The sequence below is a fragment of the Aggregatibacter kilianii genome (genome assembly GCF_003130255.1).
In the GTDB taxonomy this organism is placed as follows: domain Bacteria; phylum Pseudomonadota; class Gammaproteobacteria; order Enterobacterales; family Pasteurellaceae; genus Aggregatibacter; species Aggregatibacter kilianii.
On record NZ_NRCN01000002.1, the window covers coordinates 230,686 to 288,356 of the forward strand.

Below are 57,671 nucleotides of genomic sequence, written 5' to 3' on the forward strand. Positions count from 1 at the left end.
ACAACTACAAGCCGAAGATCGTTTGCTCACTGCAGGTCCAAATCCCGCGATTGATGATGAAAATCCGGGTGAGGCAGGTTTTACCGGTTCTACCGTTATTGCCAAATTTGACAGTTTACAAGCTGCTAAAGATTGGGCTGCGCAGGATCCTTATGTAGAAGCCGGCGTGTATGGCGATGTAACGATTAAACCATTTAAAAAGGTGTTTTAATACGGTGATGTAATTTGATGACACATGCCGCTTCGGGCGAGTGTCATCAATAAAAAACACTGCCGTTTTCAACTCATATACAAGAAAAATGACTATGCGATATTTGAAACAAGCCTCCATTTCTCTACTGATTTTGACCGCACTTTCATTTTCAGCATCAGGCAATCAATCGGCTCATAAGGCTGAGCATAAACCGAATTTAGCCCATGAGCAGGCCAAATGGATAAAAGCCCAAAATGCGGATGAACTCAAGCGCATAGCTCAGCGGGCAACATTTTTACAGTTGGAAAATCTGTTAAAAAGTGCGGTGAAAAATAACAACGTTTCCGATAACGCCGAGTTATATCTTAACCTCATTGAGTCTTTAAAAGACTATCCATTGCAAATGGATGCTACAACCATCTACATTGATGCCCGCATTAAAAGCGTTAGTAAAGATACGCCATCTGAAGAGGTAAAGGCATTAAAACACGAAATCGAACAAGTTATCGCGCAAAATCCTACGCATTTTTTACGTAATCGATGGGAACAAGGCATTTTCACACTATTAATAAATGCTGATGATACGGAAGGATTAGTCCATTATACACAACTCGTTAAGCCAAGTTCCTTGGAGATGCAAATAGCCGTATTAAATGCCGAACTTCAGCTTGAACGCACAAAAAACGAAACAAATAAAAAACAAAACGCCAACAGCGACTCAAACATTATTTCCCGCTATGAACAACTTTGGTTAAGCAACGGTAAACTCCCTAATGACGCGCAACTCTGGGCAAAATGGTATTCCGATGGCAAACGGACACAAGATAAAATCTACCAAAAAGCCGAGGAACTCTTTGCCCAAAATGATGCGAACGGGATGGCGTTGCTATCATCGGAATTAAATAAAATTGATAGTGCGAAGGAAGACGAAATGGTTTTGGCGAATTTAAAACGCTTTGAATCCCTATTAAAAAATCCGGCAACCCTGCCTGAATTGGCTGATAGACTACCGCTGATTGAAGAAAATAACAAAATCGTCACAAAATTTGCAGTGGTGCAGACCTTTCCTCGTTATTTACGCACTCTATCGGAAACAATGAAAGAGCCTAACTTTGCCCTCTATCAACAATGGGCAAAAAATTGGCAATTAACAGATACGCAAATTCGTGAGTGGGAAATTGCTTTTCTTGGTCGTTTTTTTGACAATGAAAGCCCGAATTTTCAACAATGGCGGGATGCGGAAATTCTCAAATTAAAAGCAGATAACCTTACCGAACGCCGTTTGCGTATGGCCATTTGGCAAAAAACCGATTTAACCCCATGGCTCAACGCACTTTCAGCAGAAGGTCAGCAAAAACAGGAATGGCGTTATTGGCAGGCCAAAACAATAGCAAAACGCGATAGCAAAAAAACAAAAGAAATATTGACCGCACTTTCTGACGAACGCGGTTTTTATCCAATGTTGGCAGCCGCCAAATTACATCCAAAAACCCGTGGCAACGGTTATGATTTCGGTCAACCTGAATTACTTATTGCCCCGAGTATCTCCGATCCTTATTGGGCTGATGAATTCAAAAAAGTAAAACCGGCATTGGAAGAAATTGCCGAACTACGTCAACTCGAAAGATTTGGCCCGGCTAAACAGCGTTGGCGTTTCTTGTTGGAAAATCTATCTGGTGATGCCAAAAAAGAGAAACAAATGGCGCTTAGTCAATATGCCAACCAACAAAACTGGTTTGATTTAGGTGTGGATGGCTCCATCATTGCTAAAGCGTTTGATTACATTCAGTTGCGCTTACCAATTGCTTATAGCGATTATTATGATATTGCTCTCAAAAGCCGCCCGGCATTAAGCAAAACCAAACCGCAAGCCGCGCTAAATACCAATGTCAGTAAAAGTTTCGCCATGGCGATTTCTCGTCAGGAAAGCGCCTGGAACCCACAAGCACAATCTTCCACCAATGCGCGGGGCTTAATGCAACTTCTGCCGAGCACGGCAAAAGCAACAGCAGACAATGCCAAATTGCCTTATGCGGGCGAGGCGGATTTATTTAAGCCGCTCAATAATATTTTGTTAGGCACGGCACATTTAGCGGAGCTAAACGCCAAATATCCGAATAACCGCATTCTGATCGCCTCAGCTTATAATGCGGGAGCTCATCGCGTGGAAAAATGGTTGGCGCGTGCCAATGGTAAGTTGGAAATGGATGAATTTGTGGCCTCCATTCCGTTCTATGAAACCCGTAGTTATGTTCAAAATGTGCTGACTTACGATTTTTACTATCAAATATTGCAAGAAAAAGAAGATCCACAAACCTTTAGCAATGAGGAATATGATCGGCTATACTAGCCGCACTAGTTTAATAGTATAGGATTGTTGATATGTATATTAGTCGCAATTTAGAACAATGGAACGCCTTTCTCAATATGCTAAAAACCGCATTTGAACAAGGCAAAGAACAAGATGTATTAACCTTATTACTGACTGCCGATGAACGGGATGCCGTGGGGTTACGCTTACAAATTATCGCACAATTATTGGATAAAAACCTACCACAGCGGGAAATTCAACAAAACCTAAATACCAGTGCGGCAACCATTACTCGAGGTTCCAATATGTTAAAAACGATGGATCCCGAATTTATCGACTGGATAAAAAATCAACTTAATGCGCAATAAAAAGCTGACTAACATCATTTTGAATCGATTAAATCTGCGTAAATTCAAATTACGCAGATTTCATTTCTCCTACAAAAGTGCGGTGCGTTTTTTAATCCGTTTTTTTCTGGCCACGGTAGCCATTACTTTCATTTTTCGCTTTGTTCCAATCCCCTGCTCTGCTTATATGTTGCAACAAAAAATCGCCCATTTGTTAGACGGTGATTTTGAGTACACCACCCACCACCAATGGGTAAGCATTGACGATATTGCTTGGCCAATGCAACTAGCGGTAATTGCCGCCGAAGATCAGCAATTTCCCGAACATTACGGTTTTGATTTCAGTGCCATTGAAAAAGCATTCAAACATAATCAAAAAAGTAAACGCACGCGTGGAGCCTCCACTATCTCCCAACAAACGGCAAAAAATCTCTATTTGTGGCATGGGCAAAGCTGGCTACGTAAGGGAATTGAAGTGCCTGCAACTCTGTTGTTGGAAACCTTATGGTCAAAAAAACGCATTTTGGAAGTGTATTTAAACCTTGCGGAATTTGGTGAAGGGATTTATGGCGTGGAAGCAGCCAGCCAATTTTATTTCAAAAAGCCGGCTAAAAATTTATCGCAAAATGAAGCCGCACTTTTGGCGGCAGTGTTGCCTAACCCCATTATTTATAAAGTCAATGCGCCGAGCGCTTATACCAAACGCAGACAATTTTGGATCCAGCATCAAATGAATCAACTGGGAAAATCCTATTTACAAAAATTAGATTAATGGTGATTTATTTCACTTTTCAAAATAAACGAATCACCAAAAAAATAAAAAAATACAGATTATTACATTAATAAAATCCTACTTTTCTTGAAAATATCATCAATTTCCTGTAAGTTTCTTAGCTTTCGTATTTATGCCTTGCTTTTAAGGCGTTATCTAAGGGAGTACTCTTATTTTATGCAACGTTTTCAAAAAATTTTTCAGTCCGAAGCTACCGGTGGCATATTGCTTTTCATCTTTGCTTTGATGGCCATCATTCTCGCCAACACAGCTCTTAGTGAAAGCTATTTCAATTTTTTGGACACCCCGGTCAGTGTACAATTCGGCGCATTCAGCATTGCCAAACCGTTATTAATGTGGGTAAACGATGGGTTTATGGCGGTTTTCTTCGTTTTGGTAGGCATGGAAGTCAAACGTGAAATGTTAGAAGGCTCCCTTTCTAGCTATCAACAGGCAATCTTCCCCGCGATCGCTGCACTAGGAGGCATGATCGTACCTGCTTTAATCTATTTCTTGATTGCACAACATTCCCCGGAAATTCAATCCGGTTGGGCAATTCCCATGGCAACTGACATCGCCTTTGCTTTAGGCATTGTGGCGTTATTAGGTAAGCGCGTGCCATTACCGTTAAAAGTGTTCTTATTAGCGCTTGCCATCATTGATGACCTTGGCGCCATTATCGTTATCGCCGTTTTTTATTCCCATGAACTCAGTACCCAAGCCCTAATTTTGGCCGCTATCACAATTACTATTCTTGTACTCATGAATCGCATGAAAATAGGCGCATTATGCGCTTACATGGTGGTTGGTTTGATTTTATGGGCATCCGTATTAAAATCCGGCGTACACGCTACCCTTGCGGGCGTAATCATCGGTTTCTGCATCCCAATGCGAGGTCGCAAGGGTGAAAAACCATTACATCAATTCGAACATATTTTGACACCGTGGTGCAGCTATTTAATTCTGCCGCTATTTGCCTTCTCCAACGCCGGCGTATCCTTGGAAAACATAGGATTCTCCAGCTTAAGTTCACCGCTCACCCTCGGCATTATGCTCGGTTTAATCATCGGAAAACCGCTTGGTGTCTTCCTATTTAGCTACCTCTCGGTTAAATGCAATCTTGCCAAACTACCACAAGGCATTAATTTCAAACAAATTTTCGCTATTGCCGTGCTGTGTGGCATAGGGTTCACAATGTCCATGTTCCTTGCAGGCCTCGCTTTTGGGGAAACGCCAAATAACAGTTTCGACACACTCTCCCGCTTAGGTATCTTATTAGGCTCAGGCGTATCAGCGATTGTGGGTTATATTTTGTTAAGAAAAACAACATCGAATTAATATCGTTAAAAAAGAAAGCCTTGCAAATCAGCAAGGCTTTTTTATTACTTACAGCAAACCTTCTCACAAGGCTTATCTCGATCCAATCTTCCCATAGTAAACATTAAGATGAATTTTGTTTTAAGCCCAAGAAAGCATTTCCTTGCAATACGTCTTCTCACCACAACTCAATTCTTCATGATTTACTTTTGATTTAGCCATAAGCCCCCAAAGCCAGACAAAGTGCGGTCAAAATTAACAGTGTTTTTCGCATTGCAAAAAAATTCGCAGAAGTATTGGATTATTCTTTTGATGCGATATCTGTTAAAAGTCTCTTAACACGTAACATAAGGCTTTTCCCTGATCGCAATAACACTAAATTAAGCACATACCAGTGTTACTAAAAAACGAGATTAGAGACGATTGAGTGCGATGGGCTATGATAGGTAAAAGTGCTATAGCCTTGTAAATACCAGATAAAACAAAACCCTGCGATTAATTACGCGGGGCTATGTTTAGTTTAATGGCTGGGCGAGACTTGAATTAAACACATAAAGCATTGATTTAAAACAAACTTAACAAACAATTTAAAACTCAGTGTTACTACCGGTGTTACTAAAAATTTTTACTAGGCATTTTTAGCCATTCTTTGATACCCAAAGAATTAAAGCGACAGATATTAAAACAAGGCAAAAACTCTATCAACGTTCAAAATTATATAAAAAGGTGTTCACCTGTTCACTATATATTATATTTCTTTATTTATTATATACTTATATAGTGAATAGGGTGTTCACTAGGTATTCACTAGTGTTCACTCTTTAAAAACCCCATCTAAATTATATTTTCCTATTTATGCCTGTATAAAAAACAAGCAATCAAATCTCACCCACTCAACGTATCCTAACGTAGCTAAACTATTAATTTTTAAGCAATTTACTTCCTGTTTTTTGTGTATATATTGTTCTATGGGCTTTTTATAAGCCGTCTTAATTAAGATGATTTTAAAAGGATTAACTATGTTTAAAAAACTGTTAGAACTACGCCAACAAAAAGCGGAAAAAGTCGCAGCAATGCGCGCTATGTTAGATAAAGCGGAACAAGAAAACCGCTCATTGACCGAAACCGAAAACGTTGACTTTGAAAAGTTGAAAGATTTGGTTAAACAATTGAGCGATGAAATCGCCCGTTATGAAACGGTGGCAGATGAAGAACGTAACATTGCCGACAAAGGCAAACCGGTAGAAACACGCGGTAAAACCTTCAGCAATGACGAACTACGCCACTATATTAAAACGGGTGAATTACGGAATCTTTCCACCACCGGTCAAGAAGATGGCGGTTATACCGTGATCCCACAATTGGATAAAGACGTAATGAAACGCTTAACCGATGATAGCGTGATGCGTCAAATTTGTAACGTGGTCCGCTTGCCGGTTGGTGCGAAAGAATACAAAAAACTTGTTTCCGCCGGTGGTGCGGTGGTGGCCCATGGTGAGGAAGGTCAAGCTCGCAATGGCACCGCCACACCGAAACTCCATGAAGTCACTATTGCATTAAACCCTATCTATGCCTATCCGAAAACCACTCAAGAAATTTTGGACTTCTCCAGTATTGATGTTTTAGGTTGGTTGACTGATGAAATTTCCGAAAGCTTCACCGAAACCGAAGAAACCGACTTAACCGATGGTGACGGCACGAAGAAATCAAAAGGCTTCTTATCCTATGAACGCTCTACCGAAGCGGACAAAGTACGCGCCTTTGGTAAGTTGCAAAAATTAGACGTTGCCGGTGCCGACAAAATCACCGCCGATACGCTAATTGATTTGTTCTACACCTTACACAGCAAATACCGTAAAAATGCCGTTTGGGTGATGTCTTCTACCATTGCGGCGGCATTACAAAAACTCAAAAACAAAAACGGCGATTTTATTTGGCGTGATGGTTTAACCGTAGATGCGCCTTCTACCCTTTTAGGTCGTCCGGTTTACTTCCTTGAGACCATGCCGGCAAGTGGTGCCAATAAACCGGTAGTTGCCTTTGGTGACTTCAAACGCGGTTACTTCATTGTAGATCACGAAACCGGCGTAAGAACCCGCCCTGATAACATTACCGAACCGGGCTTCTACAAAGTCCATACCGATAAATATCTTGGTGGTGGCGTGGTAGATAGTAACGCAATCAAGTTCATTGAAGTTACGGCTTAATCGTCAAATTCCAATGGGGGCAATTAAGCCCCCTTTTTGTTAAAAGGGAAAGTATGAATAAAGAATTTGAAATCCGTTCATCCGAAATCACCGCAGACAGCGAGAATAAAAAACTGGTTGGCTATGTGGTGAAGTGGAACAGCCCTTCTGAAGTGCTTTATTGCGATTTTGTAGAACAATTCAGTGCGAATGCGTTTAGTGAAAGTTTAAGCAGCGGTGCCGATGTACGGGCATTATTTGAACACGATCATACCAAACTATTAGGGCGCACCCGTGCGGGAACCTTAAAACTAGAAGAAGACGCAATAGGCTTACGTTTTGAATTAATGCCACCTGATACCACCTTAGGGCGTGATTTGTTGGTAAGTGTTGAACGCGGCGATATTAGCGGGATGTCTTTCGGCTTTTGGGCTAAAGAAGAAACATGGAATTTTGATGTAGAGCCTTGCCAACGCACAGTGGCCAAAGCGGAATTATTTGAAATCACCGTTACCAGCATTCCTGCCTATCCTGAAAGTAGCGTTGAGATTGCCAAACGATCAATGGCAACCGCGAAGGGAAAAACGCAAAGAAAATCCACCGCACTTTTGAAACAGTGGCTTGATGTGGCGGAGGCGTAATATGTGGAACCCGTTCAGACGAAAAGAACAACGCAGCGCACCGATGGCAATTAATGAACTGCTTTCTTATCTTGGCGTATCAAACACCGGTGCGGGGGAATTTGTCAGCCCGAACACGGCGGAAAGTTTACCGGCAGTGATGAGTGCCGTTACCGTTATTTCAGAAGCGGTGGCCAGTATGCCTTGTTATTTGTATCAACTTAAAGATGATGGCCGCGAGCGTGTTTATCGTCACCCGGTGGACTATCTCTTAAACGAGATGCCAAACCGTAGCCAAACACCGTATCAATTCAAATACACCATGATGCGTCACTGCCTATTAAACGGTAACGCTTATGCGGTGATTGAATGGAACAACAAAGGCGAACCAATCAGCCTTACCCCGTACGAACCAAGTGCGGTCAATATCTATCGCAAAGTTGGTGGTGAGTATATCTATCAAATTACGGACTTAGACGGCAATACCAAAAACTATCTTCAAGATGAAATCCTACATTTACGCCATTCTTCCCTTGATGGCTTCATGGGGCGTTCGCCAATTACGATTTGCCGTGAAACCGTAGGCTTAGGCATTGCTCAACAGAAACATGGATCGGCAATGATGAAAAATGGCTTAATGGCAAGTGGCTTAATTACTACCGCCGAATGGTTAGACGAAGCCAAAGCACAAAAAGCCGTAAAAGCCCTTGAACGTTACAAGGGGGCGAAGAACGCCGGGAAAACACCAATCCTTGAAGGCTCAATGGAATATAAACAGCTAGGCATGACAAACCAAGACGCGGAATGGTTAGCAAGCCGTACATTCACAATTTCCGATATTGCCAGAATCTACAACATTAGCCCGATTTTCTTACAAGACTATTCCAATAGCAGTTATTCAAACTTTAGTGAAGCCAGTCGAGCCTTTTTATCGCAAACCTTGCGCCCATGGCTAACCAATTTTGAACAGCAGCTAAAAGATGCCTTGATGATTGATTTAGGTAGCAACAGCAAGAAACGTTACTTAATCGAATTTGATACAAGCGACTTATTGCGCACAAGTCAAAGCGAACGCTTCAAGAGTTACGATGTGGCAATTAAAGCCGGTGTAATGTGCCCGAATGAAGTTCGCCGCCGTGAAGGTTTATCGCCTTATGAGGGTGGAGAAGAATTTAGCCAAGCATGGAAACAAACCGTAGAAGTAAAACGCGGTGATGAGCAAGAATCAGGGGTAAGCGATGGCAATCATGATTAAGGCCGGAAAGTATAACAAGGTGATTAGCCTACAAAAGCAAGTGAACGAACAGAACGACTACGGCGGTATTGTGAGTAAATGGAAAACCGTTGCCAATATCCGGGCGGCGGTTGAACCATTACAAGGTAGAGAGTTCTTCTCCGGTGCGGTGCCATTAAATGAAAATACTGTGCGCATTCGCATACGTTACGGAACTAATGTTGATAACACTATGCGTGTGAAATATGGGAACCGTTCGCTAGAGATAATCAACATTATTGATAGTAAAGAAGCGCACAAAGAACTACAGCTTATCTGTAAGGAGTTGACTGGCAATGGCGGAAATTAATTTAACGATTGATGAAATCAAGGCGCACTTAAATCTTGATCATGATTTAGATGATGAGTTACTGGAAGCCTATAAGGTGGCCGCCTTAGAAGTATGTCAAAAACATATTGGTAAAACATTTGGGGAAGAAGAAACGGAAAAGACCATACCTTTTACCCCGGCTATTAAGATTGGTTGCTTAATGTATATCGCCTATCTCTACACGAACCGAGAAGCCGTCACAGACTTAGCCAACCTTAAACCGGCACCTATGACGATTTCCGCATTGTGGGAAGTGTATAGAGAACCGTGCGCTTACTAAGGATTTAGTAACCGATGCCATACCAACCGTTAAGACGTTGTAGCTATCCCGAATGTAGAAACAAAGTAAAGTCCGGTAGATGTGAGGAGCATAAACCTAAGGACAACCGCCCAAACAGTAGCGCACGCGGTTACGACCACAAGTGGAGCAAATACCGCGAACAATACTTAAAGCATCATCCCCTTTGTGTGATGTGCTTAGAGCAAGGCAAATATACACCGGCAACAGTGATAGACCATATTAAGCCGGTAGAGAACGGACAAGCCGATCCGTTGTTTTGGGTAGCAAGCAATCATCAGCCTTTATGTCGTGATTGTCACAGCTATAAAACACGAGTGATAGACCAACGCGGATTTGGTGCGAAGAAAATTGATTAGACCGGGTGGGGGCAATTTAAAAAAGAAAGTGGCAACCCTTCGGAACCGCCCGCCCAACTCAATTTTTACGCAAGGCAATTTTTTTGAAAATAAGGAAATGTATGAGCAAGAGAAGAAACTATAAAACCCCTGATTTTTTAGATGGTATCGCTAAAACCCAATGGAAAAGCCGAATTAAACAACTTTCAGAGCGTGGCGATATTAAAGCAGAAGATTTAACGAACCTTGAAATTTATTGCGAAAACTACGCAATTTGGCGTCATTCCGTAGCAGATTTAGCAAAAAATGGCTTCATTATTGTTAATAGTCAAGGAACTCAATCAAGAAATCCAGCTTTGTCAGCGAAAGCAGATGCCGAAAAGGTGATGATTAAGATGTCATCATTGCTAGGTTTCGACCCTGTAAGCCGCAGAAAAAATCCTATTGAAGTAGATGAAAACGATATCTTAGATGAAATCCTAACTATGTAGGCGAAATATGGAAATATGGCAAGCATACGCAGAGAAAATCAAATCGGGTGAGTTAGTGGCTTGTAAGAAGATAAAACAAGCCGTAGAGCGTTATTTTAACGATTTAAACAATCCTGATTATTTCTTTGATAAAAGCGCGGTTGATAAGTTTCTAGCTTTCTCGAAACTATGCCCACACGTTAAAGGACACTTACGCGGACAGCCTATTATCCTTTCAGATTGGCAAGTCTTTCTCTTTGCCAATATTCTAGGCTTTAAGCGTAAAGACACAGGATTAAGAAAATATCGCTCCGCTTACGTTCAAGTAGCAAGAAAGAACGCTAAATCAACGATAGCAGCCGTTTTAGCTAACTGGTTTCTAGTGATGGAAGGCGGACAGCAGGATATATACACCGCAGCCGTTAGCCGAGATCAAGCAAGAATTGTTTTTGATGATGCTCGTCAAATGTGCTTACTTTCAGCTCCATTGAAAAAACGCCTTAACATTCAACAACACAAGCTAATCAATCCGAAGAACAATAGCATTATGCGACCGCTTGCCGCTAAATCTTCAACGATTGAAGGAACTAACCCTAGTTTAGCTATTGTAGATGAATATCACCTACACGCAGACAACAGCGTATATAGCGCGTTAGAGCTAGGGCAAGGCGCACGCCCTGAAGGTTTACTCTTTGCTATTACAACAGCCGGAAGTAACGTTATTTCAGCCTGTAAACAGCATTATGATTATTGCGCTCAAATCCTTGAAGGAAATGAGCAGAATGAAAGCCTATTTGTGTTGATTTTTGAGTTAGACGAAGAAAATGAAATCGACAATCAAGAGAACTGGATAAAAGCAAATCCGAATATAGGTAAATCCATTCCTTACCTTGATTTTGAGAACACTATCAAGAAGGCTAGGGGTATTCCGTCCGAATGGGTAGAAATGCTAACTAAGCGCTTTAATGTATGGTGTCAAGGCTCTACGCCGTGGCTAGGTGATGGAAACTGGGCGCAATGTGAACGGCAGTACACGGAAAGCGATTTACTTCATCAAGATTGCTATTTAGGGCTAGATTTATCAAGTACCAACGACTTAACAAGCCTTTGTTATACATTCCCACACGGAAACAAAGTGCGCTTGCTTACACGGCACTACATTCCCGAATTCCAACTTAACAACGTGGCAAATAAAAACCGCGCAATGTATCGAAACTGGGTGCGCAGTGGTTGGCTAATAGCAACGGAAGGGGATTGCATCGACTACGACAAAATCAGAGACGATATTCTGAAAGATGCTGAACGTTTCAATATCAAAATGACAGGCTTTGATGTATGGAACGCAACCCATTTACGAACACAATTACAAGCGGCGGGGCTTGAAGTAGAGCCATTCCCGCAAACATACCAACGATTTAGTCCAGTGGCAAAAAGTGCGGAAGTTTTAATAAACAGACAGATGATAGAACACAACGGCGATCCGGTGCTTGCGTGGGCTTTATCAAATGTAGTTATGGAAACAGACGCGAACGCCAATATTAAACCAAACAAGAAGAAAGCCGCAAACAAGATAGACCCAGCAGTCGCCTTCCTAATGTCTTTCGGCACTTATCAACTTGAATACGGTGATTTAATTTTCGAACTATCAGACGAACACAAACACGCATTGGAACAATTTAACGGGATTGATTTATGAGATGTAAACAGGCAAAACAAAACTTACTTCTTTCAGCGGTGAATCACTATAAAAAATCGACCGCACTTTTTACCTTTGTCAGCCTTTACGATGATGAAGAACCCTATCCAATAAGTGAAGTTATTCACGCATTAAAATGTAAATGTAATGCGGCCAAGCGAGAAATAGACAGCCGACCAAATAGCCCGAATATGGACGCGTTAGAAACGATTTACTTTATTGCCAAGAAACAGCTTGATACCATGCTAAAACAGCAAAAAAGAATCAATGCCGGTAAGTGATGAAGAATAAAATATTTCCCTTATACTATTGAATCTTTTCTCCTTTGTTACTATGTTATTTATTATAATAACCAGTAAAAACAAGGGGGGAACTATGGGGTTGATACTAGTTACAATAAAGTGTATGGTTGCTGCTTTTTTTGTCGTATTAGCAATAGTTACCTTTCAAGACTGGTGGTTTATTGTGGCCTTTGGTTTAGCCGGCGGGCTTTCATTTACTATCGGTTGGCTTATTTACGATGAATATAAGCGCCGGAAAGAAAATAAACGGTTGGTGGACGAGCGAGAAAAAAGAAAGAATAGTTGGGTAGAACATGAAATTAATCGTCCGATTATTCAAAAGACTTTACAGAAGCAGAAAGAAAATAAGCCACTTATTACCGGCACGATAAACTGGATAGACGGCAGCACCGGCAAAGAAACCACTTTAATAGATATTAGTGTTGATATAAAAAACAAGTAACCGAATAAAGCGCACCTAGGCTGATCCCCGAAAGCAAGAAACCTTATCTTGTTGGTGCGTTCCTATCATAAGGGCAAATGCGAAAGGGGCATTTATGAAAATATCGTTACCCAAGAAAAATTCCTATTCATTGGAAGAATTACCTTCATTCTTATCTAAAACATACAATTTAGATATAGTACATGATGATCTGATTACCTATGCCAGGGAAGGAAAATTAAAAACATGTATCAGATTAGAAGGCAATACTAAGGGTGTTTATGCTATTGGCAGAATTAAGATGAATGAAGAAGATTATTTACAAATTCACACACCGCCTACTACGATATTTTTTAATAGCACCGCCAAAAAATTCTTTCTGCCACATGATTTACATTTAGAAGATGACAATGTGTATTTTGGCGCAAGATTGCCTATGTTAGATTATTTTTATCAACAAGTTAAGGATGGCAATAGAGATTATAATAATATAGTGAGTAAGATTAAAACTAACATAAATGAATTTATAGAAAGCTCAAAATCTCTACCTGAGTATGAGTATCAGCTATTACTAAGACCAAAAGAATTTAATTATATTTTTTCTGCTGATTTCTATCTACCTCAAGCAATTTATAATACAAATACAAAATTATTAAAAGAACATATAATACCTATTAATTTTAGCGATGATAATTTTTATCTACTAGAAAATACTAATATTAAAACCATTCTTATTAATTTAGCATTGAAATTATCATCGGCGCCAACACTTGCCATACATTTCAAGCAAATTGAAGTGTTACATTCCGACTTGATGGCATTCTTGGGTATTTCTGATAAATCTCAAGAAAACTATTCAGATATTCTCCAAGAAATAGAAAGATTAAAATCCGAGTTAGAGGAAAAGGACAAAAAAATAACTGAATTACAGACCGCACTTGATAAGATGAATTATCCAATACAATTAAATAAGTTCATGGAGAATGACCGCTTAGCATTAGCCATTCAAGCCAGAAAGGAATATTGGGCGAACTACGATCCAAACTTAAATAACGCCCCTAAAGCAGAAGCAACAGCCAAAGAAATCCAAGAAAAATATAACCTTTCTCAAAAACAAGCAACCGCGATAGAAATCGTCGCCTGTCCTATCAATCGTAACTAATTGATTTTAAAGCTCTCATAGCAAAGGGTGATAGCAAAAGTTAACTATCACCCTATTGCTATAATCCCACCTAAATCATTTGTAATACCTCCCGTTCGAACAACTCAACGGAATAGAACGCTATTCCACATAGTTAAACTACGAGAGGTATTTTTTATGAGCCAATCTCAAACCCAATCTAAAAAACTTATCACCGGTGCCGATGTTTGCCAACGCGTAAGCTTTGGACGCACCAAACTCAATGAGCTTGTAAAAGCTAAACAATTCCCACAACCGATCCGCTTTTCACAAAACTTTGTCCGTTGGGATTTAGAAGAAGTGAATGCGTGGATTGAAGAACAAAAAGCCGCACGCGCTTAAGGTGGTGGAAGATGAACGAAGCAAGAAAACCAACACAATTCTTAAAAGTGTTACACCGTTTAATTCTTTCTAGCATTAGCGGCATTGATGGTTATTCAATGGGCATGACGTCAGCGCGTAACTATATCAGTGAACTTGAACGCAATCATTTAATCGGCAAAGTGAAACGTACAACGGAAAAGACTGCAGATGGAATGGGGCAATATTACCGCTATGAAATCGCAGATGCCGAACAGTTAAAACAGGTGATTGCCATTTATAAGGCTAAGGGAGGTGAGCTTACTGCGCATGAAGAACAGCAAGCCTACTTTCGATTCCGTTAAAAGAAAAACGCCGCAAGGCTCAACCCAAGCGGCGCATTCCCCTACCTTAAGAATCACTCAGAAGGTAGATAACCTAAATTACATGAGAGCGGAAACTGCGGAACACACTTTGAACGCTAATGAATGATTTTAGCGACCATGAGCCAAACACAAAGCACACGCCACGTTTCCCGATCTAAATCCATAAAAGGAATTAATATGAATTTAAATCACGTTAATTATAAACAATATGAAAATAATTACAATACATTTTACTTTACAAAGTGCAGTCAAATTTGCGACTATGTCCACGCCTTAGCAAAATCTAAGGTCAGCCGTGGAAAGCTGAATTATTTACATCAGGCGAACGATAGCACGCCTTTTAACCGTGCTTTTTTTGTTCGTAACATTCGCACACCTCAAGAATTTGCGGATTTTGTTTTATTTAATCTAAAAATTCATTCAATGGTAGAGCGTAATAGGCAGTCTTTGACTGGCTGCCCTCCTGATGTGGCAGTTTTCCACCCTGTTATGCTCTACCGCCCGACCGTGGAAAGTCTAGCGGTAGATTCTGAAAATCAACATCAGGAATCTACGCAAATGTATCAATTCATTTTTGCGGCTATTCGCCGTACCGATTTATCTAATCAGATTCAAAAAATCCGTATCACCGCTGATACTGAACAAGCCGCGCGCGCCCAATTCGCCCGTGATTTTGTTCTTGTACTTACCGGCAAAATCAATCTTCAAAACACCGTGAAAAACGACCGCACTTTTGCGGCAATCTCTCGTGATTCTATGGAGGTGGCTCATGCGTAATGAAGAAATTACCAAAGCACTTGAAGGATTGTGGGAAGCTCAAGCAATTTCAGAACTAATTAGCAAAGGCGATGGAACGATTGATAAGGTTGAGTGCGCCACCTATGAAGCCGCCTTCCGTGCCGTATCAAAATTAATCCTCACTTCTGTAATGTCGTTAGAAGAAGAGCTTTAGGGAGGGACAAAATCATGAAGAAATTAGACGCGATGGACGAAATCACAAAAAATCTTGCTCAAGCAGAAGCTATTTTGCTGATGGTGGATAACAACACAAGGGAGAAAGCATTAAGCGATTCACTTTGGGCAGTGCGAGATCTGATTGTGCGGACTAAAGACGCAGTGAATGTACTTTGGGAGGGGGGCAATAATGAAAGTAAGTAACCAGTATAAGGGGAAACTCTCATTCAATCCTTTACACGCGGAATATGCGCAAATCAGCCGCCAATTTAAGTTAATCCATGATAGTAACCGCAAATGCCTTGAAGTTTACCCGGACGACTTCCATCACAAACTAAAAATGCGTGGGGAATGTGTTGATTTAGTAGAGCGGTTAAAAGGTGGTGGAAAGTTATTTAACGAATTGGCGAAAGCTGCCGATTTAACAAAGGAACAGACCGCAATTTTAAAGGACTTCAATCAGGCAAACGGCTATTTAATTTCTAAATTTGCCGAAGTAGTAACACAAATTGAACAATTACAGGTGGTGGCAAATGCGTAAGTTAAAAACCAAAGTAAGCAAGAAGCGCCCTAGCCTATTTGAGGAAGAACGCTTGCCGGATTGGGAACAGTTGGTAAAAGCCATTAAACAGACTGAATTTTATCTTAGCTTTGCCAAAGACTACATTCACAACGGACATTTAAAAGGCGCAACAGACGCGCTGAAATCAATTAAACGAGCAACTACAGCAGGATTGAAAATCACGGGGGTGAAATAATGGATCTCAATCAAAAAATGGATTATTCCAAACTAAATGCCGTTGAATTGAATGCTATTTCAATCAGTCATCAGAACATGGGAAAACCTAAAGATGAAGCCTTTAATTCGTCTTTCCCTTACACAACCGAAGCAATTTTGGCATTAGCCGAACAGTTTATTGATTATCCCGCTGAATATCTCGGTGGGCTAAAAATTCTTCGTGATGAATTAATCACGATCAATAAGCATTTACTACAGATGGCACCAAAACCGCCTTCTTTAGCGCCGGAGGAAACCGCAGCAATGCTATCCAATGATGAACTTATAGATGGCTTATTGAAGCATAGCTTAGTGAACTCCTTGGTAAGCACATTTTCATATTTTCAGGAAGTCGTTGCCATGCGTATCAATATAATTGAGAACGGCGCAGTTGAGGGGGTAAATCATGGCACGCTTAATTAATGCACCACACTTAGCGGATCAGCCGAAAGAACCTTATTCAGCGTTAATCATTCTTGCCGGGCGTAAGGCTTGGCAAGCATGGAACAAAGGAAAAGGTGAAGAATGGTTATTGTTGTGTTCGTTGGTGGAAGGTATAGATGCCAAACAAAAGCCGGTGATTCTTGGCGAACAGCAGCTTGAAGATATTTCAGGAATAAAAATAGCTGATTCGGAGCAACACACAATCATGCTTTTCCAATGTGGAGAATTAGATCAGACAGAAATCACCGGTATTTGTCACAATCTAGCAAAGCATACTAAAGCTGATCATGTCGTTTTATATGATGGCGCTGCGCAGATGAAGGAAAATCTAAGTGGTTACATTCAACGCCTACGCACGGATAAAAGTGCGGTAGAAATTGCGGATAAAATTGCTCCGCCGCCGAAATTGAAAGAAAAGGACGGAACTAACGTAAAAGCCCGGGCATTCGTAAAATGGCTGAATCTAGATATTGCTCAACACAGTTTAGATAAGGAGCTTTATCATTACACCGGCGCAAATTGGGAGATTCTACCGAGATCGGAATTAGAGGTTAAAGCCGTTCAGTTTTACGATGAACAGGAATTTACTTATAGTGCCCGTTCTATTGATTCAATGATTGATACAGCGAAGATTCAAGCGGCCAAAATGGGGGAACAATCCAAGGAGTTATTAGCATTTAAAAACGGCGTATTAAATCGTTCGACCTTGGAATTTTACCCGCATTGTCGGGAAAACTGGCTAACCTCTTTTATTCCGCACGATTACACGAATCAGGAAGAAAATACACCGCACTTTGATAATTGGTTGAATTTTGTTGCTGATGGTAAGGAAGATAAAAAGCAAGCAATCTTGGGCGCACTTTACGCGATTTTAACGAATCGCCATAACTGGCAATTATTCTTTGAAGTAACCGGCGATGGTGGTAGCGGGAAATCGGTATTTGCGCAAATTGCCACAATGTTAGCAGGCGAACAAAACACGGAAAGCGGTCGATTAGTTGATTTAGACGAACCGCGCGGGCGTGAAAACTTTGTGAATAAAACGCTCATTCTATGCCCGGAACAATCCCGCTATGGTGGTGATGGTGGTGGACTAAAAAGCATTAGTGCGGGGGATTTAGTTAATATCGATCCGAAGCACAAAAGCAAGTTTAAAGCAGTCATTCCCGCGATTGTGCTAATCGTCAACAATGAGCCAACACGCTTCACAGAAAGAAACGGAGGTATCGAACGCCGCCGAGTGATTTTTCACTTTGATAAAGTGGTGCCGGAAAGTAAACGCGATCCGCACTTAATGGATAAGATAGAAGCCGAAGCAGGTGGAATTATTTATAAACTGATTCAGGCTTTTAAAAATCCGTTAGATGCGAAAAAAGCGTTAATTCAACAACAAGAAAGCGCCGAAGCGTTAGAAATCAAAATGAACTCAGATCATTTAACGGTGTTTTGTAGTTATTTCCTAACCTCTCAAGAAAGTAACGGGCTAGGAATTGGCAACGCGAAAACCGGACTTCCAAGAACGCACCTTTACCCGGCTTACTTGGTATTTACTGAAGCCAATAATATTCAAAATGCTTTAACACTGAATAACTTTACCGAATCATTAAGACAAGGATTGGCACAGCACAAAAATAAATATCCATACACTCGCAGGCGAATCACTTCTGGTGCGGAAAAAGGAAGATATATCACTAATGTACACTTTAAAGACTTTGACGAGTTTTATAATGAGTACATAAAATCAAATAGATAGTGAAAGGCGCGGCATAAAAACCGCGCTTTTTTTACCTAAAAAGGTGAATGCCAAGGTGAACAACACCGACTTCCCCTTCACCTTATAACCAATTGAAAAACAAAGGAAAAGCAATCGGTGAACGAGTGAAGGCAGTTTTTAAATATTTTCCACGCACATCACTTTTAACGTTCACATTGTTCCACATAATCGCCCCAAAGTTGCATCACCGGCTTGCGTTGTTCTAGATAATCAGAACGATTGTATGCGCGGCGCACAGAATCTTTTATACCATGAGATAAACAAGCCTCAATCACATCAGGGGAAATCATAGGTTCATATTCATTCAAATAAGTACTACCTATAGCGCGCAATCCATGACCAGTTAATTTATCTTTATACCCTAAATCGACTAACGCTTTATTGACTGATTGGCTATTCATTGGTTTATCTTTAGTGCGGGCACTTTGGAAAACATATTTATCATTCTTTGTGTACGACAACATAATACGCAGCACTTCTATAGATTGAGTAGAAAGTGGCACAATGTGAGCTTTTCTTGTTTTCATTCTTTCCGCCGGAATCGACCATAAACGATTATCTAAATCAATTTCCGACCATTCCGCACCACTGCTTTCAACAGGGCGAGTTAAGGTTAAAAGTTGGAATTTAATCAAACAGCGAGTAAACAAAGTTAAGCGCGAATCTCTAACTGCTTTCAAAAGTGCGGGCAATTCTTCAGGACGAATTGTAGGATTGTTTTCATTCTTGCCGAAATTAAAAACGGCATTCACGTTAAGACAAGGATTAAACTGTATTAAGCCATAATTCACGGCATAATTTAAAATCTCGTTAATTAAGCGAATCGTACGCTTTAATGTATCGCCTTTCCCTTGTTGGTTTAATGGTTCCAATGTTTGAATAATAAGTGCCGGTAAAATATCAGTAACAGGTATTTGACCGAATTTAGGGAAAGCATAGAGTTCTAATCGGCGCCAATTCTTTTCTAAGGTTGATGCCTCTACTTCCTTAACCTTTTTTTTCTTCCACTTTTCAGCAACGGCCAAGAAACTATTTTTTATTTGTTCATTGGTAGCTTCTAGTGCTTTCTTTTTATGTTCTTGTGGATCGATACCTTGAGCAAGCAAAGCGCGATATTCTTCACGCTTGGCACGGGCAACCGCTAACTGAATTTGAGGATACATACCAAGCCCCGCATTCGTTCTTTTTTGCGTAACCGGATGATAATAATTAAACAGCCAAATTTTAGATCCATTCGGTTTAACCCTCAGAATAAGTCCGTTGCCATCAGATAATGGATACTCTTTTTCTTTCGGCTTTGCTTTCTTAATTTCTGTATCTGTTAAAGGCTTTTTAACGCGTGGCATAAGGCTTCTTCCCGATCGTAGTAACACCAGATTGGGCGCATAGTAACACTAAACAAGCCAGTGTTACTACCAGTGTTACTAAAAAACGAGATTAGAGACGATTGAATGCGAGGGGCTATGATAGGTAAAAGTGCTATAAAGCCTTGTAAATACTAGATAAAACAAAACCCCGCGATTAATTACGCGGGGCTATGTTTAGTTTAATGGTGCTCTGGGCGAGACTTGAACTCGCACGACCTACGGTCACTACCCCCTCAAGATAGCGTGTCTACCAATTCCACCACCAGAGCTTAATTTGATAAATTTTATTGTTGAGGAATATCGCTATTTTTTGTATCTAACACAGCCGGTGCTTTTTGTTGTTGCTGTTGGATTTGTTCCGCTGTACCGGATAAATCATCAAACGCACCTTGTTTTACATTATTTTTATGTGAATTTAGATTGCCAATAACGATACTGATAATAAAGAAGATTATTGCTAACACAGCTGTCGTACGGGATAGGAAGTTACCTGCGCCGGCAGAGCCGAAAACCGTACCAGATGCGCCACCACCAAAAGACGCGCCTGCATCGGCACCTTTACCCTGTTGTAACAGGATAAACGCAATGAGTGCAATGGAAACGACCAAGTAAATGATTAATAAAGCTGAGTACATTTTATCTTCTCTGATTTAGCAAATTCTAATGAAAAATAACGGCGCAGATATTACCGGATATCTTTGCCTTTCGCAAGTCGTTTTATCTATTTTTAGGCTGTTTGGTGCAAATTCGATCAGTAAAAAACATTTTGAAAAACGACCGCACTTTTAGCTCTCGTTAATTTTTCTTTGTTCTCGATGCGGTCTTTTTCACGCCTTGATTATGCCGACTTAACTCGCGCAATGCGGAGAAATTAATATAGTGCAATAACTCAGGCAAAAGCTGGGTAAGATTTTGCATAAACTGCTGATAACTCACCTGTTTGCGACTAATGCTGTCCAGTTGAGATTCCCAATGTGCCGTCATATCGGGTTGGGTAGCCACGTCCGGCAAAGCATTGATTAAAATACGCCCTGCCTCGGTGCTGTGAATATTACGCCCTTTTTTATATAGAAAACCCCGCTTAAACAACAATTCAATAATCCCCGCCCGAGTGGCTTCGGTGCCTAATCCATCGGTTTCTCGCAGAATTTTTTTCAATTCCTTGTCTTGCACAAAGCGGGCAATACCCGTCATAGCAGAAAGCAACGTCGCATCGGTAAAGGGTTTCGGCGGTTGTGTTTTTTTACTGACAATGTCGCCTTTCTCGCAATGTAAAATCTGTCCTTTTTTCACCACCGGCAACAAAGCATCAGGCTGTTCATCATCGTTATCTTCTTTTCCCCAAAGTTGTTTCCAACCGGCAATTTGTAAGTTGCGCGCTTGGGCAACGAAAGTTCCGCCTGCAATATCCAAGGTAATTTTGCATTTACGGTATTCCGCGTCGGGGCAAAACTGCATGAGATATTGGCGAGCAATAAGAAAATATATGTTTTGTTCTGTTTGGGTTAAGCTAACGGCTCGATTTTTGGCTGTAGGAATAATGGCATGGTGCGCTTCCACTTTTTTATCGTTCCAACAGCGATTTTTCTGTGCAGGATCGATAATTTCGGGCAGGGGTTGAAATGGCGTTAAATGAGTAGAAATAGCATTCATCACCGCCATACGATCGGCAAAATGCTCTTTCGGCAAATAACGACAATCGGAGCGTGGATAAGTAATCAGTTTGTGTGTTTCATACAAACGTTGGCAAGTGTCTAACACCTCTTGCGCCGACATCCCGAAACGCTTGGCGGCATCAATTTGCAATGCAGAAAGGGAATATGGCAACGGTGCCGTTTCTTTTTCCCTCTTATCCGTGTAATCGGTGACTTTTGCCGGTTGGTCGGTAATACGTTTGACGACATTTTCCGCAAGCGCGCGGGAAAGTACACGTCCGTCGTCGTCCTGATAATCTTCGCAGGCTTTGCTCGGTTGCCATAAGGCGGAAAAAAGTGCGGTCGATTTTTGAGATGTTTTTTCCTCTTTCGGATCTCGCACCCAAGCCAGCACTTCAAAAAAATCTTTTGGTTGGAAATTTTCAATTTCCAAATCACGACGTACGATCAAGCCCAGCACCGGTGTTTGTACACGCCCAACGGAAAGCACGCCGTTATAGCCAGCCTGTCTGCCTCGAATGGTATAAGCGCGAGTCATATTAATGCCATAAAGCCAATCGGCGCGGGCACGGGCTAATGCGGAGGTGGCTAGCGGGATGAAATCTCGGTTAGGTTGTAATTTTTTGATGGCTTTTTCTACCGCACTTGGGTTCAAATCGCTGATTAAACAACGTTGAATGGCATTACGCTTCTCGGCAGGCAAATTCAGATAACTGAACACCTCGTCCACCAACAGTTGCCCCTCTCGATCCGGGTCGCCTGCGTTGACCAAAATATCGGCTTGATGTACCAGTTTTTCAACGGTTTTCAGTTGTTTATGGGTTTCTTTTTTCGGAATGAGCAGCCACTTTTGCGGCACGATAGGCAAATCCTCTAAGCGCCATTGTTTGAAGCCTGCGTCGTAAGCATCAGGTTCCGCCTGTTCCAACAAATGCCCTACGCACCAAGTGACATAATCGTCATCGCCACATTTAATGAAGCCATCACCACGTTGGTGTGGCTTGGGCAAAACATCGGCAATGGCACGTCCAAGACTCGGTTTTTCCGCTATAAACAGTCGCATAGATGAGAATCAAGGTTAGCCGATTTCACGACGGCCCAAGAAAGAGTGGGTTAATGTGGTGCCGTCCACCATTTCCAGCTCCCCGCCCACCGGGATACCGTGGGCAATACGGCTGACTTTAACTTTCTGTTGCAAACAAAGTTCTGCGATGTAGTTTGCAGTGGCATCGCCTTCCACCGTTGGGTTGGTGGCAAGAATCACTTCTTTAAACGATTCCGTTTGCAATCGTTTTTGCAGTAAATCCAAGCCGATTTCACGCGGACCAATGCCATCTAACGGCGACAAATGCCCCATAAGCACGAAATAACGTCCTGAGAATTGACCGGTTTGTTCAATAGCAAGAATGTCTGCCGGCATTTCCACCACGCACAACAAGCCTGAATTTTGACGACGAGGATTGTTACAAATATTGCAAACCGCTTCTTCGGTAAAAGTTCGGCAATGTTCGCAGTGTCCGATTTTCGACATGGCTTCCGTCAAACTTTGCGCCAAACGCATTCCACCGCTTCGATTACGCTGCAATAAATGGTATGCCATCCGTTGTGCGGATTTTGGCCCGACCCCCGGCAATACGCGTAAACTTTCGATTAAATTCTCTAACAATGGACTGGTTTGCATAGCGTTCTCGATGGATTTGATAAAAAAATAAACCGCACTTTAAGAATCGATTAACGAAAAGTGCGGTCGATTTTGGCGATATTTTTTTAGAATGGCATTTTAAAGCCCGGTGGCAATGACATACCGGCAGTGACAGAAGCCATTTTTTCTTTTTGTAATTCTTCAGCACGACGCACGGCATCGTTATACGCCGCAGCAATTAAGTCTTCCAACATTTCTTTGTCGTCTTCCATTAAAGAAGGATCAATTTCTACGCGGCGACAATTGTGCGCACCATTTACGGTGATTTTCACCAATCCGGCACCGGATTCGCCGGTCACTTCCAATTGAGCAATTTCTTCCTGCATTTTCTGCATTTTTTCTTGCATTTGTTGGGCTTGTTTCATTAAGCCGCCCAAGCCACCTTTTCCGAACATAAATTTTCTTCCGTTATTTGAGTAAAAAAGTGGACGCATTTTAACGGAATTTTTAGCCCTTGGAAATAATCAAATTCATTGATAGGTTGTTTCAATATCTTAATCCGTATTACTATTACGCCTTTTCAAATTTGTGCCGGAAAACGACCGCACTTTATGTTATTTGATTAGACATTAGAAATACAAAAATATATAGGAAAATCTATGGAAGCCAGACATTACCTAAGTTTTGAAATCTCTCTTGTAGCATTGCAGCTTATGCTTTGGGTTTTCGCCCGTACATTAAGCTGGATTTTCAAGTTAGAAGGGAAAAGCCGTCGCCGTTTAGCCGTTTGGATCTTTGTGATTCTGAATTGCGTGGTGCTAAGCGCGCCATTACGCTTATTTACCGAAACCTTTATCGTAAGTGCCTTTACGCTTACCTTGCTCCTTTTTTCGGGCTTTAGTAGCGTCATTGTGGGCGTATTACATATCTTTTTTAAAAAATGGGATAAGGCGCTGAAACTGCTCTATCCGATCATCTTTCTTGGTTTCATCGGGCTTGGCTTGTATAACGCTTACACCCCCATGGTGAATCATTATCAAGTGCGATTGAACAAACCGATGCAGCCGTTGCGTATTGGGATGGCCAGCGACACACATTTAGGGACGCTCTTTGGCGCCAAGCAATTGGACAAACTGGCTGCCATTATGCAACAGGAAAAGGTGGATATTATCCTCCTGCCAGGCGATATTATGGATGATAACGTCAACGCCTATTTAGCGGAGAAAATGCAACCGCACTTAGCCAAACTACAAGCCCCTCTTGGCGTTTATGCTACGTTGGGTAACCACGATTTCTTTGGTGATCAAGCCCGTATTGAACAGGAAATTCGCAAAGCAGGCATTGTTCCTGTGATGGATGAAAGTTTTGTGATTGATAATCGCTTTACGCTAATTGGGCGTAACGATGATTTGGTGACGAATCGCCCAACTACCGCACAATTATTAAAAGAAGTGAATACGGCACTCCCTGTGATTTTAATGGATCACCGTCCGACGGATATCGAACAACACGCCAATTTGCCCATTGATATTCAGCTTTCCGGCCATGCTCATAACGGACAGATTTTTCCGGCAAATCTCATTGTAAAATTTATTTATCGTTTGAGTTATGGTTATGAACAAATCAATCAAGGTCACTTTTTCGTGACCTCCGGCTATGGCTTCTGGGGGGTGCCGATGCGTTTGGGCTCACAATCGGAAGTGATGATCATTGATGTGGTCGGACATTAAAAAAGAACTATTCTCAATACCGAGTCCTGTGTATAATTGAACCTCTTACGCTTATGTTTTTATGATGACAGAGGACTCAGAAATGAAAAAATTCGTCAAAGCAACCCTTACTTCTCTTTTCCTTATGACATCTGTGACGGCAAGTGCTGTGACCGTCACCGATGCTAAAGGTGAATTCACTATTGATCAAACCCCAAGTCGCATTGTCGCGTTAGAATATTCTTTCGTTGATGCCCTTGCTCAAGTCGGTGTTAGCCCGGTCGGCGTTGCCGATGACAACGATAAAACCCGTATTTTGCAGGAAGTGCGCGATAAGATTCAACCTTGGCAATCTGTCGGTACCCGTTCACAACCAAGTCTTGAAGCCATTGCCGCATTAAAACCCGATTTAATTATCGCTGATCCTTCCCGTCACACAGCAGTGTATGAAGAATTGAAAAAAATCGCCCCGACCATGATGTTTGATTCGCGCCATGAAAGCTATCAGGAGAATCTTGATACGGCACAAAAAATCGGCGATGTTGTGGGCAAAGGCGGTGAAATGAAATTGCAAATTGATAAACACAATAAAACTATCGAAAGCATTGCGCAAAATATTAATGTGAAAGGCAAAAAAGGGATTTTCGGCACCTCCCGCGAAGACAAATTCAATTTACAAAATGACAGTGGTTATGTCGCCAGCTTCCTTGGTGTTCTAGGTTTTAACTCGCCAAAATTACCAAACGCCACTCAAGCCTTTGCTGAAATCAATCTTGAGCAATTAGTGATGGAAAAACCGGACTATATGTTTATCGCCCACTATCGCCAAGAAAGTATCGCCCGCAAATGGGAAGCAGAACCTTTATGGCAAGCCATTCCTGCCGTAAAAGCCAAACATGTATTTAGTGTCAATGCAGATATGTGGGCGCGCGGACGCGGCATTACGGCCAGTGAGATCATGGCAAAACAAGTTGAACAATTCGTTAATCAAAAATAATGTTTGGCAAAGCTTTTCGTTGGGGCGTTCCCCTGCTAGGACTGGCTTTCTTGTTATGGGGAAGCCTGTTTTTATACTACCCTATTGAAATTTCACCATTAGATGCGCTAAACGCCTTTTTCCCCAATGGCGATGAATTGGCCAAGATCACCGTGGTCGATTTACGCTTTCCGCGGGCGTTAGTGGCGATCGCATTAGGCGCCAATTTGGCAGTAGCCGGGGCATTATTACAAACCATCACCCGCAACCCACTAGCCTCACCAACGCTACTAAGCGTCAATTCCGGCGCAAGTTTGGCTATGGTAACGGCGAGTGCCATTAGCCCGGCCTTATTATCAGGCTATAGCATTGCCTTAGTGGCAAGTATCGGCGGTGGAATCAGCTGGTTGGTTGTAATGTTGATCAGCAACACGTGGAAAGACAGTAGTGGCGATCGCAGTCGCGTTATTTTGGCGGGGATTGCCGTCTCCTTATTATGTACTGCTCTTACCAAATTAGTGTTAATTATGTCGGAAGATCATGCCTTTGGCGTAATGAGTTGGCTTGCCGGCGGCATTTCTCACGCCCGTTGGAACGAATGGCACACTATTTGGCCGTTTCTGCTATCGAGCGCTCTCTTTTGTCTCTTCTTTGCCAACCGATTAAATTTACTCAATTTAAGCGACGAATCCGCTCAATCCTTGGGAATTAACCTGTTCCGTCTGCGTTGGTATGCCAATATCATGGCATTATTAATTGTGGGTTCAGCCGTTAGTGTAGCCGGCCCGGTCGCCTTTATCGGTTTGTTAATTCCACACTTAGCACGTTATTGGATCGGCTATGATTTACGAAAATCATTACCCATGTCCATGTTATTAGGCGCCATTTTAATGTTGGGGGCTGATACCGTTGCCCGTGCTGTTGATTTCCCAAGTGAAGTGCCTGCCGGCGCCATTTTGGCCTTAATCGGTGCGCCAATCTTTGTATTATTTGCCAGAGGAAAACACTAATGCGCCGTTCTCATTCAGGATTCCGTGCAATCGGCTTTTACTTATCGGCACTCTGTACGGTCGCGATATTATTTGTATTAAGCATTCGCTACGGCACTTACACGCTATCCTTTGATGAAATTAGCCAGGCCTTTCACCCTGACGATAAAAACTATTTCACTTTAATGGAATACCGTCTGCCACGCGCGCTACTCGCCATTATTATCGGCGGCGCATTGGCCATTTCCGGGGTGTTGGTGCAAAGTGTCGTGCGTAATCCGTTGGCCTCTCCTGATATTTTAGGAATCAATAACGCCGCCGGTTTAGTCGCCGTTACCGTATTAATCTTCCTACCGAATTTAGCCTTTTACTGGCTACCGATTTTCGCCTTTATCGGCGGTGTTCTGTCTTTCATTTTGTTATGGATGATATGTGGTTTTAACTTCCGCCCGATCAAAATGGCCATTATCGGCGTAGCACTTTCTGCCCTATGGGCGGCAATCAGCCATTATTTAATGCTAACCAATCCGGTAGAAATCAACACGGCTATGCTTTGGCTAACCGGAAGTTTGTGGGGCAGAAGTTGGGCTTATGTCAATGTCGTTTTGCCTTGGTTGTTGGTGTTATTGCCGTTACCGTTTATTTTCTGCCGAGATTTGGACACTTTAGGTTTAGGTGAAAACAAAGCGGCCACCTTGGGAGTAAGCGTAAATAAAACGCAAATCTTGGTATTAGTGCTGGCTGTTGCGCTTTCCACCACAGCCGTCGCCATTTGCGGCCCCATCGCATTTCTCGGTTTAGTTGCACCGCACTTAGCACGCAAATTGGTCGGTGGACGTCACCGCACATTATTGCCGGCGGCCATGCTAATCGGCACGTTGTTATTACAGATTTCCGATATTTTAGCGCGGGTTATCGATCCGCCGACAGAACTGCCCGCCGGTATTCTCACCGCCATTATCGGCGCCCCTTACTTCTTCTATTTATTGATGAGAACGAAATAATGAGCATTGAGATCAATAAGTTACAATTAGGCTATCAAGATAAAACTATCGTACGGGATTTATCTCTCAACTTTCCGAGCAACCAAATTATTGCCTTAATTGGCCCGAACGGGTGTGGCAAATCCACAACACTAAAAGCGGTGGCCCGTTTGCTCAAGCCTCGCCTAGGCACAATTACTCACAAAGGCAAAGATATTTGGCAAAGCACCCCGAAAGAATACGCCAAACAATTAGCGTTCTTGCCACAACAACATTTGGTGCCGGAAGGCATTAAAGTACGTGAATTAATTGCTTACGGCCGTTCGCCTTATTTGAATTTGTGGGGCAAATTAAGTGATAAAGATGAGCAATTAGTGGCTTGGGCTATGGAACAAACCCACACCGCGGAACTGGCGGAACATTTGGTATCGGATTTATCCGGCGGACAACAACAACGGGTTTTCTTAGCCATGACATTAGCGCAAGATGCAGAGCTTGTTCTGTTGGATGAACCAACCACTTATTTGGATCTCAACCGACAGGCGGAACTCATGGGCATGATGCGCCAAATGCAACAAAACGGCAAAACCGTCATTACAGTACTCCATGATTTAAATCAGGCTTGTCGTTATTGTGATTATTTAATCGTTCTCAAAGACGGCAACCTTATGGCCCAAGGAACGCCTGACGAAGTGATGACAGAGCGGCTGTTAAAAGAGGTGTTTGATTTAGAGGTGGTGATTCACCGCGATCCGATTAGCCAAACACCAATGTTTATTTTGAAGTAAATAAAGTGCGGTCATAAAAAACATTTTATTTTTCGACCGCACTTTTAACATTTAAAAAAACATCGCCATTGATGACCGCACTTTTAAGCGTTATCTATCGCAAAAGAAATCACGTCTTTAATGCTCTCCGTGCCCATGGCAATCATCAATAAACGATCAACGCCCAAAGCCACCCCTGAACAATTCGGAATTCCCGCCTGTAATGCAGCCAATAGGCGCGTATCAATGGCGCGCACAGGCAACCCCATTTTTTCCCGTTGCAGATTATCTTGCTGAAAGCGTCTTAATTGCTCGCGCGCATCAGACAATTCGTGGAAACCGTTAGCCATCTCCAATCCTTTATAATAAAACTCAAAACGTTCCGCCACACGCAAATCCTCCGAGCTGATTTGCGCTAAAGCCGCCTGACTTGCCGGGAAATGATACACCACTACCGGCGCCTCCTGCCCAATTTGCGGTTCCACTACCGTGCTAAATAAAAATTGTAATAAGGTGTCACGATTTTCATTTTCCGCCCCGATTAACTGATGTTTTTTCGCTTTTTCCGCCAATTCGGACAAGTCTGCCGATAATGGATCCAATCCCACGTATTGCTGGAAGGCAAATTGATAGCTCATGCTTTCCGCCGGCGGGCATTCCAAAATTTGTTGTAATAAATCATCCACTTCGTTAATCAGGCGATACATATCAAAGTGCGGTCGATACCACTCCAACATAGTAAATTCAGGGTTGTGTCGATTGCCCGCCTCTTCATTGCGGAACACTTTGCCGATTTGAAAAATAGGCCCGCTACCTGCCGCCAGCAAACGTTTCATGTGATATTCCGGACTGGTAGAAAGCCACAGAGTTTTCGATTGCTCACCGAATGGTGAAATAAACTCCGTACTAAATGTTGCGAGATGCACATCCGTAACCCCAAATTCGCTTAACACCGGCGTTTCCACTTCCAACAAACCGCGATCGGTGAAAAATCGACGAATTTCCGCCAGTAATTTGGCACGGGTTAATAAATTTTTAACGGAGGCGGTAGGTTGCCATTGTTCTTGTTCAAACATAAAAATGCCTTTTCATTAGAAAATGAGGAGAAATGAATTTGTCGCTATTTTAAAGCAAAGTCGGCGGGAATACATAAAGTTATTGTTCGTCCTGACGGCACAAGATGTCTGTTTTAAAGGCCGATAGCAAAACCCGAAAAACGCCTTATTTTTCCGCCGCACTTTTGTACCTTTTTCGTGATAATTTAGTTAAGAGAATGTTAATTATGAAGCAAAATGTAAACAACTCATTATTTACAGTAACTTTTTGAGGTAGATCACGAAATCGTGACAAATTTCACAAAAATAGTTTTAATAAAAAAAAATAATGGCAAAATAATCTTACCCTAACAGTACCAAATAACTTTATTTCGGTATTTTCACTCAAATTTATCTCTTTACTTGGAGGAATATCGTGCAAACTGTTAATGTCGATATCGCCATTGTTGGCGCCGGTGGCGGTGGTTTACGAGCGGCGATTGCTGCAGCTCAAGCTAATCCTAACCTTAAAATTGCATTAGTCTCAAAAGTTTACCCAATGCGTAGTCATACCGTTGCGGCAGAAGGTGGTGCAGCAGCCGTCATCAAAGAAGAAGACTCTTACGACAAACACTTTCAAGATACTGTTGCCGGTGGTGACTGGCTCTGTGAACAAGACGTTGTAGAATATTTTGTTGAACACTCACCGGTAGAAATGACCCAGCTTGAACGTTGGGGCTGTCCTTGGAGCCGTAAAGTTGATGGTGACGTAAACGTGCGTCGTTTCGGCGGAATGAAAATCGAGCGAACTTGGTTCGCCGCCGATAAAACCGGTTTCCACTTATTGCACACTCTCTTCCAAACTTCTATTCAATTCCCGCAAATTGTACGTTTCGATGAACACTTCGTACTTGATATTTTAGTTGATGATGGCCATGCCCGCGGTATGGTTGCCATGAATATGATGGAAGGTTCTTTAGTACAAATTAACGCCAATGCTGTTGTTATCGCCACAGGCGGTGGTTGTCGTGCATTCCGTTTCAATACCAACGGCGGTATCGTTACCGGTGACGGTTTATCAATGGCTTATCGCCACGGTGTACCGTTGCGTGATATGGAATTCGTGCAATATCACCCAACCGGCTTGCCGAACACCGGTATTTTAATGACTGAAGGTTGTCGTGGTGAGGGCGGTATTTTGGTGAATAAAGACGGCTATCGTTATCTTCAAGACTACGGTTTGGGACCGGAAACGCCAATTGGTAAACCACAAAATAAATATATGGAATTAGGCCCGCGCGATAAAGTATCCCAAGCGTTCTGGCAAGAATGGCGCAAAGGTAATACATTAAAAACCGCCAAAGGCGTTGATGTAGTACATTTGGATTTGCGTCACCTTGGAGAACAATATTTACACGAACGTTTACCGTTTATTTGTGAATTGGCAAAAGCCTATGAAGGCGTGGATCCGGCTCAAGCCCCGATTCCTGTGCGCCCTGTAGTGCACTACACCATGGGTGGTATTGAAGTAGACTTCAACAGTGAAACCCGTATTAAAGGCTTATTTGCCGTGGGTGAATGTGCCTCTTCCGGTTTACACGGCGCTAACCGTTTAGGTTCCAACTCATTAGCCGAATTAGTGGTATTAGGTCGTGTTGCCGGCGAATATGCAGCACAACGTGCAGTGGAAGCCAAACCAGGCAACCAAAGTGCAATTGACGCTCAAGCACAAGATGTTGTTAAACGCTTAAATGACTTATTTGCCCAGGAAGGTACAGAATCTTGGTCTGAAATTCGTGATGAAATGGGTCAAGCAATGGAAGAAGGCTGCGGTATTTATCGTACACAAGAAAGTATGCAACAAGCCGTTGATAAAATTGCTGAATTGAAAGAGCGTTTTAAACGTGTTCATGTATCCGACCGCTCCAGCGTATTTAATACCAACTTATTATACACCGTTGAACTAGGCTACATTTTGGACGTAGCACAATCTATTGCCAATTCTGCTATTGAACGTAAAGAATCTCGTGGTGCACACCAACGTTTAGACTACACTGAGCGTGACGATGTGAACTACTTAAAACACACCTTGGCGTTCTATAACGAAGACGGCGCACCACGCATTGAATACAGCCCGGTAAAAATCACCAAATCTCAACCGGCAAAACGTGTTTATGGTGCGGAAGCAGAAGCAGCCGAAGCTGCAGCTAAGGCGAAAGAACAAGCTCAAGCAGGTAAGGAGTAATAACATGGCCGAACAATCAATCATGAACGTTGAAATTCTACGTTACAACCCAGAAGTTGACAAAGAGCCACACTTGAAAACCTATCAAGTGCCTTACGATAGCCAGACCTCATTACTTGACGCTTTAGGCTATATTAAAGATAAACTTGAACCTGAGCTTTCTTATCGTTGGTCATGCCGTATGGCGATCTGCGGTTCTTGTGGCATGATGGTAAACAACATTCCAAAACTGGCATGTAAAACCTTCTTGCGTGACTACAGTGGTCATATGCGTATTGAAGCCTTAGCAAACTTCCCGATTGAACGCGACTTAATCGTTGACTTAAGTCACTTCATTGAAAGTTTGGAAGCCATCAAACCTTATGTGATCGGTAACCAAGCGCCTGAGTTAGACGGTAAACCGCATCCGTCTAAAGAATTAGCTAAAAGCCGTACTAAACAAACGCCTGCGCAATTGGAAAAATACCGTCAGTTCTCTATGTGTATTAACTGTGGCTTATGCTATGCCGCCTGCCCACAATTCGGTTTAAACCCTGAATTTGTCGGTCCGGCCGTATTAACTTTAGGTCATCGTTATAACTTAGATAACCGTGATCACGGCAAGGCAGAACGGATGAAAATCATGAATGGTGAAAACGGCGTTTGGTCTTGTACCTTTGTAGGTGCTTGCTCCGAAGTGTGTCCAAAACACGTTGGCCCGGCCACTGCCATTAACCAGGGCAAATTAGAAAGTGCCAAAGATTATCTCATTTCTATGCTTAAACCGAAGGCGTAAGGGGAAAGATTATGACAACAACAGTAAGTAAACGTAAAAAATATGTCCGTGAAATGACCCCGACTTGGTGGAAAAGTTGGGATTTCTACAAGTTCTATATGCTACGCGAAGCTACTGCCGTTCCAACAGTTTGGTTCAGCTTAGTATTACTTTATGGCGTCATTTGCTTAGGCAAAGCGGACGGATTTGTTATGAACTTCATTCCGTTCTTACAAAATCCAATCGTGGTTATTCTGAACATTATCTCACTGGCCGCCTTATTGCTCCACGCTGTCACACTATTCGATATGACGGGTGAAGTGATGTCCGGCACGACAGGCTTGCCCGCAAAACTAATTAAAAACGCTTTGCGCGGAATGTTTGTGGGTGTCACCGTATTGGCTTTAGTGTTAGTATTCATTTAGGGGGAAGACATGGTTAATCAAAATCCAAAACGCTCAAACGAACCACCTGTCTGGTTAATGTTTAGTGCAGGTGGCATGATAAGCGGACTTGCCTTCCCGGTATTAATTCTTATCCTCGGTTTGCTATTACCTTTTGGCCTTGTCAGCCCGGATAACATCATCGCCTTTGCACACCACTGGGTGGGTAAATTGGTTATTCTGGCTCTTACCATTTTCCCAATGTGGGCAGGCTTACACCGCGTCCATCACGGTATGCACGATGTTAAAGTCCATGTGCCTGCCGGCGGATTTATTTTCTATGGCCTAGCCACGCTTTACAGCATTATCGTGCTATTTGCCGTATGTAATATCTAAAGTCGCATTTCAAATAAAAACTCCCTCAATATAGGGAGTTTTTTTATTTTAACCGCTCTTCAGTATGTAGAACATTCAATCCGTACCTATACAAACAATAAATCCCTATTTTTTATGTGACTTCAATCACAAATCCTCAAAAAAGTCATTTACTAAATAAACATAGCATCTATATTTTGGTAACAATTAGATAACAAAAGGAGGCATCTTATGCAATTCACATTAGCAAAACAATATAGCACGATTCGCCAAGCTATCACAGCAAACTATCGTTTAGATGAGAAAAGTGCGGTCGATTCTTTAGTGAAAACATTAGATTTTTCTCCTGAACAAGAACAACGCATCACTGACAATGCTATTAAGTTAATTAAAAAATTACGCCAACTTAAACAAAAACAATATGGCGCAGATGCTTTAATGCAAGAATTTTCATTAAGCAGTGAAGAAGGGGTGGCGTTAATGTGCTTGGCTGAAGCTTTGTTGCGTATTCCAGATGCACAAACCCGTGATGATTTGATTTATGAGAAATTGCAGGAAGGGAACTGGAAATCTCACATTGGCAATTCCAATTCATTCTTCATCAATGCAGCCAGTTACGGCCTACTGTTTGGTAAAAAAATCAGCGAAAGTTTGGATGAAAACAGTTTATCGAATGCGCTCACCCGTAGTTTTTCCCGTTTGTCTGCGCCCATTATGCGTATGGCAATTATCAAATCCATGCAGATTTTGGGTAAACAGTTCGTTACCGGCGTGACCATGCAAGAAGCGTTACAAAATATTAAACCACGCTACGAAAAAGGTTTTACATTCTCTTTTGATATGTTGGGCGAAGCTGCCATGACAGAAGCTGATGCACAACGCTATTTCAACGACTATTTACACGCGATTGAAGAAGTAGGCAAAGACGCAGCAGGCCGTACCATTTATAACGGCAACAGTGTTTCCGTCAAACTTTCTGCGATTCACCCGAAATATAGCCGAGCTAAATACGATCGCACCATCAATGAGCTTTACCCTCGTCTAAAAGAACTCTTCTTATTAGCGAAAAAATACAACATCAGTATCAATATTGATGCGGAAGAAGCCAGTCGTTTAGAGCTTTCCCTCGATCTTGTCGAAAAATTATTAGATGAACCGGAATTACAAGGCTACAAAGGCATTGGTTTCGTAGTACAAGCTTACTCCAAACGCTGTCCATTTGTGTTGGATTATTTGATTAATTTAGCCCGAGAAAAACAAAGCTATTTAATGATCCGCCTTGTTAAAGGGGCTTATTGGGATAGCGAAATCAAATGGGCACAAGCGGATGGTTTGGACGACTTCCCGCTTTACACACGCAAAAATCATACCGATATTTCTTATATTGCTTGTGCGAAAAAATTATTTGCCGCGCAAGATGTCATTTATCCGCAATTTGCCACCCATAACGTGCAAACCATGTGCACGATTCACGAATTAGGACAAGATAAAAACTTTGAATTCCAATGCTTACACGGCATGGGAGAAACCCTTTATGACAATATTGTGGGGAAAGAAAATCTGAATCGACAAGTCCGCGTCTATGCGCCTGTGGGCACGCACGCCACATTATTAGCCTATTTAGTCCGCCGTCTCTTAGAAAACGGTGCCAACTCCTCTTTCGTCCACCAGTTGGTTGATGAAAACATTCCGGTCGAACAACTCGTCACACCACCGTGGAAACTTTATGCCAAATCTCATGGTGAGCCGAATAAGTCTGTTCTCAAGCCGTTAGAATTATTTAAAAACCGTAAAAACTCCGCCGGTTTCGATCTGAACAATGAACTGGAATTAACAAGATTAGAACAAGCGCTTAATGCGGCAACCATTGAAAATGCTGTGTCTTTAGTCGCATTTGAAAATGGCGAAAATGCCCCTGCCCATCAAATCACTAATCCGGCAAATCTCAATGAAACTGTCGCAGAAGTCGCCTTTTTAACCGTAAATCAGGCGGAAAAGGCTTTTGCCGCAGCCGACAATACGCAATGGAAAGCTAAAAGTGCGGTGGAAAAAGCCAACGTTTTACGCAATGCCGCCGACTTATATGAAGAACATTTCGGCTTGTTGATGAAACTCGCTGTGGTTGAAGCAGGCAAAACCTTGCCAAATGCCATTGCCGAATTGCGTGAAGCCGTGGATTTCTTACGCTATTACGCCGTTCAATTAGAACAGTTAGCAACACAAAATCACCTCGCCGAATCTCGTGGAAAAGTGCTTTGTATTTCTCCATGGAACTTCCCGTTAGCCATTTTCACCGGGCAAATTGCCGCCTCTTTAGCGGCAGGCAATGCAGTGATTGCAAAACCGGCAGAACAAACCTCATTAATTGCGTATGCCGCCGTAAAACTGTTACACCAAGCAGGCATCCCGAAAGAAACCCTACAACTGGTTTTAGGTGCGGGGGATTTGGGGGCTGCGTTAGTCCAACAAGCTTTTGATGGGGTGGTATTTACCGGTTCAACAGAAGTGGCCAAACTCATTGAACAACGTCTGGCATTGGCAGATAACGATCCGGTGTTGATTGCGGAAACCGGCGGTCAAAACGTCCTTGTTGTTGACTCTTCAGCCTTACCGGAACAAGTCGTTGCCGATGTTCTCAGCTCGGCCTTTGACTCGGCAGGTCAACGTTGTTCCGCATTACGCATCTTATTGTTACAAGAGGATGTGGCGGATCACTATTACAAGATGATCACCGAAGCTATTAAAGAATTGAGTTTAGGCGACCCACGTTTATTGGCTACCGACATTGGACCGGTGATTGATGAAGAAGCCAAACAAAATCTTGAAAACCACAAAGAAAGCATGCGCAAAGTCGCCCGTGCTTATGCGGAAATCGATACACCGACCCAAGGGCATTTCGTGGCGCCGAGTGTGTATTTGTTGGATAACCTGGATCAACTCCAACGCGAAGTCTTCGGCCCGATTTTACACATCGTACGTTATAAAAAAGATAACTTGCTCAATGTCCTTAAAGCGGTAAATGAAAAAGGGTATGCACTGACCGGTGGTTGCCATACCCGTATTCGCAAACAGATGGATATGGTGGAACGCCACTTAAACTGCGGTAACTTCTATATCAACCGTAATATTGTAGGGGCGGTGGTTGGTGTTCAACCGTTCGGCGGACACGGATTATCCGGCACAGGGCCGAAAGCCGGCGGTGAGTTCTATCTGCAACGCTTAACCCGTACACCTCGCTATTACAGCCAATTTGGTGATGAAAATACGCTAGGCACAACCAAACCGATATTGGAAAGTATCACCGGTGAACATAACTCCTTAGCTTATCTGCCTTGTGAAGTGGCTATTCTAAATGGTGACTTACCTGCGGCAGAAAGAGCCGCTGAGAAACTGCTTGCCAAAGGTTTTAGCATTTTGGTGGAACCAAAGCATCCATTAGCCGCCAAAGCGAAACCGGGCATTCGTGTTGATACGAAGTTAGGTCATTGCCAAAAAGGCATTTATTTGACTGCACTTGATAAAGCTAATCGTCAATGGTTGGCTGAAAACAGTAAAGCAATTTTCAAATGTTACGACTGGCAAAACACCCAAGACTTACTACCATTATATGATGAGTTTTCCCGCAGCTATAACACTACTGCAGCCGGTGGAAACACCTCATTAATGTCCTCTCAAGAAGAATAAAGGAGCGTTTTATGCAAATTTACATCACCTTTGGCCTCTATTTAGCGATCATTTTAGGTATTGGGTTATACGCCTATCGCTCCACTCAAAATTTTGATGATTACATTTTGGGTGGACGAAAAATGGGAAGTTTCGTGACTGCTATGTCTGCCGGCGCTTCTGATATGTCCGGCTGGTTATTAATGGGCTTACCCGGCGCGATTTTCTTATCCGGTCTTACCGAAGCATGGATTGCCGTCGGCTTAACCATCGGTGCCTATTTGAACTATCGTGTTGTGGCAGGACGTTTGCGAATTTTCACCGAGAAATATAGCAACGCATTAACCTTGCCGGAATTTTTTGCACAACGTTTTCCACGCCAGAAAAAAGCGTTAAAGATCATTTCTTCAGGCATTATTCTCTTCTTCTTTACCATTTACTGCGCCTCAGGCGTGGTTGCAGGGGCGAAGTTATTCCAAAGCTTCTTAGGGTTGGAATATTCCACCGCACTTTGGTTAGGGGCATTAGCGACCATTACCTATACCTTTATCGGTGGCTATTTGGCGGTTTCATGGAGCGATACCATCCAAGCGTCATTAATGATTTTTGCTCTAATTTTTGCACCGATCATGGTGTTATTAAATATCAGCTGGGATGAAATTACGATGTCTTTGGAAGCCAAATCAGCAGCCACCGGCATCCCTTACAGCAACTGGTTACACAATGTTTCCGGCATTGGTGTTATTTCTGCGTTGGCTTGGGGCTTGGGCTATTTCGGACAACCACACATTCTTGCCCGTTTCATGGCGGCGGATTCCGTAGCATCTCTAGACAAAGCCCGTCGAATCGGGATCTCGTGGATGTTCCTCTGCCTTGGCGGTGCTGTTGCCGTAGGGTATTTCGGATTAGCTTATTTCACCACCAAAAATCTTGAATTAAGCAATGCAGAAGCAGTTTTCATCGAATTAAGCAAAGCGATGTTTAATCCTTGGATTGTCGGCATAGTCTTATCCGCTATCTTAGCGGCGGTGATGAGTACCTTATCCGCCCAATTATTAATGTGTTCCGCGGCAATTACGGAAGATTTCTATAAAGGCTTCTTCCGTAAAGAGGCCTCAAGTCTTGAATTGGTCTGGGTCGGTCGCCTAATGGTATTGTTAATCTCAGTGGTTGCCATCGCTATCGCACAAGATCCGAATTCCAAAGTGATGGGCTTGGTTTCTTATGCGTGGGCAGGTTTTGGTGCTGCATTCGGTCCGGTGGTGATTCTTTCTTTGTTCAACCGCAATATCAGTTCTAAAGCTGCGCTATGGGGAATGTTATCGGGTGCCATCACGGTGGTTGCTTGGAGTCCATTAATGAAATATTTAGGTTGGGAAGATTTATCTCACCTCTATGAAATCATTCCGGGCTTCTTGGTATGTTCTTTCATCACGATTACGTCCTCCGTGTTCGCACCGGTTCACCCTAAAGTGATGGAACAATTCGATGAAGCTTTAGTTGAATTTGAAGCAAGACGCTAAAAGTGCGGTCGTTTTCTCTTGAGATTCGCCTCGATTCGCACTAGACTACGACCCTATTTTTCAAACCTATTTTTTCAATTATGCGTGTTGCCGATTTTAATTTTGATTTACCTGATGAGCTGATTGCCCGTTATCCGAAACCGGAGCGGACAGCCAGCCGTTTATTACAACTAAATGGTGAAAACGGGGAAATTTTTCACCGCACTTTTGCCGATGTGTTAGATTTAATTCAGCCTGGCGATTTGGTGGTGTTTAATAATACCCGAGTAATTCCTGCTCGGATGTTCGGGCGAAAAACTAGCGGCGGAAAGCTTGAAGTGTTAGTTGAGCGTGTACTGAGTGAATCGCGTTTTTTAGCCCACGTACGTTCATCCAAAGCACCGAAAGCGGGGGCTGAATTGATTTTAGGTGAAGACAAACTGGGCGAAGGCAATGGTGTGAAAGCAATAATGCTTGGTCGCCAAGATAGCTTGTTTGAGATCGAAATAGCCGAAAAACAGACCGCACTTTTTGATGTGTTGCAGCAAATTGGGCATATGCCGTTGCCACCGTATATTGATCGACCTGATGAGGAAGCAGATCAGGAACGTTACCAAACCGTCTATAACAAAGTGCCGGGGGCAGTGGCGGCACCGACGGCGGGCTTGCATTTTGATGATGAACTCTTGGAGAAATTAAAAGAGAAAGGTGTAAATTTTGCTTTCGTTACCTTGCACGTGGGCGCGGGAACATTCCAACCGGTTCGAGTGGAAAACATTGAAGATCACGTTATGCACGCAGAATATGTGGAAGTGCCACAGTCGGTTTGTGATGCTATTCTCGCCACCAAACAAGCCGGCAAACGGGTCATTGCGGTCGGCACGACATCAGTTCGCTCGATTGAAAGCGCAGCATTAGCCGCAGAAGAAAAACAAAGTGCGGTGTTAATTGAACCTTATTTTTCCGACACATCCATTTTTATTTATCCGGGCAAAACATTCCGATTGGTGGATTGTTTAATCACCAACTTCCATTTGCCGGAAAGTACATTGATTATGTTGGTTTCTGCTTTCGCAGGCTTTAGCCACACCATGAATGCTTATAAAAGTGCGGTAGAAAATCGCTATCGTTTTTTCAGTTATGGTGATGCGATGTTTATTAACAAGAATCCGAATGTGAAGGGATTAGAATAAAAAAATAAGGTGGGTTAAATGCCCACCTTATTTTTTACTGTTAGGACTAAACCCAACCTTTCTTTCTGAACTCTTTTAATACGTTTACAAAATATTGCATTTCTTCCGGCGTACCCAAAGTCAAACGACTCCAGCTTTGAATTGGTAAAAATTCACGCCCTACAAGAATACCATTTGCTTTCATACGTTCTTGATAAGTTTTTATATCACCTTTAATTTCATGAAAAACAAAGTTGCCATTAGAGGGCACAAATTTTAATCCTAACTCATTCAACGCATTTTGCACAATTTGGCGGGATGCGGCATTACTTTGTAAGCTTAACTGTGCAAAGGTTTGATCTTGCAAGGAAGCAGTAGCAGCAACGGCACCGGCAACATTGGTATTGTCTATGGACATAAATTTCTCCACATCCAACACCACGTCAGGATCTGCCAACATATAACCGACGCGATAACCGGCTAGCGCATAAAATTTGGAAAACGTACGGGTTACCGCAACATTTTTAAATCCTTGCTTTACTAAACTAATACCACTTTCAAAGGCCGGATTTTGCACAAATTCAGCGTAAGCCTCATCCAATAAAAAGAAATAATTTTCCGCTGATTTTTTAATCCATGGGAATAACGCTTTTGCCGACGTAATGGCTGAAGTCGGATTATTGGGATTACATAAATAAAAAATGTTAAGGCCGCTAAATTGCTCGGCGGTTTCCTGCAACTTGGCCAAATCAAATGAAAAGTCAGCGGTTAATGGCACTTTGGCTACCGGGACATTGAGAAATCTAGCATACAATTCGGTATAGTCGAAGGTCGGTTCCGGTACGATTAACTGTACTGCTTGCTTCGCCTGTCTGGCTTTATGAACCAACCATTGCACTATGGCTTGAATATTTTCCGAAGATCCATTCCCCAAAGAGATAAAATGATCTTGCACATCATACTTTTTGGCCAGTTGAGTAATTAATTCGGCACGTTGGTCATCGGGATAGCGAGAACCGACAGCTAAACTATTAATAATAGCTTGTTTGGCTTTCTCTGCCATACCTAAAGAATTTTCGTTAAAATTCAAATATAAGGTTTCATCGGTCTTGTTTTTACGCTTCTTTTCTGCCATTAATGATGGCGTAACCGACATCCCTACCAATGCCAAACTGCTTAACTTCAGTAGATCTCTACGTTGCATACACTTCCTTTAAATAACATTTGCTTTCAAATACATAATCAAATCTTCGACACAATAAAAGAAAAAAAATTGCAACAAATTTCAGAAAGAATAAAAAAGTGGGAAATTTGACTTATTTTAGAGCAAGTCATAAAATAAAAAGACAAGGATTTACTGATCTAAATTAACAAAAATAATGGGGGGACCATTATTAATATAATCCCTCTCTGCTCAAAGAGCAGAGCAAAAAACCATAGCATGAAGCCTGTGTATTTAAACAGGCTTTTTTATTGAACAAAAATCTTCGAACTGTTTATTCGTTGAGGAAATGAAATGAAGTATGAATTAGATAAAACCAGTGGTAACGCCCGTCGTGGTCGCTTGGTATTTGAACGTCCACAAGGCACCTTTACGGTTGAAACACCGGCGTTTATGCCGGTGGGCACTTATGGCACGGTAAAAGGCATGACACCGGAAGAAGTGCGCGCCACCGGCGCAGAAATTCTCCTTGGTAACACCTTCCATTTATGGCTTCGTCCGGGGCAAGAAGTGATGCGTAAACACGGCGATTTGCATGACTTTATGCAATGGCATCGTCCGATTCTCACCGATTCCGGCGGTTTCCAAGTGTTCAGTTTAGGTAAGTTGCGAAAAATTACCGAAGAAGGTGTAAAATTCCAAAACCCAATCAATGGCGAACGCATTTTTTTATCTCCGGAAAAATCCATGGAAATCCAATATGATTTAGGTTCCGACATTGTGATGATTTTCGATGAATGCACGCCCTACCCAGCAACCTTCGACTATGCAAAAAAATCCATGGAAATGTCTTTACGTTGGGCACAACGTAGCCGCAACCGTTTTGATGAATTAGGTAACAAAAACGCACTATTTGGTATTATCCAAGGTGGTACATTTGAAGAATTACGCAAAGTCTCCTTGGAAGGCTTGGTGAACATTGGCTTTGACGGCTATGCCGTGGGCGGTTTAGCCGTGGGCGAACCGAAAGAAGATATGCACCGCATTTTAGAATACATTTGCCCGCAAATCCCCGCCGATAAACCACGTTATTTAATGGGCGTAGGTAAACCGGAAGATTTAGTGGAAGGCGTACGCCGCGGTATCGATATGTTCGACTGTGTCATGCCGACCCGTAATGCACGTAACGGTCATTTATTCGTCACCGACGGAATCGTGAAAATCCGCAACGCCAAATACAAAGACGACACTGGTCCATTGGATCCACACTGTGATTGCTACACCTGTAAGCATTACACCAAAGCCTATTTGTATCATTTGGATAAATGTGGTGAAATCCTCGGTGCGCGCCTAAACACCATTCATAATTTACGTTATTACCAACGTTTAATGGCGGAAATTCGCCAAGCGATTGAAGAAGATCGCTTCGATGATTTCGTAGTGGAGTTTTATGCGAGAATCGGCAAGCCTGTTCCGTCGCTACAACTTGCAGAAACAGAAAAATAATCGGTTAAAAGTGCGGTGGAAAATTTAACTGTTTTTTCAACCGCACTTTTTGTTTAAGATTAATTTTCTAACTAGGAACCTCAAAGTGCTAAATTCTAAAATAACAAAATTTATAGTCGCTACACTCCTGTTTTCTAGTGTTGGATTTATAATATGGCAATGTTCAATACTTCGCTCCCCTGTCAGAGAGACCGTTGAGGAATTCATTTGGAAAAGTAAATACTGGATAGGCAAGGCACAAATGTACTTCAAAAATACCAAAAAACAAGAGGAGTATACTGGACCTTCTGAAATAAGTTTTAAAGACCATACAAATAAAACTGTATTTATCCAAAAAAATAACCTTTCGTATTCAAAACCAAATCAAAGATTCTCGTGTGATGGTCGTCAATACTGCTCCGAAATGAACTCTTGTGCAGAAGCCCGCTATTTTCTTCGCAATTGTCCGAATACAAAAATGGATGGAGATAACGACGGCAAACCTTGTGAAGATAGATGCGGACACTAATAACTATTTAATTATTGGAGAAAATATATGATTGAGTTATCCCCTCAACAATTTGCCACATGGAATGAACCCATTGAAATGCTGTATGCCTGCCATAGCAAAGTGAAACGTTTTTGTCGGCAACTGACTATTTTGCCCGATTATTTGGCAAAACACGGTTGTAATCAGGCAGTGAAAAATGACGTTCAACAAATTCTGAATTACTTCAATCAGTCTGCCCCATTGCACCATGATGACGAGGAAAAAGATTTTTTCCCGCTCTTGGTGAAACATGTGCCGGAAGCGCAAAAAGACATTGATGAGTTGGAAAGACAGCACGTGTCCTTGCATGATAACTGGGCGAAACTCTCCGAACAGTTAACAGACTTGCTAAAAGGCGAACGGGATAATGTCGATATTGCATTAATCAATAATGTGGTATCGGGCTACGATAAACATATTGCCTTGGAAGAACCGTTGTTTGAGCTTGGTAAAAAACACTTATCCGAGCAGGAACTGAACTCAATCGGAAAAATTATGTCGAATCGTCGTCATGTGCAACGATAGATGTTATTGAGAAAATCATGGAATATCAACTTGATACCCGTCATTATCGTTGCCCGTTACCTTTGCTGATGACGAAAAAAGCGTTAGTAAATTTAACGGCAAATGACGAGTTGACCGTGTTACTCTCAACAGAAAGTACCATTGAGGAATTTCGCTTATTATGTGAAAAATCGCATTGTACTTTTGAAGCGGATGAGCAAAATCGCCAACTCAAAATACGTAAGATCTGCAAATAGTCGCTGATGTTACATAATATTTTGTTATCCATAAGGATTTCTATGAAACATACTCTAAAAGCCACGTTATTGGCGGCCATTCTTGGTTTAACTTCAACTACCGTATTTGCACAAAGATCCCTTCCTGCGGATATTTACAAACCAAACAATGCTAAATTGGTAAAAGCGGAGTATCAAGGACGCGGTGAATATGAAGTGAAATATTACTTGCAAGGCGATGATGTACGTCCGCTTGCCAAGCGTGTCATCGAACATGCCCAAAGCCGTGGATTCCGTATAGTAGAGTCTGAAATTAGACGCGATGATACGGATTTAAAATTTAGACGGGGAAACCGAGAATTAGATGTTTCTATCGAACTGAAAAGCAGAGGCCGAATTGAGTATAAAGCCGACTTAGATTTCGATAGAGACTAGTGAGAAGACCGCCAAAGTGCGGTCTTTTTTCGTTTTATTTTTTCACATTTAGGCGGATTTATGGTATTTTACTCGGCGATTTTTATCAGGTTATGGACGCCATATGTGCGTCTTTATATTTTGTCATTAACTAAAAGGAAATTTGAATGGAAGCGCAACAAGGCAGCCCAATGTCAATGTTATTTATTTTCATCATCTTCGGATTGATTTTCTATTTCATGATTTATCGTCCGCAAGCAAAAAGAAATAAAGAACATAAAAAATTGATGTCCGAATTAACCAAAGGCACCGAAGTACTCACTGCCGGCGGTATCATCGGTAAAATCACCAAAGTGCCGGAAAAAGGCGATGTTATCGTTATCGCATTAAACGATAAAACCGAAATTACCATTAACCGTAATTACATTGCAGCCGTATTACCAAAAGGCACAATCGAAACTCTTTAATCTATTCCTCAAGGGAACAGGAAATCTATGTTAAATCGTTACCCTTTATGGAAGAATCTAATGGTGATCTTTTTGGTCGCCATTGGTATTTTATACGCTCTTCCAAATCTTTACGGTGAAGACCCTGCCGTACAAATTTCAGGAACTCGTGGCCAGGAAGCCAATTCCGGCGTTTTAAGCGAAGTTCAAACTGTTCTAAAAGACAATAATCTGGCAACCAAATCCATCGTGTTGGAAAACGGATCTATTCTTGTGCGTTTTAACAACACTGATGCGCAATTACTCGCCAAAGATAAAATCACTGAAAAATTAGGCACAAATTATTCTGTCGCCTTAAACCTTGCACCGGCAACACCGGCATGGTTAAGCAGCATTGGCGGCAACCCGATGAAATGGGGCTTGGATTTGCGCGGTGGCGTGCGTTTCTTAATGGAAGTGGATATGAATTCTGCTTTAAGCAAACGCCAGGAACAATTACAAGACGCCTTACGCACAGAATTGCGTAAAGAAAAATATCAGTACACAGCCATCAAATCGGCAGAAAATTTTGGTACAACCATTACGCTAGCCCGTCCTGAACAACTTTCCGATGTGCAACGTTATTTGCGTCGCCAACACCCAAATCTGGAAGTAAAAGCCATTTCCGACAATACATTATCCCTTGGTTTGTCTGAAGCGGCATTGAACGAATCCCGTGAAAGTGCTATTGAACAAAACTTAAGTATTTTGCGTAAACGCGTGGCGGAACTTGGCGTAGCAGAAGCCGTGATTCAGCGTCAAGGCGCAGAACGTATCGTGGTTGAGCTACCGGGTGTGCAAGACACCGCCCGCGCAAAAGAAATTCTTGGTGCGACGGCCACTCTTGAATTCCGTCTAGTCAACGGCAACGCAAACTTAGAAGCAGCCGCTCGCGGCATGGTCACTTCTGATTCCGAAGTAAAATATGACAGAAACAATCGTCCTATCGTGTTATATAAACGTGCGGTGTTAGGTGGTGAACACATTACTAACGCGAGTTCCGGCGTGGATCAAAATACGTCCAGACCGCAAGTTAGCGTGACGTTAGACAGCGAAGGTGGCGAAATCATGTCACAAACCACCCGTGCCAACATCCAAAAACCGATGGCCACGTTGTATGTTGAATACAAAGATAGCGGCAAAAAAGACGAAAATGGCAAAACCATTTTAGAAAAACACGAAGAAGTCATTAACGTCGCCACTATTCAAGGCCGTTTTGGTAGCCAATTCCAAATTACCGGTATTGACTCCCCTGCCGAAGCACAAAATCTTGCCGTGTTACTTCGTTCCGGTGCGTTAATTGCGCCGATTCAAATCGTGGAAGAACGTACAATCGGCCCGTCTCTTGGTGCGCAAAACGTAGAACAAGGCTTGCAAGCAAGTTTCTGGGGCTTAATGATCGTAGTAGCGTTTATGGTCATTTACTACCGTAAATTCGGTCTTATCGCCAATGTCGCCTTAATCGCCAACATCGTTTTATTGGTCGGCTTAATGTCCTTATTACCGGGCGCCACGCTTACCATGCCGGGAATTGCCGGTATCGTATTGGCGGTCGGGATGTCTGTGGATGCGAACGTGTTGATCTTTGAACGGATTAAAGAAGAAATACGTAACGGACGTCCGATTCAACAGGCCATTAACGAAGGTTATAGCGGTGCGTTCAGTTCCATCTTTGATGCTAACTTAACGACCATTTTAACCGCCGTAGCACTATACGCTGTAGGAACCGGTCCGATTAAAGGGTTTGCAATCACCTTATCTTTGGGTATTGCCATCTCAATGTTTACCGCAATCACCGGAACACGCGCAATCGTGAATTTCTTATACGGCGGCAAACGAATTGATAAATTATCAATTTAACGGTGAGGAACATATTGTGAATTTAGAAAACAGAAGTCAGCCAATTAAAGAAATTCAAGGCATTAAACTCCCTTTCCGTTTAGTGGAATTCATGAAATTCCGTATTTGGGGCTATCTTGCTTCCGTGGTTATTATCGTGGTGTCATTATTCTTTGTGTTTACCAAAGGGTTCAACTGGGGCTTGGATTTCACCGGTGGCGTGGTAGTGGATACGCATTTTTCCCAACCGGCAGATTTGGAAAAAATACGTACCACTCTTACCCAAAACGGCATCGAAAGCCCACTAGTGCAAACTACCGGTGGCGTACGTGATGTGATGATTCGCCTACCGGCAACAGAAGACGCCCAAATCGGCGATCATGTCAAAAAAATGTTGAGCACATTGGATAGCGATATTCAAATTCGTTCCATTGAATTTGTGGGGCCGAATGTAGGTGAAGAGTTGACCCAAGGTGCCATTTACGCCACCTTGGCAACGCTTATCATGTTGTTACTTTATGTAGGTATGCGTTTTGAATGGCGTTTAGCAACGGGCGGTGTGCTTTCTTTGGCTCACGACGTGATTGTGACGTTAGGCGCATTCTCTTACTTACAAATTGAAATGGATCTCACCTTCATCGCGGCAATTCTTTCCGTGGTGGGATATTCTTTAAACGATAGTATTGTGGTATTCGACCGAGTGCGTGAAAACTTCCGCAAGATCAGACGGGTTTCCGCTATCGACATTATTGATATTTCATTAACCCAAACCTTGTCCCGTACTATTATGACCTCGGTAACAACGTTAATTGTGGTCATCGCCCTCTATATTTTCGGCGGTCCGACCATTCATAACTTCTCCTTAGCGTTGCTCATCGGGATCGGTTTCGGTACCTACTCTTCCATCTTTATTGCGATTGCCATCGCTTATGACTTAGGTTTAAGCCGTGAACACATGGTGCAAGCCAAGGTGAATAAAGATGACATTGATGAAATGCCATAATTCAACCAATTTTCAATAAGGTCGCATATGCGGCCTTATTTTTTACCGATAAAACCTCTTTCAAAAAACATCGCAAAAATCTACCGCACTTTTGACCTATTTCAACATTTAATGAGAATTTTTCCCAATCGGGCAAATTGTGATCGTGCTCACGAAATGAATACTATATAATCATAAATAGTTAGTCTTTAATTTTTAAGCTTTAGGAGAAAGCATTATGAGTAATGTTGAAAACACCCTAAGCCCGGCTCAAGCTGAAGTGAATAAATTGGTTGAGAAAGGTTTGGTTGCCTTGGAGCAGTTCTGCCAACTAAATCAAGAGCAAGTCAATTACATCGTAGCAAAAGCGTCTGTTGCCGCCTTGGATCAACACGGCGTCTTGGCTATGCATGCTTATGAAGAAACCGGGCGCGGCGTTTTTGAAGATAAAGCCACTAAAAATTTGTTTGCGTGCGAATATGTAGTGAACAACATGAGGCATTTAAAAACCGTCGGTGTAATAAGTGAAGACGATGTTACGGGAATCACTGAAATTGCCGACCCTGTTGGCGTTATTTGTGGTATCACACCAACCACTAACCCGACATCCACCGCCATCTTCAAATCACTCATCGCACTCAAAACACGTAATCCTATCGTCTTTGCATTCCACCCTTCCGCACAACAATCTTCTGCACACGCTGCCAAAATCGTCTATGATGCGGCTGTCGCCGCCGGAGCACCGGAAAATTGTATTCAATGGATCGAAAAACCATCCATGGAAGGCACATCCGCTTTAATGAAACATCCTGGCATTGCTACTATTCTCGCCACCGGTGGGAACGCTATGGTGGAAGCTGCCTATTCCTGTGGTAAACCGGCATTGGGCGTAGGCGCCGGTAACGTGCCTGCCTATGTAGAAAAATCCGCTAATTTAAAACAGGCGGTACACGACATTGTCATGTCTAAATCCTTCGATAACGGCATGGTGTGCGCCTCCGAACAGGCCGCTATTGTTGATGAAGAAATCTATGACGATTTTGTGAAAGAAATGCTTTCTTACGGTGTTTATTTGATCAATAAGAAAGAAAAAGCGCTGTTGGAAGAATTCATGTTCGGTGTGAAAGCCAACAGTAAAAATTGCGCCGGTGCCAAACTGAATGCTAATGTGGTGGGTAAACCTGCCTCTTGGGTTGCCGAACAAGCAGGCTTTACAGTACCGCCTCGCACAAATATTTTATTGGTTGAATGTAAAGAAGTCGGCGAAAAAGAACCTCTTACCCGTGAAAAACTTTCTCCGGTGTTAGCATTATTAAAATCCACATCTCGTGAAGACGGTTTAACCAAAGCAGAGCAAATGGTGGAATTCCACGGTTTAGGTCACTCCGCAGCCATTCACACATCCGATGCTGAATTGGCTAGAGAATTCGGTAAACGGGTCAAAGCCATTCGCGTTATTTGGAATTCTCCATCCACTTTCGGCGGTATTGGTGATGTGTATAATGCCTTCCTACCATCCCTCACATTAGGTTGTGGTTCTTACGGTAAAAACTCCGTAGGCAACAACGTAAGTGCGGTCAATTTAATTAACATTAAACGAGTAGGTAGACGGAGAAACAATATGCAATGGTTTAAAGTGCCGTCAAAAATCTATTTTGAACGGGATTCAATTCAATATCTTCAATCTATGGGCGGCATGGAGCGTGTGGTTATCGTCACAGACCGAACCATGTTGGACTTAGGTTTTGTGGAAAAAATTGCCCACCAAATCACAGCTCGCGGCAATCATGTGACTTACCAATTATTTGCCGATGTGGAACCGGATCCGTCCATTGAAACCGTGCGTCGCGGTACGGAATTAATCCGTAGCTACAAACCGGATACCATCATCGCCTTAGGCGGCGGTTCGGCAATGGACGCGGCAAAAGTAATGTGGTTATTCTATGAACAACCGGAAGTGGATTTCCGCGACTTGGTACAAAAATTCATGGATATCCGTAAACGTGCTTTCAAATTCCCACAATTAGGTCGAAAAGCGAGATTTATCGGTATTCCGACTACATCCGGTACGGGTTCTGAAGTGACACCATTTGCGGTTATCACAGAGGGCAACAAAAAATACCCAATCGCCGACTACTCGCTCACCCCAACCGTTGCCATTGTGGATCCCGCATTAGTCATGACCGTACCGGCACACGTTGCTGCCGATACCGGCTTGGACGTTTTAACCCACGCCACCGAAGCCTATGTGTCCATTCTTGCCAATGACTTCACTGATGGTCTTGCCTTGCAAGCCATTAAACTGGTATTTGAATTCTTGGAAAAATCCGTGAACGAAAAAGATCCGGAAGCACGTGAAAGAATGCATAATGCCTCCACCATGGCGGGTATGGCGTTCGCCAATGCGTTCCTGGGTATGAATCACTCCCTTGCCCACAAAATCGGTGGTCAATTCCATACGCCACATGGACGTACGAATGCGATTTTAATGCCGCACGTCATTCGTTATAACGGCACTCGTCCGGAAAAAACTGCAACTTGGCCGAAATACAACTACTACAAAGCGGACGTGAAATACCAAGACATCGCCCGTATGCTCGGTTTGCCTTGCGCAACACCGGAAGAAGGCGTTCGTTCTTACGCGCAAGCCTGTTACGATTTAGCAGTACGTTGTGGTATTAAGATGTCCTTCAAAGAACAAGGCTTGGATGAAAAAGCTTGGATGGATGCACGCCATGATGTGGCACTCCTTGCCTTTGAAGATCAATGCTCCCCGGCAAACCCTCGCTTACCGATGGTAGAAGATATGCAAGTCATCCTGACTCGCGCTTATTATGGGTATGATCCAAAGGATTATTAATTCCTCATTATGCCTTAACAAAAAAGCCTAGAAATATTTCTAGGCTTTTCTTTTTCAACTAAAAGTGCGGTCAAAAAATCTAAAGGATTTTAAACATTGGCTTTTCCAACGGCTTCTAAGGGGCAAATAAATTGCTAAAGAATGATGAGGCAAATTTATCCTTTTTTGCGACGTTTTAAGGTGTCAAGCAACACGGCAACAACAATAATTCCGCCTTTAACAATTTGTTGCCAGTAGGGGTCAACACCAAGCATATTTAATCCTTTATTGGTCGTACCGATAATCAAAGCGCCAATAACACACATCGGAATGGTACCGAACCCACCACTCAAGGAAACCCCACCAATAACCGCGGCCGCAATGGCATCAAGCTCCCACGCCAAACCATAAGACGGGTTCCCCGCATATGTCCGAGATGCCAATAACGCGCCAGCTAAGCCTGATAGTGCGCCACCAAGAACATATACCCAAATTAATGTTCTATTGGTATTAATACCACAAATTTTAGCTGCGTTAAGGTTACCACCAACCGCATAAACATGACGGCCAAATGTAGAACGACTGAGTAGAATATGAGATGCAATCACAATTAAGATATACAACATTACTAGTCCAGGAAGCCCTAGAATATTCACATCAGCTATCCAAGTAAATGCTTCTGAGGACGCATCGATAGGACGACCATCAGAATAAAGTTGTGCTGCACCACGCGCAATGATCATCATTCCCAAGGTTGCAATAAATGGAGGAATACCTCCCAAGGCCGTAAGTCCGCCATTAATCAAACCTAATCCGGCACCGATTAAAATAGAAACAGCGAATGCAAGTAACGCGGCAGAAACGGTATCACCACCAGTAACGATCGAAGCTGAAACTACCGCAGTAAGCGCCACCACAGAACCCGATGACAAGTCGATACCGGTCGTGATAATGATGAATGTCACCCCAATCGCAATAATACCGAACATGGAGACTTGCTCTATAATACTCCACACGGTTCTCGCCGAAAAAAAGCCGTCAATTGAAACTGATAATCCCAAAAAGAGAAGAATTAAAATTAATACCATCCCATACGCATTGATAATTTTCTTCAATGTCACGTTTCCCATAGTAAACCTCTCATTTTTTTAATTAATAAACCGTTTGTGATGAATAAAAGCTAACCGGAAGCTAATTCAAGAACCCGTTCTTGTGTTAGCTCTGTATGAGGAATAATGCCCACTTGATGTCCTTCATGCATTACCATCACACGGTCACTCATTGATAAAAGCTCCAACATATCCGATGTAATCATAATGATGGTCTTACCTTGTTTTGATAACTCAACCATCAACTTATACAGCTCTGCCTTAGCCCCAACATCAATCCCTTTTGTCGGCTCATCCAAAATCAGAATATCGGGCTCTAACAATAGCCAACGTGCAAGCAATACCTTTTGCTGATTGCCTCCGGAAAGGTTATTTGTGATAACTTCCACATTTGGAGCTTTTATCTTGAGTTTTATTTTTTGTTCATTTGCGGTTTTTTGTGCTCTTGCGACAGATACCAGAAAGTTTTCTAAATAAGGCGACATCTCCGGCATAATCATATTGTCAGTAATGCTCAGATTTAAAAACAACCCTGTCAGTTTTCTATCTTCTGTCACAAAACCAATTTTATGTTTCATGGCATCTAACGGATTATTAATAATTGCTCTTTCGCCCTTAATATAAATTTCACCGCTATCCGCCGGTTTATAACCGAATAATCCTTCTACAATTTCTGAACGACCAGCGCCGACTAACCCTGCGATACCAAAGATTTCTCCTTTACGCACAGCCAAATTAATGTCTTTATATTTTCCTTCGCGAGTAAAATTTTTGATCTCCAAAATGATTTCATCTGATAACTCAAAGCGTTCACGCTGAAACATTTCTGACATATCACGACCAACCATCATAGAAATAAGTTGCTCTTTGGTTACCTCTTTGGTCGGTTTGGTATCCACATACTGACCATCACGAATTACGGTGATCTCATCCGATACACGAAAAACTTCATCTAACTTATGAGAAATAAAGATAATCGCAATGCCTCTTGCTTTTACCGTGTCAATAATGCGGTAAAGCTGCTCTACTTCATTTTCGGTCAAGGCGGTTGTCGGCTCGTCCATAATGATGATTTTCGCATCATTAGACACAGCCGTGGCAATAGCAACTAATTGCGCTTTCGCAACGGATACATCCGACATTTTTTCCGTCACATCCATCGGCACGCCAAGGTCTTTTAAAATCGCTGAGGCTTGCTCATCCATGGCCTTTTGATTAAGAAAAAATTTACCCTGGGTAATTTCACGGCCTAAATAAAAATTATCGGCAATGGTTAAATTAGCGGCGGGGGAAATTTCCTGCGGCACCATGGTTAAACCGCTACGAATGGCATCAATAGGACGGCTAGGCTTAAACGGCTTGTCATCTAAAATTAACTCACCGCCTTCATCAGGAATATAAATTCCATAAAGAACCTTCATCAACGTAGATTTTCCGGCGCCATTTTCACCCATTAAGGCATGAACACTTCCGCGTTTAACTCTAAGATTGATTCGATCCAGTGCTTTCACCCCCGGAAATGTTTTCGATACATTTCTCATTTCTAAAATATAGGGAGAATTTGAACTGTTGGTCATTTTTAACTCCTTAAATCGGTTAAGAACGAATACTGAAATAATCGTGATAAAGTGCGGTCAATTTACTCCTTATATTTGTTGATATATTGTTCCTTCATATCGGGTGTTACCAATTCAAAAGGAATCCAGTTATATTTTGGAATGCTTTCACCTAGCGCGGCTTTGTATGCCATCTCAGCACTCAAACGCCCTTGCCCTGATGCAGATTGATACACCGTGGCATCAAGACCATTACCTAAATATTCCAAAGCGTCCGGGGTCGCATCAATCCCTACAATAAGCAGATCTTCATCTTTAAAACCCAATTTCTTCGCTGCCAACAAGGCACCAATTGCCATTTCATCGTTATTACTCAGAATCACATTTGCATCTCGGTGTGCTGCTAATAGGTTTTCCGCCACTTCCATACCTTTGGAGCGGTCCCATTTAGCTTCTTGTTCTGCCACCACGTTAATTTCAGGATGCTGTGCAAAAATCTTTTTGTTACCTTCCGTACGTTTAATTTGCGCTTCTAAACCCAATGGACCAAGTAAAATAATTGCTTTGGCCGGTTTACCATTGAGTGACTTAACAATGAATTCTCCCTGCATTTCACCGCTTTTAATTTCTTCCGATCCCACATAACTAGACACATATTGCATATCTTCTTCATTAGGTTTTACGGTAACGACAATTAAAGGAATGTTGGCTTTCTTCGCTTTTAATCCGATGGCTTTGACAATTTTTTGATCCGTTGGCATGATAATTAACGCATCCACATTGGAATCGATAAAATTCTCTACATCGTTCAGCATTTTGGCAGGATCGCCATTAGCATCAGCATATTTAAATTTAAGATCCGACTGCGAACTGACAAATTTATTCATTGAATCCTGTAAATACGTCGGATATTTATCAGCGAGGCTATACATGGAGACACCAACTACAATGGATTTAGCAAAAATGAGCGGAGTGAAAAAGAGACTAAAAACCAAGACGCATATCTTCTTTAACATTGTTTATCCTCCGTTTATGAATAGATGTCTTTGAGTAACAGGAAAGGACAAAATCGTCCTTTCCGTTGTCATTGATTGAAAACTATTTTTTGTATTTCGCTTGGTATTCCTCTTTCTTATCAGGCGTCACAAGTTCGAAAGGAACCCATTCTACGGATGGAACCTTCTCGCCTTTTGCAGCAAGATATGCCATTTTAGCTCCTGCCGTACCTTGACCGGCAGCAGATTGGAACACGGTGGCATCCAAACCTTTACCTAAATAATCTAATGCATCAGGTGTTGCATCCAAGCCCACAATAATTAAGTCCTCGTCTTTAAGACCTAATTTTCTGCCCGCCAATACGGCTCCAATCGCCATTTCATCGTTATTACTCACTACAACATTCAGATTTTTATTTGCAGCCAATAGATTTTCTGCGATTTCCAATCCTTTCGCTCTATCCCATTTACCTTCTTGTTCAGTAAAAATTTTGATGTTTTTATTCTGCGCAAAAACTTCCTTATTACCTTGAGTACGTTTAATTTGTGCATCTTGCCCTAAAGGCCCCATTAAAATAGCGGCTTGAGCAGGTTGACCTTTTAAAGTATTAACAATAAAGTCTGCTTGAATACGGCCTCCCTCAATTTCATCTGATCCCACATAACTGGTAACATACTGCATATCTTCATCTAATGGTTTGCGATTAATAATAATGAGAGGAATACCGGCTCGTTTGGCTTTTCTACCAATCACTTTCACAATATTCGGATCAGTTGGAACAACAAGTAATGCATCAACTTTTTGGTCAATAAAAGTCTCCGCATCGTTTAATAAGCGGGCAGGGTCGCCATTAGCATCGGCAAGTTTGATTTCCACATCATCATGTGTTTTATCAAATTCACGAATCGCATCTTGAAGATAGGTTTGCCATTTATCGGAGAAGGCAACCATTGGAGCGCCAATAACAACATTTTTAGCGCTAACGGCTTGAGACGTTAATAGGATTCCACCACAAAGTAACGCAAGTAGTGTTTTTTTCATAATGCTACTCCCTTTTATCGGTTAAATGAATAACAACAAAAAATTGAAATACAGCTATACCCTACCATAACAACACATGCGAATATAAATTTCACCAGTGAACAATTTGAAACAAATCATCCGTTTGTTATCTATATCATTAAAAGAAGATTTCCTGCAACAGCCATTTTTTGAAAGTGTGAAATAGATCTTATTTTTTGGAAGGAAAATTTAACTACTGCAAAAATAAACTAAATATTTTATTTTAAGTAAAAAAATAGGCATCGTTCGATGCCTATATAAATCCATTTGCACAGTTTATTTATGCAATATCTTCCACGTCTATCCAACGCTTTTGTTCACAAGAAAGCGCAATAGCGTCTAATACTCTGGAAACCTTATAGCCTTCCTCAAAATCCGGATACAGCGTGCTTGCCGACGAAGCTAAGCCGTTAACTAAATCTCGAATCTCGACGGTTTTCTGATCATTAAACCCAATGCCATGACCGGCACTTACACAAAAATTCTTATAATCCGGATGTAATGGCCCGGTAAGAATCGTTTTAAAACCTTGTCTTGCAGGATTTTCATCATGTAAATAAAGCTTTAATTCCGCCATTCTTTCTTGGGTATAAGTGATTGTCCCCTTCGTCCCCGTAATGACATAACTTAGCCCCATTTTACGCCCGCAAGCGATGCGGGAAGTTTCAATCGTTCCCATGCAACCGTTAGCAAAACGAACTAAAGCAGTTGCCTGATCTTCATTTTCCACCGCTAACCGTTCTTGCAGATTATTAGGATTCGGTCGAGTTTTAATTACCGTTTGCATATCGCCGATAACGGAATGAATATCCTGTCCTAATAAATACTGGGACATTTGAACAATATGCGCGGCAAGATCGCCGAGTGCACCAAGACCCGCCTTTTCTTTTACGCAGTGCCAATCCAATGGTGTATTTTCATTAGCAAGATAATCTTCATTATGCGTGCCATAAAAATGAATCACCTCACCGATTTCACCGTTTGCAATAATTTCTCTTGCTAATTGGGTTGTTGGATTTTTTATATAATTGAACCCTACCAATGTTTTAACACCCGCTTGTTTTGCCGCCTCATACATCAATTTGGCGTCAACCGCTGTCAATGCAAGTGGCTTTTCAGAATAGACATGTTTACCATTGGCAATGGCGGCTAATGCGATTTCTTTATGAAGAAAATTAGGGGTGCATATATCTACGACATCCACGTTCGGATCCTGCACAATATCACGCCAATCGCCCGTAAATCGTTTAAATCCGAATTCCTTTGCTTTCTTTTCTGCTAATTCAGGCGTGACTTCAGCCAAATATTCCAACACTAATTCGGCATCAAGCGGAAAAACCGTTGGTGCCTGCGCATAAGCAATTGCATGACAACGTCCGATATACCCTGTTCCGACTAAACCGATACGCACTTGTTTCATACCCTATCCTTACCATTTATTGCATAAAATAAGAGGAGATAAGTTCCAATGTTCCATTATCTCCTCCCGATGATTAAAAAACGAAGCCGACTACAATGTTGGCATACTAAATGCCGCATTCTCAATCACATATTTATTCGGCCAACGCGTAGTCACAGTTTTCATTTTCGTGTAGAAACGAACCCCATCCGGACCATAAACGTTCAAGGTGGTGTAAGCAGAATGTTTCCAACCACCAAAACAGTGGAATGACATCGGCACCGGAATCGGCACATTAATGCCCACCATACCCGCTTGAACGTGATACGCAAATTCACGTGCTGCACCACCATCAGCGGTAAAGATAGCCGTACCGTTTCCATAAGGATGTTCATTAATCAATTTCATCGCTTCTTCAAAACTTTTCGCTCTGACAATACCAAGCACCGGACCAAAGATTTCCTCTTTATAAATCACCATGTCGCCAGTGACATTATCAAACAAGGAGCCCCCGATGAAGAAGCCATTTTCATGACCAGCCGGTTTTTTACCACGACCATCAACAACAAGTGTTGCCCCTTCTTCCACACCGGTTGTAATGTAATTCGTCACATTATTAAGGTGTTGTTGAGTAATTAACGGACCAAAGTCCATTTCTTTTTCACCGTCTTTCGGAATACCCGGACCATAACGAAGCGCTTCTACTTTCGGTTTTAAGGCCGCCACTAATTTATCTGCGGTTTCATCATCAATCGTCACAGCTAATGCCAGAGCCATACAACGCTCACCCGCTGCACCAAATGCGGCTCCCAACAAAGCGTTCGCCGTGGATTCAATATCCGCATCAGGCATAATCAATGCATGGTTTTTCGCCGCACCAAAAGTTTGCACGCGTTTGCCGAACTCGGAACCGACTTTATATACATGGGCAGCAGCCGGTGTAGAGCCCACAAAGCTCACCGCATGAACGCGCGGATCACGTAATAAAATTTCATTGTCATTACGGTCACCATGTACCACATTAAATACACCATCAGGCAAACCGGCTTCTTTTAGCAACTTAGCCAAACGAATGGACAAAGAAGGATCGGCTTTCGCCGGTTTTAAAATAAAGGTATTACCGCAGGCTAATGCAATCGGGAACAT

At 42.3% G+C, this 57,671-nt stretch carries 58 protein-coding genes, 1 tRNA gene and 1 pseudogene (2 of these 60 only partly in view); 46 read left to right on the forward strand and 14 right to left on the reverse strand.

Annotation, left to right across the window (positions count from 1 at the left end):
• The 25 genes and pseudogenes from DK428_RS10800 to DK428_RS10920 all read left to right on the forward strand — a co-directional run.
• Positions 1-211, forward strand: the 3' portion of a protein-coding gene (locus DK428_RS10800) for a YciI family protein (protein ID WP_109063902.1). The gene continues 86 nt to the left of window position 1, outside the view; only the last 211 of its 297 coding nucleotides appear in the window; the start codon falls outside the window, past its left edge; it ends in the stop codon at positions 209-211.
• Between the two features lie 94 nt (positions 212-305).
• Positions 306-2,543 carry a transglycosylase SLT domain-containing protein gene (locus DK428_RS10805; RefSeq protein WP_109063903.1) on the forward strand — a complete coding sequence of 746 codons (2,238 nt, stop codon included), beginning with the start codon at positions 306-308 and terminating at the stop codon, positions 2,541-2,543.
• 32 nt (positions 2,544-2,575) lie between these two features.
• Positions 2,576-2,872: a trp operon repressor gene (gene trpR / locus DK428_RS10810; RefSeq protein WP_005701046.1), complete on the forward strand. Its 297-nt coding sequence runs from the start codon at positions 2,576-2,578 to the stop codon at positions 2,870-2,872.
• Positions 2,862-3,623, forward strand: coding sequence for a monofunctional biosynthetic peptidoglycan transglycosylase (gene mtgA / locus DK428_RS10815; protein WP_239493766.1), 762 nt, complete (start codon positions 2,862-2,864; stop codon positions 3,621-3,623). Before trpR ends, mtgA begins: the two co-directional genes overlap by 11 nt.
• A gap of 177 nt (positions 3,624-3,800) precedes the next feature.
• Entirely contained in the window at positions 3,801-4,961 is a 1,161-nt protein-coding gene (gene nhaA / locus DK428_RS10820; protein ID WP_109063904.1) for a Na+/H+ antiporter NhaA, read from the forward strand.
• 998 nt (positions 4,962-5,959) lie between these two features.
• Positions 5,960-7,147 carry a phage major capsid protein gene (locus tag DK428_RS10825; RefSeq protein ID WP_109063905.1) on the forward strand — a complete coding sequence of 396 codons (1,188 nt, stop codon included), beginning with the start codon at positions 5,960-5,962 and terminating at the stop codon, positions 7,145-7,147.
• A 53-nt stretch (positions 7,148-7,200) separates the two neighbouring features.
• A complete protein-coding gene (locus DK428_RS10830) occupies positions 7,201-7,767 on the forward strand; it encodes an HK97 family phage prohead protease (RefSeq protein WP_109063906.1) in 567 nt (188 codons plus the stop codon).
• A gap of 1 nt (position 7,768) precedes the next feature.
• Positions 7,769-9,001, forward strand: a complete 1,233-nt coding sequence (locus DK428_RS10835; protein ID WP_109063907.1) for a phage portal protein — start codon at positions 7,769-7,771, stop codon at positions 8,999-9,001.
• A complete protein-coding gene (locus tag DK428_RS10840) occupies positions 8,985-9,329 on the forward strand; it encodes a phage head closure protein (RefSeq protein ID WP_006719252.1) in 345 nt (114 codons plus the stop codon). The genes DK428_RS10835 and DK428_RS10840 overlap by 17 nt, the downstream gene beginning before the upstream one ends.
• Positions 9,316-9,630, forward strand: coding sequence for a head-tail connector protein (locus DK428_RS10845; RefSeq protein WP_048953991.1), 315 nt, complete (start codon positions 9,316-9,318; stop codon positions 9,628-9,630). The genes DK428_RS10840 and DK428_RS10845 overlap by 14 nt, the downstream gene beginning before the upstream one ends.
• A 14-nt stretch (positions 9,631-9,644) precedes the next feature.
• On the forward strand, positions 9,645-10,007 hold the full coding sequence (locus DK428_RS10850) for an HNH endonuclease signature motif containing protein (RefSeq protein ID WP_109063908.1): 363 nt from the start codon (positions 9,645-9,647) through the stop codon (positions 10,005-10,007).
• A gap of 101 nt (positions 10,008-10,108) precedes the next feature.
• On the forward strand, positions 10,109-10,477 hold the full coding sequence (locus DK428_RS10855) for a phage terminase small subunit P27 family (RefSeq protein WP_005698535.1): 369 nt from the start codon (positions 10,109-10,111) through the stop codon (positions 10,475-10,477).
• 7 nt (positions 10,478-10,484) lie between these two features.
• Positions 10,485-12,152: a terminase large subunit gene (locus DK428_RS10860; protein ID WP_109063909.1), complete on the forward strand. Its 1,668-nt coding sequence runs from the start codon at positions 10,485-10,487 to the stop codon at positions 12,150-12,152.
• Entirely contained in the window at positions 12,149-12,433 is a 285-nt protein-coding gene (locus DK428_RS10865; protein ID WP_109063910.1) for a hypothetical protein, read from the forward strand. The genes DK428_RS10860 and DK428_RS10865 overlap by 4 nt, the downstream gene beginning before the upstream one ends.
• Before the next feature lie 94 nt (positions 12,434-12,527).
• Positions 12,528-12,896, forward strand: a complete 369-nt coding sequence (locus tag DK428_RS10870) for a hypothetical protein (protein ID WP_109063911.1) — start codon at positions 12,528-12,530, stop codon at positions 12,894-12,896.
• A gap of 94 nt (positions 12,897-12,990) precedes the next feature.
• Positions 12,991-14,037 (forward strand): hypothetical protein, encoded by a 1,047-nt coding sequence (locus tag DK428_RS10875; protein WP_109063912.1) that lies wholly within the window; start codon positions 12,991-12,993, stop codon positions 14,035-14,037.
• A gap of 156 nt (positions 14,038-14,193) precedes the next feature.
• A complete protein-coding gene (locus DK428_RS10880) occupies positions 14,194-14,397 on the forward strand; it encodes a helix-turn-helix transcriptional regulator (protein WP_109063913.1) in 204 nt (67 codons plus the stop codon).
• An 11-nt stretch (positions 14,398-14,408) separates the two neighbouring features.
• A complete protein-coding gene (locus DK428_RS10885; protein ID WP_109063914.1) occupies positions 14,409-14,720 on the forward strand; it encodes a hypothetical protein in 312 nt (103 codons plus the stop codon).
• A 198-nt stretch (positions 14,721-14,918) separates the two neighbouring features.
• Entirely contained in the window at positions 14,919-15,518 is a 600-nt protein-coding gene (locus tag DK428_RS10890; protein WP_109063915.1) for a host cell division inhibitor Icd-like protein, read from the forward strand.
• The gene (locus DK428_RS10895; protein ID WP_109063916.1) at positions 15,511-15,693 is read left to right on the forward strand and encodes a hypothetical protein; all 183 of its coding nucleotides are present in this window, start codon (positions 15,511-15,513) and stop codon (positions 15,691-15,693) included. The genes DK428_RS10890 and DK428_RS10895 overlap by 8 nt, the downstream gene beginning before the upstream one ends.
• Before the next feature lie 14 nt (positions 15,694-15,707).
• On the forward strand, positions 15,708-15,899 hold the full coding sequence (locus tag DK428_RS10900; protein ID WP_006719240.1) for a hypothetical protein: 192 nt from the start codon (positions 15,708-15,710) through the stop codon (positions 15,897-15,899).
• A gap of 4 nt (positions 15,900-15,903) precedes the next feature.
• Positions 15,904-16,236 (forward strand): annotated as a pseudogene (locus tag DK428_RS10905) (hypothetical protein); the annotation flags it as partial.
• The gene (locus DK428_RS10910; protein ID WP_006719238.1) at positions 16,229-16,453 is read left to right on the forward strand and encodes a hypothetical protein; all 225 of its coding nucleotides are present in this window, start codon (positions 16,229-16,231) and stop codon (positions 16,451-16,453) included. The pseudogene DK428_RS10905 and the gene DK428_RS10910, both read left to right, overlap by 8 nt.
• Positions 16,453-16,896, forward strand: a complete 444-nt coding sequence (locus DK428_RS10915) for a hypothetical protein (RefSeq protein ID WP_109063918.1) — start codon at positions 16,453-16,455, stop codon at positions 16,894-16,896. The genes DK428_RS10910 and DK428_RS10915 overlap by 1 nt, the downstream gene beginning before the upstream one ends.
• Complete coding sequence (locus DK428_RS10920; RefSeq protein WP_109092242.1) at positions 16,880-18,670, forward strand: DNA primase family protein; 1,791 nt, start codon at positions 16,880-16,882, stop codon at positions 18,668-18,670. Before DK428_RS10915 ends, DK428_RS10920 begins: the two co-directional genes overlap by 17 nt.
• 164 nt (positions 18,671-18,834) lie before the next feature.
• On the opposite strand, the gene DK428_RS10925 is transcribed toward DK428_RS10920, so the two are convergent.
• The 6 genes from DK428_RS10925 to DK428_RS10950 form a co-directional block, all read right to left on the reverse strand.
• A complete protein-coding gene (locus DK428_RS10925) occupies positions 18,835-20,037 on the reverse strand; it encodes an integrase arm-type DNA-binding domain-containing protein (RefSeq protein ID WP_109064484.1) in 1,203 nt (400 codons plus the stop codon).
• A gap of 204 nt (positions 20,038-20,241) precedes the next feature.
• A tRNA-Leu gene (locus DK428_RS10930) sits at positions 20,242-20,327 on the reverse strand.
• A 15-nt stretch (positions 20,328-20,342) separates the two neighbouring features.
• Positions 20,343-20,693, reverse strand: coding sequence for a preprotein translocase subunit SecG (secG, locus tag DK428_RS10935; RefSeq protein WP_109064483.1), 351 nt, complete (start codon positions 20,691-20,693; stop codon positions 20,343-20,345).
• A 160-nt stretch (positions 20,694-20,853) separates the two neighbouring features.
• Positions 20,854-22,776 (reverse strand): DNA topoisomerase III, encoded by a 1,923-nt coding sequence (locus tag DK428_RS10940; RefSeq protein WP_109064482.1) that lies wholly within the window; start codon positions 22,774-22,776, stop codon positions 20,854-20,856.
• A 15-nt stretch (positions 22,777-22,791) separates the two neighbouring features.
• The gene (recR, locus tag DK428_RS10945; protein WP_109064481.1) at positions 22,792-23,394 is read right to left on the reverse strand and encodes a recombination mediator RecR; all 603 of its coding nucleotides are present in this window, start codon (positions 23,392-23,394) and stop codon (positions 22,792-22,794) included.
• 86 nt (positions 23,395-23,480) lie between these two features.
• Positions 23,481-23,810, reverse strand: coding sequence for a YbaB/EbfC family nucleoid-associated protein (locus DK428_RS10950; RefSeq protein WP_005701065.1), 330 nt, complete (start codon positions 23,808-23,810; stop codon positions 23,481-23,483).
• Between the two features lie 204 nt (positions 23,811-24,014).
• On the opposite strand from DK428_RS10950, the gene DK428_RS10955 reads away from it, so the two are divergent.
• The 5 genes from DK428_RS10955 (at position 24,015) to fecE (ending at position 28,800) form a co-directional block, all read left to right on the forward strand.
• Positions 24,015-25,085: a metallophosphoesterase gene (locus DK428_RS10955; RefSeq protein ID WP_109064480.1), complete on the forward strand. Its 1,071-nt coding sequence runs from the start codon at positions 24,015-24,017 to the stop codon at positions 25,083-25,085.
• Positions 25,086-25,167: 82 nt separating this feature from the next.
• Complete coding sequence (locus DK428_RS10960) at positions 25,168-26,061, forward strand: Fe(3+) dicitrate ABC transporter substrate-binding protein FecB (RefSeq protein WP_109064479.1); 894 nt, start codon at positions 25,168-25,170, stop codon at positions 26,059-26,061.
• Entirely contained in the window at positions 26,061-27,050 is a 990-nt protein-coding gene (gene fecC / locus DK428_RS10965) for an iron-dicitrate ABC transporter permease FecC (RefSeq protein ID WP_109064478.1), read from the forward strand. Before DK428_RS10960 ends, fecC begins: the two co-directional genes overlap by 1 nt.
• Entirely contained in the window at positions 27,050-28,033 is a 984-nt protein-coding gene (gene fecD, locus DK428_RS10970; RefSeq protein ID WP_109064477.1) for a Fe(3+) dicitrate ABC transporter permease subunit FecD, read from the forward strand. Before fecC ends, fecD begins: the two co-directional genes overlap by 1 nt.
• A complete protein-coding gene (fecE, locus tag DK428_RS10975) occupies positions 28,033-28,800 on the forward strand; it encodes a Fe(3+) dicitrate ABC transporter ATP-binding protein FecE (protein ID WP_109064476.1) in 768 nt (255 codons plus the stop codon). The genes fecD and fecE overlap by 1 nt, the downstream gene beginning before the upstream one ends.
• Before the next feature lie 83 nt (positions 28,801-28,883).
• On the opposite strand, the gene epmA is transcribed toward fecE, so the two are convergent.
• On the reverse strand, positions 28,884-29,855 hold the full coding sequence (gene epmA, locus DK428_RS10980; RefSeq protein WP_109064475.1) for an elongation factor P--(R)-beta-lysine ligase: 972 nt from the start codon (positions 29,853-29,855) through the stop codon (positions 28,884-28,886).
• A gap of 394 nt (positions 29,856-30,249) precedes the next feature.
• Between epmA and frdA the strand changes: the two genes are divergently transcribed.
• From frdA to queA, 7 genes are all read left to right on the forward strand, one after another.
• Positions 30,250-32,058, forward strand: coding sequence for a fumarate reductase (quinol) flavoprotein subunit (gene frdA, locus DK428_RS10985; RefSeq protein ID WP_005701074.1), 1,809 nt, complete (start codon positions 30,250-30,252; stop codon positions 32,056-32,058).
• Positions 32,059-32,062: 4 nt separating this feature from the next.
• Positions 32,063-32,833 (forward strand): succinate dehydrogenase/fumarate reductase iron-sulfur subunit, encoded by a 771-nt coding sequence (locus DK428_RS10990; RefSeq protein WP_065295345.1) that lies wholly within the window; start codon positions 32,063-32,065, stop codon positions 32,831-32,833.
• Between the two features lie 11 nt (positions 32,834-32,844).
• Complete coding sequence (frdC, locus tag DK428_RS10995; protein ID WP_109064474.1) at positions 32,845-33,237, forward strand: fumarate reductase subunit FrdC; 393 nt, start codon at positions 32,845-32,847, stop codon at positions 33,235-33,237.
• A 9-nt stretch (positions 33,238-33,246) separates the two neighbouring features.
• On the forward strand, positions 33,247-33,591 hold the full coding sequence (gene frdD / locus DK428_RS11000) for a fumarate reductase subunit FrdD (protein WP_005701079.1): 345 nt from the start codon (positions 33,247-33,249) through the stop codon (positions 33,589-33,591).
• A gap of 210 nt (positions 33,592-33,801) precedes the next feature.
• Positions 33,802-37,254, forward strand: coding sequence for a bifunctional proline dehydrogenase/L-glutamate gamma-semialdehyde dehydrogenase PutA (putA, locus tag DK428_RS11005; protein WP_109064473.1), 3,453 nt, complete (start codon positions 33,802-33,804; stop codon positions 37,252-37,254).
• A gap of 11 nt (positions 37,255-37,265) precedes the next feature.
• On the forward strand, positions 37,266-38,756 hold the full coding sequence (gene putP / locus DK428_RS11010; protein ID WP_109064472.1) for a sodium/proline symporter PutP: 1,491 nt from the start codon (positions 37,266-37,268) through the stop codon (positions 38,754-38,756).
• An 80-nt stretch (positions 38,757-38,836) separates the two neighbouring features.
• Entirely contained in the window at positions 38,837-39,928 is a 1,092-nt protein-coding gene (queA, locus tag DK428_RS11015; RefSeq protein WP_005701080.1) for a tRNA preQ1(34) S-adenosylmethionine ribosyltransferase-isomerase QueA, read from the forward strand.
• 46 nt (positions 39,929-39,974) lie between these two features.
• Here queA and DK428_RS11020 read toward each other — a convergent pair whose 3' ends face one another.
• Positions 39,975-41,111 (reverse strand): pyridoxal phosphate-dependent aminotransferase, encoded by a 1,137-nt coding sequence (locus DK428_RS11020; RefSeq protein ID WP_109064471.1) that lies wholly within the window; start codon positions 41,109-41,111, stop codon positions 39,975-39,977.
• A 312-nt stretch (positions 41,112-41,423) separates the two neighbouring features.
• Between DK428_RS11020 and tgt the strand changes: the two genes are divergently transcribed.
• From tgt to adhE, 9 genes are all read left to right on the forward strand, one after another.
• Positions 41,424-42,575, forward strand: a complete 1,152-nt coding sequence (tgt, locus tag DK428_RS11025; RefSeq protein ID WP_109064470.1) for a tRNA guanosine(34) transglycosylase Tgt — start codon at positions 41,424-41,426, stop codon at positions 42,573-42,575.
• Positions 42,576-42,660: 85 nt separating this feature from the next.
• Positions 42,661-43,083, forward strand: a complete 423-nt coding sequence (locus DK428_RS11730) for an excalibur calcium-binding domain-containing protein (protein ID WP_204352452.1) — start codon at positions 42,661-42,663, stop codon at positions 43,081-43,083.
• 27 nt (positions 43,084-43,110) lie between these two features.
• Positions 43,111-43,629 carry a hemerythrin domain-containing protein gene (locus DK428_RS11035; RefSeq protein ID WP_109064469.1) on the forward strand — a complete coding sequence of 173 codons (519 nt, stop codon included), beginning with the start codon at positions 43,111-43,113 and terminating at the stop codon, positions 43,627-43,629.
• A 17-nt stretch (positions 43,630-43,646) separates the two neighbouring features.
• Complete coding sequence (locus tag DK428_RS11040) at positions 43,647-43,865, forward strand: sulfurtransferase TusA family protein (RefSeq protein ID WP_109064468.1); 219 nt, start codon at positions 43,647-43,649, stop codon at positions 43,863-43,865.
• A 42-nt stretch (positions 43,866-43,907) separates the two neighbouring features.
• Positions 43,908-44,279 carry a hypothetical protein gene (locus DK428_RS11045; protein WP_109064467.1) on the forward strand — a complete coding sequence of 124 codons (372 nt, stop codon included), beginning with the start codon at positions 43,908-43,910 and terminating at the stop codon, positions 44,277-44,279.
• Positions 44,280-44,425: 146 nt separating this feature from the next.
• Positions 44,426-44,725 (forward strand): preprotein translocase subunit YajC, encoded by a 300-nt coding sequence (yajC, locus tag DK428_RS11050; RefSeq protein ID WP_005701087.1) that lies wholly within the window; start codon positions 44,426-44,428, stop codon positions 44,723-44,725.
• 27 nt (positions 44,726-44,752) lie between these two features.
• Entirely contained in the window at positions 44,753-46,603 is a 1,851-nt protein-coding gene (gene secD / locus DK428_RS11055; RefSeq protein WP_109064466.1) for a protein translocase subunit SecD, read from the forward strand.
• Positions 46,604-46,619: 16 nt separating this feature from the next.
• Positions 46,620-47,585: a protein translocase subunit SecF gene (gene secF / locus DK428_RS11060; RefSeq protein ID WP_109064494.1), complete on the forward strand. Its 966-nt coding sequence runs from the start codon at positions 46,620-46,622 to the stop codon at positions 47,583-47,585.
• A gap of 217 nt (positions 47,586-47,802) precedes the next feature.
• Positions 47,803-50,424: a bifunctional acetaldehyde-CoA/alcohol dehydrogenase gene (adhE, locus tag DK428_RS11065; RefSeq protein WP_109064465.1), complete on the forward strand. Its 2,622-nt coding sequence runs from the start codon at positions 47,803-47,805 to the stop codon at positions 50,422-50,424.
• A 155-nt stretch (positions 50,425-50,579) separates the two neighbouring features.
• Here adhE and DK428_RS11075 read toward each other — a convergent pair whose 3' ends face one another.
• The 6 genes from DK428_RS11075 to DK428_RS11100 form a co-directional block, all read right to left on the reverse strand.
• Positions 50,580-51,533 (reverse strand): ABC transporter permease, encoded by a 954-nt coding sequence (locus DK428_RS11075; protein WP_109064464.1) that lies wholly within the window; start codon positions 51,531-51,533, stop codon positions 50,580-50,582.
• A 50-nt stretch (positions 51,534-51,583) separates the two neighbouring features.
• Complete coding sequence (locus DK428_RS11080; protein ID WP_065295350.1) at positions 51,584-53,089, reverse strand: sugar ABC transporter ATP-binding protein; 1,506 nt, start codon at positions 53,087-53,089, stop codon at positions 51,584-51,586.
• Positions 53,090-53,151: 62 nt separating this feature from the next.
• Positions 53,152-54,084 carry a sugar ABC transporter substrate-binding protein gene (locus tag DK428_RS11085; protein ID WP_109064463.1) on the reverse strand — a complete coding sequence of 311 codons (933 nt, stop codon included), beginning with the start codon at positions 54,082-54,084 and terminating at the stop codon, positions 53,152-53,154.
• 82 nt (positions 54,085-54,166) lie between these two features.
• Positions 54,167-55,105, reverse strand: coding sequence for a substrate-binding domain-containing protein (locus tag DK428_RS11090; RefSeq protein WP_109064462.1), 939 nt, complete (start codon positions 55,103-55,105; stop codon positions 54,167-54,169).
• 301 nt (positions 55,106-55,406) lie between these two features.
• A complete protein-coding gene (locus DK428_RS11095; protein WP_109064461.1) occupies positions 55,407-56,546 on the reverse strand; it encodes a Gfo/Idh/MocA family protein in 1,140 nt (379 codons plus the stop codon).
• 90 nt (positions 56,547-56,636) lie between these two features.
• On the reverse strand, positions 56,637-57,671 hold the 3' portion of the coding sequence (locus DK428_RS11100) for a CoA-acylating methylmalonate-semialdehyde dehydrogenase (RefSeq protein WP_109064460.1). 474 nt of this gene lie beyond the right edge of the window; the window shows 1,035 of its 1,509 coding nt (coding positions 475-1,509); the start codon falls outside the window, past its right edge — the gene reads right to left on this strand; its stop codon occupies positions 56,637-56,639.

Excerpts from the sequence above, each read along its gene's own strand:
- DK428_RS10805 (WP_109063903.1), top strand. The coding sequence starts at position 306 with ATGCGATATTTGAAACAAGCCTCCATTTCTCTACTGATTTTGACCGCA.
- trpR (WP_005701046.1), top strand. The coding sequence starts at position 2,576 with ATGTATATTAGTCGCAATTTAGAACAATGGAACGCCTTTCTCAATATG.
- mtgA (WP_239493766.1), top strand. The coding sequence starts at position 2,862 with ATGCGCAATAAAAAGCTGACTAACATCATTTTGAATCGATTAAATCTG.
- nhaA (WP_109063904.1), top strand. The coding sequence starts at position 3,801 with ATGCAACGTTTTCAAAAAATTTTTCAGTCCGAAGCTACCGGTGGCATA.
- DK428_RS10825 (WP_109063905.1), top strand. The coding sequence starts at position 5,960 with ATGTTTAAAAAACTGTTAGAACTACGCCAACAAAAAGCGGAAAAAGTC.
- DK428_RS10830 (WP_109063906.1), top strand. The coding sequence starts at position 7,201 with ATGAATAAAGAATTTGAAATCCGTTCATCCGAAATCACCGCAGACAGC.
- DK428_RS10835 (WP_109063907.1), top strand. The coding sequence starts at position 7,769 with ATGTGGAACCCGTTCAGACGAAAAGAACAACGCAGCGCACCGATGGCA.
- DK428_RS10840 (WP_006719252.1), top strand. The coding sequence starts at position 8,985 with ATGGCAATCATGATTAAGGCCGGAAAGTATAACAAGGTGATTAGCCTA.
- DK428_RS10845 (WP_048953991.1), top strand. The coding sequence starts at position 9,316 with ATGGCGGAAATTAATTTAACGATTGATGAAATCAAGGCGCACTTAAAT.
- DK428_RS10850 (WP_109063908.1), top strand. The coding sequence starts at position 9,645 with ATGCCATACCAACCGTTAAGACGTTGTAGCTATCCCGAATGTAGAAAC.
- DK428_RS10855 (WP_005698535.1), top strand. The coding sequence starts at position 10,109 with ATGAGCAAGAGAAGAAACTATAAAACCCCTGATTTTTTAGATGGTATC.
- DK428_RS10860 (WP_109063909.1), top strand. The coding sequence starts at position 10,485 with ATGGAAATATGGCAAGCATACGCAGAGAAAATCAAATCGGGTGAGTTA.
- DK428_RS10865 (WP_109063910.1), top strand. The coding sequence starts at position 12,149 with ATGAGATGTAAACAGGCAAAACAAAACTTACTTCTTTCAGCGGTGAAT.
- DK428_RS10870 (WP_109063911.1), top strand. The coding sequence starts at position 12,528 with ATGGGGTTGATACTAGTTACAATAAAGTGTATGGTTGCTGCTTTTTTT.
- DK428_RS10875 (WP_109063912.1), top strand. The coding sequence starts at position 12,991 with ATGAAAATATCGTTACCCAAGAAAAATTCCTATTCATTGGAAGAATTA.
- DK428_RS10880 (WP_109063913.1), top strand. The coding sequence starts at position 14,194 with ATGAGCCAATCTCAAACCCAATCTAAAAAACTTATCACCGGTGCCGAT.
- DK428_RS10885 (WP_109063914.1), top strand. The coding sequence starts at position 14,409 with ATGAACGAAGCAAGAAAACCAACACAATTCTTAAAAGTGTTACACCGT.
- DK428_RS10890 (WP_109063915.1), top strand. The coding sequence starts at position 14,919 with ATGAATTTAAATCACGTTAATTATAAACAATATGAAAATAATTACAAT.
- DK428_RS10895 (WP_109063916.1), top strand. The coding sequence starts at position 15,511 with ATGCGTAATGAAGAAATTACCAAAGCACTTGAAGGATTGTGGGAAGCT.
- DK428_RS10900 (WP_006719240.1), top strand. The coding sequence starts at position 15,708 with ATGAAGAAATTAGACGCGATGGACGAAATCACAAAAAATCTTGCTCAA.
- DK428_RS10910 (WP_006719238.1), top strand. The coding sequence starts at position 16,229 with ATGCGTAAGTTAAAAACCAAAGTAAGCAAGAAGCGCCCTAGCCTATTT.
- DK428_RS10915 (WP_109063918.1), top strand. The coding sequence starts at position 16,453 with ATGGATCTCAATCAAAAAATGGATTATTCCAAACTAAATGCCGTTGAA.
- DK428_RS10920 (WP_109092242.1), top strand. The coding sequence starts at position 16,880 with ATGGCACGCTTAATTAATGCACCACACTTAGCGGATCAGCCGAAAGAA.
- DK428_RS10925 (WP_109064484.1), bottom strand. The coding sequence starts at position 20,037 with ATGCCACGCGTTAAAAAGCCTTTAACAGATACAGAAATTAAGAAAGCA.
- secG (WP_109064483.1), bottom strand. The coding sequence starts at position 20,693 with ATGTACTCAGCTTTATTAATCATTTACTTGGTCGTTTCCATTGCACTC.
- DK428_RS10940 (WP_109064482.1), bottom strand. The coding sequence starts at position 22,776 with ATGCGACTGTTTATAGCGGAAAAACCGAGTCTTGGACGTGCCATTGCC.
- recR (WP_109064481.1), bottom strand. The coding sequence starts at position 23,394 with ATGCAAACCAGTCCATTGTTAGAGAATTTAATCGAAAGTTTACGCGTA.
- DK428_RS10950 (WP_005701065.1), bottom strand. The coding sequence starts at position 23,810 with ATGTTCGGAAAAGGTGGCTTGGGCGGCTTAATGAAACAAGCCCAACAA.
- DK428_RS10955 (WP_109064480.1), top strand. The coding sequence starts at position 24,015 with ATGGAAGCCAGACATTACCTAAGTTTTGAAATCTCTCTTGTAGCATTG.
- DK428_RS10960 (WP_109064479.1), top strand. The coding sequence starts at position 25,168 with ATGAAAAAATTCGTCAAAGCAACCCTTACTTCTCTTTTCCTTATGACA.
- fecC (WP_109064478.1), top strand. The coding sequence starts at position 26,061 with ATGTTTGGCAAAGCTTTTCGTTGGGGCGTTCCCCTGCTAGGACTGGCT.
- fecD (WP_109064477.1), top strand. The coding sequence starts at position 27,050 with ATGCGCCGTTCTCATTCAGGATTCCGTGCAATCGGCTTTTACTTATCG.
- fecE (WP_109064476.1), top strand. The coding sequence starts at position 28,033 with ATGAGCATTGAGATCAATAAGTTACAATTAGGCTATCAAGATAAAACT.
- epmA (WP_109064475.1), bottom strand. The coding sequence starts at position 29,855 with ATGTTTGAACAAGAACAATGGCAACCTACCGCCTCCGTTAAAAATTTA.
- DK428_RS10990 (WP_065295345.1), top strand. The coding sequence starts at position 32,063 with ATGGCCGAACAATCAATCATGAACGTTGAAATTCTACGTTACAACCCA.
- frdC (WP_109064474.1), top strand. The coding sequence starts at position 32,845 with ATGACAACAACAGTAAGTAAACGTAAAAAATATGTCCGTGAAATGACC.
- frdD (WP_005701079.1), top strand. The coding sequence starts at position 33,247 with ATGGTTAATCAAAATCCAAAACGCTCAAACGAACCACCTGTCTGGTTA.
- putA (WP_109064473.1), top strand. The coding sequence starts at position 33,802 with ATGCAATTCACATTAGCAAAACAATATAGCACGATTCGCCAAGCTATC.
- putP (WP_109064472.1), top strand. The coding sequence starts at position 37,266 with ATGCAAATTTACATCACCTTTGGCCTCTATTTAGCGATCATTTTAGGT.
- queA (WP_005701080.1), top strand. The coding sequence starts at position 38,837 with ATGCGTGTTGCCGATTTTAATTTTGATTTACCTGATGAGCTGATTGCC.
- DK428_RS11020 (WP_109064471.1), bottom strand. The coding sequence starts at position 41,111 with ATGCAACGTAGAGATCTACTGAAGTTAAGCAGTTTGGCATTGGTAGGG.
- tgt (WP_109064470.1), top strand. The coding sequence starts at position 41,424 with ATGAAGTATGAATTAGATAAAACCAGTGGTAACGCCCGTCGTGGTCGC.
- DK428_RS11035 (WP_109064469.1), top strand. The coding sequence starts at position 43,111 with ATGATTGAGTTATCCCCTCAACAATTTGCCACATGGAATGAACCCATT.
- DK428_RS11040 (WP_109064468.1), top strand. The coding sequence starts at position 43,647 with ATGGAATATCAACTTGATACCCGTCATTATCGTTGCCCGTTACCTTTG.
- DK428_RS11045 (WP_109064467.1), top strand. The coding sequence starts at position 43,908 with ATGAAACATACTCTAAAAGCCACGTTATTGGCGGCCATTCTTGGTTTA.
- yajC (WP_005701087.1), top strand. The coding sequence starts at position 44,426 with ATGGAAGCGCAACAAGGCAGCCCAATGTCAATGTTATTTATTTTCATC.
- secD (WP_109064466.1), top strand. The coding sequence starts at position 44,753 with ATGTTAAATCGTTACCCTTTATGGAAGAATCTAATGGTGATCTTTTTG.
- adhE (WP_109064465.1), top strand. The coding sequence starts at position 47,803 with ATGAGTAATGTTGAAAACACCCTAAGCCCGGCTCAAGCTGAAGTGAAT.
- DK428_RS11075 (WP_109064464.1), bottom strand. The coding sequence starts at position 51,533 with ATGGGAAACGTGACATTGAAGAAAATTATCAATGCGTATGGGATGGTA.
- DK428_RS11080 (WP_065295350.1), bottom strand. The coding sequence starts at position 53,089 with ATGACCAACAGTTCAAATTCTCCCTATATTTTAGAAATGAGAAATGTA.
- DK428_RS11085 (WP_109064463.1), bottom strand. The coding sequence starts at position 54,084 with ATGTTAAAGAAGATATGCGTCTTGGTTTTTAGTCTCTTTTTCACTCCG.
- DK428_RS11090 (WP_109064462.1), bottom strand. The coding sequence starts at position 55,105 with ATGAAAAAAACACTACTTGCGTTACTTTGTGGTGGAATCCTATTAACG.
- DK428_RS11095 (WP_109064461.1), bottom strand. The coding sequence starts at position 56,546 with ATGAAACAAGTGCGTATCGGTTTAGTCGGAACAGGGTATATCGGACGT.